The 57,671-nt window shown below is 73.6% G+C and carries 47 protein-coding genes (1 of these 47 cut by a window edge); 19 read left to right on the top strand and 28 right to left on the bottom strand.

Annotation, left to right across the window (positions count from 1 at the left end; genetic code table 11):
• Positions 1–77: 77 nt before the first annotated feature.
• The 3 genes from purD to QRN56_RS05980 form a co-directional block, all read right to left on the bottom strand.
• On the bottom strand, positions 78–1,367 hold the full coding sequence (purD, locus tag QRN56_RS05990) for a phosphoribosylamine--glycine ligase (protein ID WP_285101876.1): 1,290 nt from the start codon (positions 1,365–1,367) through the stop codon (positions 78–80).
• Positions 1,368–1,384: 17 nt separating this feature from the next.
• Entirely contained in the window at positions 1,385–2,677 is a 1,293-nt protein-coding gene (locus tag QRN56_RS05985; protein WP_285101875.1) for an adenylosuccinate synthase, read from the bottom strand.
• A 75-nt stretch (positions 2,678–2,752) separates the two neighbouring features.
• Positions 2,753–3,196 (bottom strand): DUF3151 domain-containing protein, encoded by a 444-nt coding sequence (locus QRN56_RS05980; RefSeq protein ID WP_285101874.1) that lies wholly within the window; start codon positions 3,194–3,196, stop codon positions 2,753–2,755.
• 161 nt (positions 3,197–3,357) lie between these two features.
• Between QRN56_RS05980 and QRN56_RS05975 the strand changes: the two genes are divergently transcribed.
• A complete protein-coding gene (locus tag QRN56_RS05975; protein ID WP_285101873.1) occupies positions 3,358–3,762 on the top strand; it encodes an STAS domain-containing protein in 405 nt (134 codons plus the stop codon).
• A gap of 81 nt (positions 3,763–3,843) precedes the next feature.
• On the opposite strand, the gene QRN56_RS05970 is transcribed toward QRN56_RS05975, so the two are convergent.
• Entirely contained in the window at positions 3,844–6,213 is a 2,370-nt protein-coding gene (locus tag QRN56_RS05970) for an ATP-binding SpoIIE family protein phosphatase (protein ID WP_502928755.1), read from the bottom strand.
• 327 nt (positions 6,214–6,540) lie between these two features.
• Between QRN56_RS05970 and QRN56_RS05965 the strand changes: the two genes are divergently transcribed.
• On the top strand, positions 6,541–7,020 hold the full coding sequence (locus QRN56_RS05965; RefSeq protein ID WP_285101871.1) for an STAS domain-containing protein: 480 nt from the start codon (positions 6,541–6,543) through the stop codon (positions 7,018–7,020).
• A gap of 100 nt (positions 7,021–7,120) precedes the next feature.
• Here QRN56_RS05965 and fbaA read toward each other — a convergent pair whose 3' ends face one another.
• From fbaA to QRN56_RS05945, 4 genes are all read right to left on the bottom strand, one after another.
• Positions 7,121–8,140: a class II fructose-bisphosphate aldolase gene (gene fbaA, locus QRN56_RS05960; protein ID WP_020015710.1), complete on the bottom strand. Its 1,020-nt coding sequence runs from the start codon at positions 8,138–8,140 to the stop codon at positions 7,121–7,123.
• Between the two features lie 191 nt (positions 8,141–8,331).
• Entirely contained in the window at positions 8,332–9,582 is a 1,251-nt protein-coding gene (locus tag QRN56_RS05955) for an MFS transporter (protein ID WP_285101870.1), read from the bottom strand.
• Between the two features lie 70 nt (positions 9,583–9,652).
• Positions 9,653–10,312 (bottom strand): hypothetical protein, encoded by a 660-nt coding sequence (locus QRN56_RS05950; RefSeq protein WP_285101869.1) that lies wholly within the window; start codon positions 10,310–10,312, stop codon positions 9,653–9,655.
• Between the two features lie 79 nt (positions 10,313–10,391).
• Entirely contained in the window at positions 10,392–11,018 is a 627-nt protein-coding gene (locus QRN56_RS05945) for a TrmH family RNA methyltransferase (protein WP_285101868.1), read from the bottom strand.
• A gap of 31 nt (positions 11,019–11,049) precedes the next feature.
• Here QRN56_RS05945 and QRN56_RS05940 point away from each other — a divergent pair, with 31 nt between their 5' ends.
• Positions 11,050–11,823 carry a VTT domain-containing protein gene (locus tag QRN56_RS05940; protein WP_285101867.1) on the top strand — a complete coding sequence of 258 codons (774 nt, stop codon included), beginning with the start codon at positions 11,050–11,052 and terminating at the stop codon, positions 11,821–11,823.
• 179 nt (positions 11,824–12,002) lie between these two features.
• Positions 12,003–12,779: an HAD-IIA family hydrolase gene (locus QRN56_RS05935; RefSeq protein WP_285101866.1), complete on the top strand. Its 777-nt coding sequence runs from the start codon at positions 12,003–12,005 to the stop codon at positions 12,777–12,779.
• 10 nt (positions 12,780–12,789) lie between these two features.
• Here QRN56_RS05935 and QRN56_RS05930 read toward each other — a convergent pair whose 3' ends face one another.
• Together QRN56_RS05930 and pyrE are read right to left on the bottom strand one after the other, a co-directional pair.
• Positions 12,790–13,515 carry a type III secretion system chaperone family protein gene (locus tag QRN56_RS05930; protein ID WP_285101864.1) on the bottom strand — a complete coding sequence of 242 codons (726 nt, stop codon included), beginning with the start codon at positions 13,513–13,515 and terminating at the stop codon, positions 12,790–12,792.
• A 68-nt stretch (positions 13,516–13,583) separates the two neighbouring features.
• Positions 13,584–14,159, bottom strand: coding sequence for an orotate phosphoribosyltransferase (gene pyrE / locus QRN56_RS05925; RefSeq protein WP_182620223.1), 576 nt, complete (start codon positions 14,157–14,159; stop codon positions 13,584–13,586).
• 111 nt (positions 14,160–14,270) lie between these two features.
• Here pyrE and QRN56_RS05920 point away from each other — a divergent pair, with 111 nt between their 5' ends.
• Positions 14,271–15,365 carry a magnesium and cobalt transport protein CorA gene (locus tag QRN56_RS05920; RefSeq protein WP_285101862.1) on the top strand — a complete coding sequence of 365 codons (1,095 nt, stop codon included), beginning with the start codon at positions 14,271–14,273 and terminating at the stop codon, positions 15,363–15,365.
• Between the two features lie 33 nt (positions 15,366–15,398).
• Here the strand turns inward: QRN56_RS05920 and QRN56_RS05915 are convergent, their stop codons facing one another.
• Genes QRN56_RS05915 through QRN56_RS05900 form a run of 4 tightly spaced genes read right to left on the bottom strand, consistent with a single transcriptional unit; the run spans position 15,399 to position 19,286 of the window.
• A complete protein-coding gene (locus tag QRN56_RS05915; RefSeq protein WP_285101861.1) occupies positions 15,399–16,178 on the bottom strand; it encodes an SDR family NAD(P)-dependent oxidoreductase in 780 nt (259 codons plus the stop codon).
• A gap of 9 nt (positions 16,179–16,187) precedes the next feature.
• Positions 16,188–17,690, bottom strand: a complete 1,503-nt coding sequence (locus QRN56_RS05910) for a tripartite tricarboxylate transporter permease (protein WP_285101860.1) — start codon at positions 17,688–17,690, stop codon at positions 16,188–16,190.
• Entirely contained in the window at positions 17,683–18,288 is a 606-nt protein-coding gene (locus tag QRN56_RS05905) for a tripartite tricarboxylate transporter TctB family protein (protein WP_285101858.1), read from the bottom strand. The genes QRN56_RS05910 and QRN56_RS05905 overlap by 8 nt, the downstream gene beginning before the upstream one ends.
• The gene (locus tag QRN56_RS05900) at positions 18,285–19,286 is read right to left on the bottom strand and encodes a Bug family tripartite tricarboxylate transporter substrate binding protein (RefSeq protein WP_285101857.1); all 1,002 of its coding nucleotides are present in this window, start codon (positions 19,284–19,286) and stop codon (positions 18,285–18,287) included. Before QRN56_RS05900 ends, QRN56_RS05905 begins: the two co-directional genes overlap by 4 nt.
• 191 nt (positions 19,287–19,477) lie before the next feature.
• Here QRN56_RS05900 and QRN56_RS05895 point away from each other — a divergent pair, with 191 nt between their 5' ends.
• Positions 19,478–20,839 carry a sensor histidine kinase gene (locus QRN56_RS05895; protein ID WP_285101855.1) on the top strand — a complete coding sequence of 454 codons (1,362 nt, stop codon included), beginning with the start codon at positions 19,478–19,480 and terminating at the stop codon, positions 20,837–20,839.
• Complete coding sequence (locus QRN56_RS05890; RefSeq protein ID WP_285101854.1) at positions 20,836–21,549, top strand: response regulator; 714 nt, start codon at positions 20,836–20,838, stop codon at positions 21,547–21,549. Before QRN56_RS05895 ends, QRN56_RS05890 begins: the two co-directional genes overlap by 4 nt.
• A 47-nt stretch (positions 21,550–21,596) precedes the next feature.
• Here QRN56_RS05890 and QRN56_RS05885 read toward each other — a convergent pair whose 3' ends face one another.
• The 9 genes from QRN56_RS05885 to QRN56_RS05840 form a co-directional block, all read right to left on the bottom strand.
• Positions 21,597–22,016, bottom strand: coding sequence for a rhodanese-like domain-containing protein (locus QRN56_RS05885; protein ID WP_285101853.1), 420 nt, complete (start codon positions 22,014–22,016; stop codon positions 21,597–21,599).
• 172 nt (positions 22,017–22,188) lie between these two features.
• Entirely contained in the window at positions 22,189–23,193 is a 1,005-nt protein-coding gene (locus QRN56_RS05880; RefSeq protein ID WP_285101852.1) for an isopenicillin N synthase family dioxygenase, read from the bottom strand.
• Positions 23,194–23,480: 287 nt separating this feature from the next.
• Positions 23,481–24,161 (bottom strand): alpha/beta fold hydrolase, encoded by a 681-nt coding sequence (locus QRN56_RS05875; protein WP_285101851.1) that lies wholly within the window; start codon positions 24,159–24,161, stop codon positions 23,481–23,483.
• Positions 24,162–24,288: 127 nt separating this feature from the next.
• A complete protein-coding gene (locus tag QRN56_RS05870; protein ID WP_285101850.1) occupies positions 24,289–25,458 on the bottom strand; it encodes a hypothetical protein in 1,170 nt (389 codons plus the stop codon).
• Positions 25,455–26,060, bottom strand: a complete 606-nt coding sequence (locus tag QRN56_RS05865) for an RNA polymerase sigma factor (protein ID WP_285101848.1) — start codon at positions 26,058–26,060, stop codon at positions 25,455–25,457. The genes QRN56_RS05870 and QRN56_RS05865 overlap by 4 nt, the downstream gene beginning before the upstream one ends.
• A 128-nt stretch (positions 26,061–26,188) precedes the next feature.
• The gene (locus QRN56_RS05860; RefSeq protein ID WP_285101847.1) at positions 26,189–29,605 is read right to left on the bottom strand and encodes a S8 family serine peptidase; all 3,417 of its coding nucleotides are present in this window, start codon (positions 29,603–29,605) and stop codon (positions 26,189–26,191) included.
• A gap of 129 nt (positions 29,606–29,734) precedes the next feature.
• A complete protein-coding gene (locus tag QRN56_RS27625; RefSeq protein ID WP_350224554.1) occupies positions 29,735–32,350 on the bottom strand; it encodes a dipeptide ABC transporter ATP-binding protein in 2,616 nt (871 codons plus the stop codon).
• Complete coding sequence (locus tag QRN56_RS05845; protein ID WP_285101846.1) at positions 32,347–33,294, bottom strand: ABC transporter permease; 948 nt, start codon at positions 33,292–33,294, stop codon at positions 32,347–32,349. The genes QRN56_RS27625 and QRN56_RS05845 overlap by 4 nt, the downstream gene beginning before the upstream one ends.
• A 24-nt stretch (positions 33,295–33,318) precedes the next feature.
• Entirely contained in the window at positions 33,319–34,842 is a 1,524-nt protein-coding gene (locus QRN56_RS05840; RefSeq protein ID WP_285101845.1) for an ABC transporter substrate-binding protein, read from the bottom strand.
• 120 nt (positions 34,843–34,962) lie between these two features.
• On the opposite strand from QRN56_RS05840, the gene QRN56_RS05835 reads away from it, so the two are divergent.
• Positions 34,963–35,787: an exodeoxyribonuclease III gene (locus QRN56_RS05835; protein WP_285101844.1), complete on the top strand. Its 825-nt coding sequence runs from the start codon at positions 34,963–34,965 to the stop codon at positions 35,785–35,787.
• Positions 35,788–35,931: 144 nt separating this feature from the next.
• Complete coding sequence (locus QRN56_RS05830; RefSeq protein WP_285101843.1) at positions 35,932–37,794, top strand: septum formation family protein; 1,863 nt, start codon at positions 35,932–35,934, stop codon at positions 37,792–37,794.
• Here QRN56_RS05830 and QRN56_RS05825 read toward each other — a convergent pair.
• Both QRN56_RS05825 and clpB read right to left on the bottom strand, forming a co-directional pair.
• Complete coding sequence (locus tag QRN56_RS05825) at positions 37,772–38,815, bottom strand: ArsR/SmtB family transcription factor (RefSeq protein WP_285101842.1); 1,044 nt, start codon at positions 38,813–38,815, stop codon at positions 37,772–37,774. The two genes, QRN56_RS05830 and QRN56_RS05825, sit on opposite strands and share 23 nt — an antisense overlap.
• Positions 38,816–39,088: 273 nt before the next feature.
• Positions 39,089–41,716, bottom strand: a complete 2,628-nt coding sequence (gene clpB, locus QRN56_RS05820; protein WP_285101841.1) for an ATP-dependent chaperone ClpB — start codon at positions 41,714–41,716, stop codon at positions 39,089–39,091.
• A 127-nt stretch (positions 41,717–41,843) separates the two neighbouring features.
• Here clpB and cpt point away from each other — a divergent pair, with 127 nt between their 5' ends.
• Together cpt and QRN56_RS05810 are read left to right on the top strand one after the other, a co-directional pair.
• Positions 41,844–42,401 (top strand): chloramphenicol phosphotransferase CPT, encoded by a 558-nt coding sequence (cpt, locus tag QRN56_RS05815; RefSeq protein WP_285101840.1) that lies wholly within the window; start codon positions 41,844–41,846, stop codon positions 42,399–42,401.
• Positions 42,385–43,179, top strand: a complete 795-nt coding sequence (locus QRN56_RS05810) for a sulfite exporter TauE/SafE family protein (RefSeq protein ID WP_285101839.1) — start codon at positions 42,385–42,387, stop codon at positions 43,177–43,179. Before cpt ends, QRN56_RS05810 begins: the two co-directional genes overlap by 17 nt.
• Here the strand turns inward: QRN56_RS05810 and QRN56_RS05805 are convergent.
• The 3 genes from QRN56_RS05805 to QRN56_RS05795 are packed head-to-tail and all read right to left on the bottom strand — an operon-like array spanning position 43,176 to position 47,184.
• Positions 43,176–44,603 (bottom strand): carboxyl transferase domain-containing protein, encoded by a 1,428-nt coding sequence (locus QRN56_RS05805; RefSeq protein ID WP_285101838.1) that lies wholly within the window; start codon positions 44,601–44,603, stop codon positions 43,176–43,178. The genes QRN56_RS05810 and QRN56_RS05805 overlap by 4 nt on opposite strands.
• Complete coding sequence (locus QRN56_RS05800; RefSeq protein WP_285101837.1) at positions 44,600–45,856, bottom strand: CaiB/BaiF CoA transferase family protein; 1,257 nt, start codon at positions 45,854–45,856, stop codon at positions 44,600–44,602. The genes QRN56_RS05805 and QRN56_RS05800 overlap by 4 nt, the downstream gene beginning before the upstream one ends.
• Before the next feature lie 5 nt (positions 45,857–45,861).
• A complete protein-coding gene (locus QRN56_RS05795) occupies positions 45,862–47,184 on the bottom strand; it encodes an SLC13 family permease (RefSeq protein ID WP_285101836.1) in 1,323 nt (440 codons plus the stop codon).
• 108 nt (positions 47,185–47,292) lie between these two features.
• Here QRN56_RS05795 and QRN56_RS05790 point away from each other — a divergent pair, with 108 nt between their 5' ends.
• The 8 genes from QRN56_RS05790 to QRN56_RS05755 form a co-directional block, all read left to right on the top strand.
• Positions 47,293–48,006 (top strand): FadR/GntR family transcriptional regulator, encoded by a 714-nt coding sequence (locus QRN56_RS05790; protein ID WP_285101835.1) that lies wholly within the window; start codon positions 47,293–47,295, stop codon positions 48,004–48,006.
• On the top strand, positions 48,003–48,764 hold the full coding sequence (locus QRN56_RS05785) for a sulfite exporter TauE/SafE family protein (RefSeq protein ID WP_285101834.1): 762 nt from the start codon (positions 48,003–48,005) through the stop codon (positions 48,762–48,764). The genes QRN56_RS05790 and QRN56_RS05785 overlap by 4 nt, the downstream gene beginning before the upstream one ends.
• Before the next feature lie 71 nt (positions 48,765–48,835).
• A complete protein-coding gene (locus QRN56_RS05780; RefSeq protein WP_285101833.1) occupies positions 48,836–49,480 on the top strand; it encodes a winged helix-turn-helix domain-containing protein in 645 nt (214 codons plus the stop codon).
• Positions 49,477–50,862: an MFS transporter gene (locus QRN56_RS05775; RefSeq protein WP_285101832.1), complete on the top strand. Its 1,386-nt coding sequence runs from the start codon at positions 49,477–49,479 to the stop codon at positions 50,860–50,862. The genes QRN56_RS05780 and QRN56_RS05775 overlap by 4 nt, the downstream gene beginning before the upstream one ends.
• Positions 50,859–51,806, top strand: coding sequence for an alpha/beta hydrolase (locus tag QRN56_RS05770; protein WP_285101831.1), 948 nt, complete (start codon positions 50,859–50,861; stop codon positions 51,804–51,806). The genes QRN56_RS05775 and QRN56_RS05770 overlap by 4 nt, the downstream gene beginning before the upstream one ends.
• 128 nt (positions 51,807–51,934) lie before the next feature.
• Positions 51,935–56,335, top strand: coding sequence for an SCO7613 C-terminal domain-containing membrane protein (locus tag QRN56_RS05765; RefSeq protein ID WP_285101830.1), 4,401 nt, complete (start codon positions 51,935–51,937; stop codon positions 56,333–56,335).
• A 67-nt stretch (positions 56,336–56,402) separates the two neighbouring features.
• The gene (locus tag QRN56_RS05760; RefSeq protein ID WP_285101829.1) at positions 56,403–56,996 is read left to right on the top strand and encodes a GNAT family N-acetyltransferase; all 594 of its coding nucleotides are present in this window, start codon (positions 56,403–56,405) and stop codon (positions 56,994–56,996) included.
• Between the two features lie 34 nt (positions 56,997–57,030).
• Positions 57,031–57,671, top strand: the start of a protein-coding gene (locus QRN56_RS05755) for an AlkA N-terminal domain-containing protein (protein WP_285101828.1). Its footprint extends 967 nt past the window's final position; 641 of the gene's 1,608 nt are visible here — the first part of the coding sequence; its start codon is at positions 57,031–57,033; its stop codon lies beyond the right edge, outside the window.

The following is a 57,671-nucleotide window of genomic DNA, read 5'->3' as shown; positions in this document are numbered from 1 at the left end:
TCGCGTCATCCGGAGCGGGTGAGTCAGTCGGGCGTGGCGCGGTGAGGCGCGCGACGGCGTCCGGCACGGATGCCGTGCTAGGGGACGGTGACCTCGCCGCGCTCGGCCTTCAGCGCGATGTCCGTGCGGTGGTGCGAACCCTTGAGCTCGATCCGCGCCACGCCCTCGTAGGCCCGACGGCGGGCGTCCGCCAGGTCGGTGCCCAGCGCCACGACGGACAGCACGCGGCCGCCCGCGCTGACCAGCTCGCCGGTCTCGGAGAGCCCGGTGCCGGCGTGCAGCACGTGCACCCCGGGGAGCGACTCGGCGTCCTCGATGCCCGTGATCGGGTCGCCCGACCGGGCCGACGCCGGATAGCCCTCGGACGCGACGACCACGGTGACGGACGCCTCGGGGCGCCAGCGCAGGGGCTCCAGGTCGGCGAGCACGCCGCGGGCCGCCGCGAGCAGCACCTCGGACAGCGGCGTCGCCAGCCGGGCCAGCACGGACTGGGTCTCCGGGTCGCCGAAGCGCGCGTTGAACTCGACCACGCGGGTGCCGCGGCTGGTGAGCGCGAGCCCCACGTAGAGCACCCCGGAGAAGGGCGTCCCGCGGCGGGCCATCTCGTCGACCGTGGGCTGGGCCACGCGGCTCAGCACCTCGTCCACGAGACCGGACGGCGCCCAGCCGAGCGGGGTGTACGCACCCATGCCGCCCGTGTTGGGGCCCTCGTCGTCGTTCCCGACACGCTTGAAGTCCTGCGCGGGGACCAGCGGGACCACCGTGGTGCCGTCGCACACGCAGAACAGCGAGACCTCGGGGCCGTCGAGGTACTCCTCGACCACCACCCGGCCGTTGTCGTGGGACAGGCAGGCCGCGCCGTGGGCGAGGGCCGCCGCGCGGTCGTCGGTGACGACCACGCCCTTGCCGGCCGCGAGGCCGTCGTCCTTCACCACGTACGGGGCGCCGAAGGCGTCGAGCGCCGCCTCGAGCTCGGAGACGTCGGTGCACACGTGCGCCATCGCGGTCGGCACGCCGGCGGCGGCCATGACCTCCTTGGCAAACGACTTGGAGCCCTCGAGCCGGGCCGCCTCGCCGGACGGGCCGAAGACCGGGATGCCGGCAGCGCGGACGGCGTCCGCGACGCCCGCGACCAGCGGCGCCTCCGGGCCGACGACGACCAGCTCCGCACCGAGCCGCTCGGCGAGGGCCGCCACGGCGACACCGTCGAGCGGGTCGACCTCGTGCAGCGTGGCGACGCCGGCGATACCCGGGTTGCCCGGCGCGGCGTGCAGCTCGTGGGAGGCGGTGCCGGAGACGTTCTCCCGGTCGAGGGAGTGGACGATGGCGTGCTCGCGGGCACCTGTCCCGATGACGAGGATCTTCACGGTGGCAGAGGTCCTTCTCAGCGCTGGTGGATGAGGTCGTGGACGGGGATGATCTCGTCGCGCTTGGGCCCCACGCCGATCGCGGAGATCCGGGTGCCCGACATCTCCTCGAGCGCCTTCACGTAGGCCTGGGCGTTCTTCGGCAGGTCGTCGAAGGACCGCGCCCGGGAGATGTCCTCCCACCACCCGTCGAGCTCCTCGTAGATCGGCTTCGCGTGGTGGAACGCCGTCTGGTCGGTGGGCATCTCGTCGTGGCGGACGCCGTCGACGTCGTAGGCCACGCAGACCGGGACCTTCTCCATGCCGGTGAGCACGTCGAGCTTGGTGAGCACGATGTCGGTGAGCCCGTTGATCCGGGTCGCGTAGCGCGCGATCACGGCGTCGTACCAGCCGGTGCGCCGGGCGCGACCGGTGGTCACGCCGTACTCGCCGCCGGTCTTGCGGAGGAACTCGCCCTTGTCGTCGAACAGCTCCGTGGGGAACGGCCCCTCGCCGACGCGCGTCGTGTACGCCTTGATGACGCCGATCACGGAGTCGATCCGGGTGGGCCCGACGCCGGACCCGGTCACCGCGCCGCCCGCCGTCGCGCTGGAGGACGTGACGAACGGGTAGGTGCCGTGGTCGATGTCGAGCATCGTCGCCTGGCCGGCCTCGAACAGCACGTTCTTGCCCGCGTCGAGCGCCCTGTTCAGCTCGACCGCGGTGTCCGTGACCATGGGCCGCAGGCGGTCGGCGTACTGGAGCAGCTCGTCGAGCGTCTCGTCGACCGTGATGGCGCGCCGGTTGTAGACCTTCACCAGCAGGTGGTTCTTCTGGTCCAGCGATCCCTCGATCTTGGCCCGCAGGATCTTCTCGTCGAACAGGTCCCACATGCGGATGCCCACGCGGTTGGTCTTGTCGGCGTACGCCGGCCCGATCCCCCGGCCCGTGGTGCCGATGCGGCGCTTGCCGAGGAACCGCTCCGTCACCTTGTCGATGGTGCGGTGGTACGGCGCGATGATGTGGGCGCTGCCCGAGACCAGCAGGCGGGACACGTCCACACCGCGCTCGATCAGCGCGTCGAGCTCCTCGAACAGGACCTCGATGTCCACCACCACGCCGTTGGCGATGACCGGCACCACGCCGGGCGACAGGATGCCCGACGGCAGCAGGTGCAGGGCGTACTTCTCGTCGTCGATGACGACGGTGTGCCCCGCGTTGTTACCACCGTTGAACTTGACCACGTAGTCGACGCGGGAGCCCAGGAGGTCCGTTGCCTTTCCCTTGCCCTCATCGCCCCACTGGGCCCCGACGAGCACGACGCCTGGCATGGATCTCCACCTTCTCGGATTGCTTGGTTGCTCCGCCGAGAGCGCTCCGTTGGCGCCGGCGGGCCGCGCCCGAGTCTACTTCGTGGTGGGCACCAGGGCGCGAACCTCGTCCACCGACGTGCCGGAGTCCACGAGGAACGTGGCGCAGCGCTCGGCCTCGGCCTCCTCGCCGATGCGGTGCGCCGCCTCCGAGAGGGCGAGGAGCGCGCGGAGGAAACCCTGGTTGGGCACGTGGCCGGCCGGGATCGGGCCCTGCCCGCGCCAGCCGGAACGGCGCAGCGCGTCCAGCCCGCGGTGGTAGCCGGTGCGCGCGTAGGCGTACGCCTCCACGTCGCCCGCGGCGGTGCCCGCCGTCAGCGCGCGCTCGGCCAGGACCGCCCACACGAGGGACGACGCCGGGGCCTGGGCCGCGACCTCGACCGGGTCGCCGCCGTCCGCCAGCCGCTCGCGGGCGGTCGGGTGGTCGTCGGACAGCAGCGTCGGGGCCGGGCCCTGGAGCAGGTTCTCGTGGGAGCTCATGCTCGAATTCTCACACCTCGACCACACCTCGGGTCGACGTGGCGCGCAGCCGGGACAACACCGGACAAAGAGGTCGCACAGGATTGCCCTTGGTGCCAACCACAACGGTGAATTTTGCCTTTCATCCGGTGCGATCGAGCAACAGTCGTTACGCTCGACACATGATCGAGATCGCGACGTCTCCCACGACGACGACGCTCGTGATCGCCGGCGACCTCGACCTCGCCGAACGAGACCAGTTCCCGGAGATCGCAGCGCGCGTGGTCGGCCTGCGCCGGCAGCTGCTCGTCATCGACATGTGCCGGGTGACCTTCATGGACTCCACCGGGGCCGCGTTCCTCATCTCGCTGGCCGACGCCGGCCGCAAGCGCGGGGGCGCCACCGTCATCCGCGGCGCCGACGAGCGGGACCTGTTCGTGCTCGAGGTGTGCGGGGCCATGGAGCTCTTCCGCGTGGACGACGAGCACTCGTGCGAGCCGGCCGCCCCCGACTCGGGGTTCGCCGTCATGACGTCGCGCGACGACGACACGTCGCCGTTATCCCACCGCGACGCGTCCACCGCGTAAAACGTTTCCCAAGGGTCTCGCCGACGCGGCACACGGAGCCCGAAGGTCTCGGGAGATCCGCCCGCGATGACCGAAGGTCTCCTACTTGGGCGGTGTCGGCTGACGGCGCAGCTTGGCCCAGACCAGCTTGCCCGAGCCCGACGGACGCCAGCCCCACTCGGCCAGCCGGTCCACGATCTGCATGCCGAACCCGCCCAGGCGGTTCGGGTGCCCGTCGGTGGCGACCGGCGGCGCCGGGTTGTTGTCCTCGACCTCGATGCGCAGCCCGTCGCCCGTGTCGTACAGGCGCAGCGCGATGTGCCCCCAGCCGTGCAGCACGCCGTTCGCCACCAGCTCGGAGACCACCAGCTCGGCCTGCGCGGACTCCTCGATGCCCCAGGCCTGGCAGGTGCGCAGCACCGCGTGCCGGGCCCGGCCGATCGAGGACGGCTCGCTCGGCAGCATCCAGCGCCGCCAACGCGGTGACAGGGCCGTCTCCGCGGCGTCGCCCGCCGGGTCGGGGATCCGGACGACGACGATCGCCACGTCGTCCTCGGGCGCGTCCGCCAGGCGCGACAGCAGCTCCTCGCCCACGCCCGCCGCGTCGCGGGCCGTGATCGCCGACGCCGTCTCCAGCAGGGCCTCCAGGCCCAGCCGCAGGGACCGGTCGCGGCGTTCGATGAGGCCGTCGGTGTAGAAGAGGAGCGTGTCACCAGGATGCAGCTTGGCCTCGCCCGTGGTCCGTTCCCGGGAGCCGAAGCCGACGAGCGCACCACCGCCGTCGTCCAGCTTGATCACCTCGCCGGCGCGCAGCAGGAGCGGCGGCAGGTGGCCCGCGCGGGAGTAGCCGACCGTCCAGGTGTCCGGCTCCTCCTCGCGCTGCAGGGAGGCGTACACCATGCTCGCCGAGCGCGGGATGCCCATGCCGGCCACGAGCTGGTCGACTCGTTCGAGCACCCGGCTCGGCGTGGACAGCTCGAACGCGTAGGAACGCACCACCGAGCGCAGCTGGCCCATGGTCGCGGCGGCCTCGACGTCGTGCCCGACGACGTCGCCGATCACCAGCCCGACCAGCTCCGGCGAGATCTGCAGCACGTCGTACCAGTCGCCGCCGACCTGCGCGTGCTCGGCGTTGGGGGCGTAGTAGGTCCACACGTCGAGGCCCGCGACGTCGGCCTGCTCGGGGAGCATGGCGCGCTGCAGGGTCTCGGCGAGGCGGTGCTCGCGCGCGTACATCCGCGCGTTGTCGATGGCGCTGCCCGCACGGCGCGCCACGACCTCGATCACGGTGCGCAGCGTGTCGGGCTCGTCGGCCTCGACGTAGTCGCCCGGCTCGTCCTCGTCCGGCACGATCACGACGAGTCCGAGCACGTCCCGCCGGCCGGCGACGGGGTGCACCACGACGGAGTCCGGCGCCTTGCCGAGCTCGTCCGCGAGCCGCAGCGTGAGGTCGCGCTGGAGCCAGCCCGACGCCGAGTGCGGGGCGTGCGGGATGTCGAGGTGCAGCGTGACGGGGCCGTCGAGCACGCCGTCGAGCACGTCCTGGACCGAGTCCACGACCTCGAGGATCGGCATGGGGCCCGTGGTCACGGAGTCGCCGAGCGCGTCGGTCTGCGGACGGCGGCGCTGCGTCTTGTCCGCGATGTTGTCGCCCTCGATGTACCGCGCGTGCCGGCGACCGCGGCCGCTCGGCGGTGCGGCGACGTCGACGCCGGCGGCGTGCTTGAGGCCGTCGTCGTTCACGTAGAAGCCCGCCCAGCGCACCATCGACTGGAGCAGCTCGGCGATGTCGCGCAGGGCGTACGGGTACTCGAGGTCCGTCAGGATCTCGGTGGTCTGCGCGATGAGGTCGAGGTCCTCGCGCTGCTGCCGCTCGATCTCCAGGCTCGCGAGCTGGGCGGCGTGCCGCTCCATGTGCTCGGAGACGTCCACACTGAACCCGACCCAGTGGGTGATGCGGTCGTCGTGGCCGGCCCGGGCTGGGGTGAGCGTGAGCTGCGCCCAGCCGTGCGTGCCGCCCCGCAGGTGCGACCGCACCGTCGCGTGCACCTCCTGGCCCGCGTTCACCAGCTCGGTCATCCGCTCCAGGTCCTGCGGCTCGACGAGCATCTCGCCGAGCCGGCGCACGGTGTACCCGGCGAAGTCGCTGAAGCGCACGCCCGCGTAGCGCTCGAACGCCTGGTTGGCCCAGAGCATGGGCATGCCGTCCTCGGTGGGACCGGTCAGGAACACGGGGAGGCCGACGGACACCGCGGCGCGCAGCACCACGTCGCCGACCGACGGCGGAAGGGTGCGCGGGATGCCCGACCCCGAGAGCCGCGAGCGCGGGTCCGTGCCCGGCACCCGGTGGGTGCCGCCCGAGGGCGTGCCGGACGGGATGCTCGGCGGCACGCTGGCGGCCGGCGGCGGTACGGCGCGGCCGTTGGCATGCCCGCTCCCGTTCCGGTTCGCCGAGTCGTCGTCCGACGACACGTTCACGGGTGCGTCGGATCGTGCGTTCGATGATGCGTTCGGGGTTGCGTTCGGCGCGTCGCCGGATGTTCCGCCGATGATGCCGTGCGAAATTCCGTCCTGGGTCGGACCGAGGCCGAAAGTGGAAAGGCCGGGGTGCCGCGGCGGCGGAGAGGACGGTGTCAGACCGGATGAATCGGTCAAAATGCCCTCCCTACGGTATCTAATGCTCGAGGTGCTGTTCCAGCAGGACATTCAACCGTAGATTGGGACAGTCCGAGATCTGAACCTCAACCTCTATCATCGGACCGATACAGCGTCACGACCACTGCTCCCGGAAGGAGAACCGTGCAGGACGGAACCTACGACCCGCCGCGCGGTCCGCAGGGCGGGAGCCCCCAGGACCCCGGCCATCAGACCCCCGAGATCGGCGATCCTGCGAGCATCCACGTCATCGTGGGCCGCTCGCGCGCACGGATCGTCCTCTCCGGAGAGATCGACGCCGACATCGGCGGTGACCTGCACGAGGCGACGGCCGCGGCCGAGGAGTCTCGTCTTCCCGTCGAGATCGACGCGCACCACGTGACCTTCATGGACTCGTCCGGCGTCGCGTTCCTCGCCCGCCTCGCGAGCCGCAGCCCGCACCGCGTGCGCGTGCTGCGGGCGCCTCCGACGGTGCGGTTCCTGCTGGAGGTCACCCGGATCGGCGACCTCCTCGACATCGTGGACGAGGACCCGGGCTTCGAGCTCGACGACGACGGCCCGTCGGGCCCGCCGTCGGGCACCGCCCCGGCACCGGCGAACGTGGGCGGCCCGCCGTCTTCCTGAACGCAGCTGCTCTGAACGCAGACGATCGGTAAAAGGTCAGGTGATCGGTAGCCCGGGCTACCGATCACCTGACCTTTTACCGATCACGCGAGCGGAGTGCTCACATCTTGTGGCCGGCCGAGCGGAGCTGCTGGCAGGCCTCGACGATGCGGGCGGCCATGCCGGCCTCCGCCGTCTTGCCCCAGGCGCGCGGGTCGTAGGCCTTCTTGTTGCCGACCTCGCCGTCCACCTTGAGCACGCCGTCGTAGTTCTTGAAGAAGTGGTCGGCCACCGGACGCGAGAACGCGTACTGGGTGTCGGTGTCGATGTTCATCTTGATGACGCCGTTGTCGACGGCCGCGGAGATCTCCTCCGCCGTCGAGCCCGAACCACCGTGGAAGACGAGGTCGAACGGCATCTCCTTGCCGATCTCGGCGCCCACGGCCTTCTGGATGTCGAGCAGGATCTCCGGGCGGAGCTTGACGGCGCCCGGCTTGTACACGCCGTGCACGTTGCCGAAGGTCAGGGCCGTCAGATAGCGGCCGCGCTCGCCGGCGCCGAGGGCCTTGATCGTGGCCAGGCCGTCCTCGGGCGTCGTGTACAGCTTGTCGTTGATCTCGGCGGTGTGGCCGTCCTCCTCGCCACCCACGACGCCGATCTCGATCTCGAGGATCGTGCGCGCGGCCTGCGACAGCTCGAGCAGCTCGGCGGCGATCACGAGGTTCTCCTCGATCGGCACGGTGGAGCCGTCGAACATGTGCGACTGGAACGTCGGCAGGCCGCCGTTCTTGACCTGCTCCGCCTCGATGGCCAGCAGGGGCTTGACCCAGGAGTCGAGCTTGTCGGCCGTGCAGTGGTCCGTGTGGATGGCGATGTTGACGCCGTAGCCCTTGGCGACCTCGGTGGCGTAGGCCGCCAGCGCGAGGGAACCCGAGACCCGGTCCTTCACCGTCGAGCCCGACGCGTACTCGGCGCCGCCCACGGAAACCTGGATGATGCCGTCCGACTCCGCCTCGGCAAAGCCCTGAAGTGCGGCAGTAACGGTCTGCGACGAGGTGATGTTGACCGCGGGGTAGGCGAACTTGCCGGCCTTCGCCCGGTCGATCATCTCGGCGTAGACCTCAGGGGTTGCGATGGGCATCTGCGAAACTCCAAACGAATGGTGAGGTGGGCGGTCGCAAGCGTGTCCAAGGCCGCCCGGGGATGCACCATCGATCTTGCCATGATCCACCGGCAGTCGTGTGCGGTCGTTCGACAGTCGAACGGCCGAAACACTGTGGTTTTCGACTTTCAGAGGGCCGCGGACGGGCTGCGGGCGAGCTCCGGACGAGGTCAGCTCGGCGGGTGGTCGACCGGCCGGTCCTCGGGGTTGCGGCCGCGGATCGGGGTGAAGAAGGCGACGCCGACCACACCGAGGTAGATGGCCGCGACGGCGAGCAGCGGACCCGAGGCGCCGAACCGGGCCGCCGCGGCGGTGAGCGCGGCGGCGCCCAGCGGCGCGAGGCTGTGGTGGATGGTCCAGAACGCGGCGGTGACGCGCCCGAGCAGCGCGTCCGGCGTGATCATCTGCCGCAGAGACATCGACGAGACGGCCGCGAGCATCAGCCCGAACCAGAACCCGAGCACAGCGGTGCCGATGACCAGCACGTCCTGGCTCAGCGCGAGGACGGCCGCGGCCACGCCGCAGAGGGTCATGGCGCCGAGCCAGAGGGTGCCGAACCCGAGTCTGCGGCGCAGCCAGGCGGACAGGGCCGCCGCCACGCACGTGCCGACGCCCGCCGCGGCCATCACGTACCCGACCACGTTCTCGCTCTGCCCCAGGCCGTGCCGCACCTGGTAGATGATCACGTCGGTCAGGCCGAGGGTGACGAACGTGGTGATCGTCAGGAAGACCGTCAGCGCCCGGAGCACCGGGCGCCCCCACAGGAACCGGGCGCCGGTCACGAACCCGGTCCGCAGGTCGCGGCCCAGGCCGGGCCGGTCCGCCGGGGTCGCGGTGGGCGCCACCCGCGAGAGCCGGACGGCGAGGAGCCCGAGCGCCGAGACGCCGAAGGTCGCCGCGTCGACGGCGATGGCCGCCGTGACCCCGAGCGCGGCCGCGACCAGCCCGGCGAGCGCCGGCCCGCCGATGCTGGCGAGGGAGGCCGTGGCCTGGAGCTTGCTGTTGGCCTCGGCGACCCGGTCCCGGCCCACGATGTTCGGCACGGCCGTGATGTACGTGATCTGGAAGAGCTGGCCGAACACCGACGCCACGGCCGCGACGACGAAGAGCAGCCACACCTGTGGGTCGATCGCCCAGCACACGGGCACGGCAGCGAACAGGAGCAGGCGCGCCACGTCGCACGCGACGAGGAGCCGACGGCGGTCGAACCGGTCGACGATCGCCCCGCCGACCAGGCCCATCAGGAGCGACCCGGCCGCCATGACGCTGGTCAGCAGGCCCATCTGCACCAGCGAGCCGGTCGCCTCCAGCATCAGCAGCGGGAACGCGACCACCGAGAAGGAGTCCCCCAGCACCGAGAACGTCTGGGTGCCCCAGAAGACGAGGAAGTTCCGGTCACGCGCGAGGGATCGCCGGTTCACCCGACGATCCTGTCCGAGCCACGAGCCCCGGGCAACGGAGTTTCCCCGGTGTCCGTCGACCGCGGCCGCCTCAGAGACCGAGCGTTCGCAGCGTCGCCACGGTGACCGAGCCCAGCGTGACCAGGATCGCGAACGTCCATTCGGCCGGGGTCAGCCGGACCCTGCCCACCTCGACCCGGCGGGTCAGGTTCTTGGGCGCACGGACCTGCTGGCGGATCCGTTCGAGGTCCTCCGCGAGCCTGACCATCGGGCTCGTCCGCTTCAGCAGCCTGACCTGCCAAGGACGCTCGATGAGCCCGACCGTCGCGGACCCGCCCTCCCGGTCCGTCACCACCAGCCCGGTGTCGTCGTGCCGAACCTCCGCCACGTCACCCCAGGAGTAGTCGTGCTGCCTCGCCCCCGAGCGGATCGAGAGCCTGACGCCGTCCGCCCGGACCGCGTTCCCGTCACTGACGAGCATGACGAGGCAGAGACCGATGGTGAGTGCCGCGGCCACCCATCCGTCGACCACCCGGCCCTCCGTGTGCACGAACGCCTTGTCCACGGGGTAGTGGGCGAACACGTACGGGATCCCCACGAGGATCGGCAGCAGCACGACCCGTGACGCCCAGACGGAGATGCGGGAGGGCCAGACGTACGGCAGACGCACCCCGCCGTCGGGCATGCGGCGGGCCGTGCCGCGGCCCGCACCCCGCACCGGGATACGGCCGACCGGGTACTCCGTGACCATGCGTGCTCCTCCTGCTCAGCGGCCGCGTGGCCGTGCAGGCAGGACAGTAACGGCTCGGTGAGGCCTGCGGGCGCTCGCCTCAGGCGTGCTGCTCCATCCAGGTGTGCATGGCGATCGCGGCGGCCGCGCCCGCGTTGATCGAGCGGGTCGAGCCGTACTGGGTGATGTGCAGCACGACGTCGCACGCCGCCTGCGCCTCCGCCGTCAGGCCGGTCGACTCCTGGCCGAACAGCAGCACGCACTCGCGCGGCAGCGCGTGCCCCTCGATGGGCACCGAGCCGGGCACGTTGTCGATGCCGACGATCGGCAGGCCGCCGGCCCACTCCGCCAGCGCGGCGGCGTCCGGGTGGTGCGTCACGTGGAGGTACCGGTCGGTGACCATCGCGCCCCGGCGGTTCCACCGGCGTCGGCCCACGATGTGCACGCCCGCCGCGTTGAAGGCGTTGGCGGTGCGGACCACCGAGCCGATGTTGAGGTCGTGCGCCCAGTTCTCGATCGCCACGTGGAACGGGTGCCGGCGCGTGTCCAGGTCCGCGACGATCGCCTCCACCGACCAGTACCGGTACTGGTCGGCCACGTTCCGACGGTCGCCGGCGGCGAGCAGCTCGGGGTCGTAGCGAGGGTCGTCGGGCAGGACGCCGGGCCAGGGTCCGACGCCGACCCGGGGCTCGGCCGCGGACGGGGTCTCGACGGGCTCGCTGGTCATGCCGGTCATTGTGCCCCGCTACGCTCGATGCATGCTGACGACCGCACTCCCGGAAGTCGTGTCCGGACTGGCCGCCACCCCTGTCCACGCAGCGCCCGTGCCGCAGCTCCTGGGCATCGACTGGATGGACCCGAACTACCTCATCGAGCGGTTCGGGGACGCCGCGCTGGTGGGCATCGCGCTCGTCATCTTCGTCGAGACCGGACTGCTGTTCCCGATCCTGCCCGGCGACTCGCTGCTGTTCACGGCGGGCGCGCTCGTGGCGCAGGGCACGCTGCAGATCAACGTCGCGGTGCTCTGCCTCATGCTGTTCGCCGCCGCGTTCCTCGGCGACCAGACCGGCTACCTGATCGGCCGCAAGGCCGGCCCCAAGATCTTCGACAAGCCGGACTCGAGGCTCTTCAAGCGGTCCTACATCGACCAGACCAACGCCTACTTCGACAAGTACGGCGGTCGCACCATCATCGTCGCGCGGTTCGTGCCGATCGTGCGCACCTACGCCCCGGTCGCCGCCGGCGTCGGCAAGATGTCGTACCGGCACTTCGTCACGTTCAACGCGATCGGCGCGCTGCTGTGGGCGGTCGGCGTGACCCTGCTGGGCTACGTGCTCGGCAACTTCACGTTCGTCAAGGAGAACATCGAGGCGCTGCTCGTCCTCATCGTGCTCGTCTCCGTGATCCCGATGATCGTCGAGATCTGGCGGGCGAGGCGCGCGGAGAAGGCGGCCGCGGCGGTTGCCCCCGAGGGGTCCGCGCCGTCGGACGACGCCGCACTGACGGGCGCGCCGCGGGACCCGCGGGCGTAGCCGAGGGGCCCGCGGGCGCAGCCGAGGGACCGTGCCAGGCAAGCATCACTGCTCGGGGAGGGTTACAGAGACGTAGCAGTGCTCACTCTCCGTAACCCTCCCCGGGCAGCAACCGTTGCCTCGTCGGCGGGATCTGCCACGGACAAGGCTTGCGGGTCCGAGACACTAGGCTGGCGCCCATGATCGAGCGGACCACGGAAGCCTGGCTCACGGACATGGACGGCGTGCTGGTGCACGAGGGCACGGCCCTCCCCGGCGGCCCCGAGTTCATCAAGGCGCTGCGGGACAAGGAGCTGCCGTTCCTCGTCCTGACCAACAACTCGATCTTCACGCCGCGCGACCTGCGTGCCCGGCTCTCGTACAGCGGGATCGACGTGCCGGAGGAGAACATCTGGACGTCGGCGCTGGCCACGGCACAGTTCGTCGCGGACCAGATCCCGAACGGCAGCGCGTACGCCATCGGCGAGGCGGGCCTGACGACGGCGCTGCACCAGGCGGGCTACACGCTCACCGAGTCCGACCCCGACTACGTGGTGCTCGGCGAGACCCGCACCTACTCGTTCGAGGCGATCACCAAGGCGATCCGGCTGATCGTCGACGGCGCCCGGTTCATCTGCACCAACCCGGACGTCACCGGGCCGTCGCAGGAGGGGCTGCTGCCCGCCGCGGGCTCGGTCGCCGCCATGATCACGGCGGCGACGGGCCGGCAGCCCTACTACGTGGGCAAGCCCAACCCGGTGCTGTTCCGGTCCGCGCTGAACCTGATCGGCGCGCACTCGGAGTCGACCACGATGGTGGGCGACCGCATGGACACCGACATCCTGGGTGGCATGGAGGCCGGCCTGCAGACGTTCCTGGTGCTCACGGGGTCGACGTCGATCGAGGAGGTCGAGAAGTACCCGTTCCGGCCGAGCCACGTGGTGAACTCGATCGCGGACATCGTCGACCTGGTCTGAGCCGGCCCGATCAGGTCAGGCCGGGGATCCCGAACCCGTCGATCGTCCCGCCCGACTCGAAGCGCGGGCCGCCCTTCTCCATGGGCAGCACGATGCGCGCGACGTCGGCGACCCGCTTGGCGCGCTCGGTCAGCGACGTCACGTCCGTGCGGCCCGGACGCCAGAGCAGCACCGACGGCCCCTCGATGCGCAGCCGGGAGCCGTGGAAGTCGGGCAGCATCACGATGTTCGCGAGGCGGGCGTCCAGGGCTCGGCGCGCGAAGAACTCGTCGGAGGTGCGCACGAGCCACTGGCCGTCGAAGGCGGGGTTGTCGATCTGGACGTCCTGCGCCCCGAAGAGCTTCTGCCACTTCTCCCGCAGCCCCTCGGGCGACAGGTCGACCACGGGCTCACCCGGGAGCGCGTCGAGCGCCACCACGTGCGCCGTGCGGCGCAGCCCGATGCGGCGCGTGTCGCCCTCCGTGCCGGACCGCCAGGTGTAGGTGAACGAGACGATGTCGAAGCCGTCGACGTTCCCGCGGACCACGTCGCGCGCCGTCCGGTCCAGGCCGATGCCGAACGGCCGGCCGCTCCACCGCTGCGCGAGCACGGGGTCGGTGCCGACGTACTCCCAGCCGTTCGCCTCGGCCCAGCGCTCGACGTCCTGCGCGCGCCCACGTCCCATGACACGCACCGCGGCGATGGTGAAGACGACGACGCCGACCACGAGCAGGACTAATGCGACAAATGGCCCCATGAACTTAAAGATACAGTAGGGCTAGGCAAAAGTCTCCACGAGGGAGTGATATGGGGACGGCCAGCGGCTCAGGCGAGACCCAGGTCCTCGAGGCCGTAGAGGTAGTGGTACGGCACTCCGAGCGCCTCGATCTTCTCGCCCGCGCCGGTGGCCCGGTCCACGATCGTGGCCACGCCCAGCACCTCGGCGCCGGCGGCCCGGGCGGCCTCGATCGCCGCGATCGGCGAACCACCCGTCGTGGTCGTGTCCTCGACGACGACCACCTTGCGGCCCGCGATGTCGGGCCCCTCGATCTGGCGCTGCATGCCGTGCGCCTTCGCCGCCTTGCGCACCACGAACGCGTCGAGGTCCTGGCCGCGCGAGGCCGCGGCGTGCAGCAGCGCGTCCGCGATCGGGTCGGCACCGAGCGTGAGGCCGCCGACGGCGTCGATCTCGGCCGTGCCGAGGCCGACCTCCTCGAGGTGGTCCAGGAGCACGTGCCCCACGAGCGGGGCGGCCCGGTGGTGCAGCGTGATGCGGCGCAGGTCGACGTAGTAGTCGGCCTCCTTGCCGGAGGACAGGGTCACCTTGCCGTGCACCACGGCAAGCTCCTTGATGAGCTCGGCGAGCTGCTCGCGCGGGGTCGGGGAGAAGTCAGCGTTCACGGTGCAAGGGTACGTCGCGCGTCCGGCGCGGCCCCGCGCGTCCGGCGGGCCCCCGGACGCCGGATGCGGACCACGGTCCGGGTTGCCGTCCGACTCTGGGAAGGTTCTGCTGTGAGCATCATGGACAACGCGGTGTACGTGGACGGCAGGCGCACGGCCAACCCCGCCAGTATCGAGGAGACCTGCGAGACGACCCGCGAGCGCGGCGGGATCGCCTGGGTCGACCTGTCGTGGCCGGCACCGGCCGAGATCGAGGCCGTCGCCGCGGAGTTCGCCCTGCACCCGCTGGCGGTCGAGGACGCGATCCACGCGCACCAGCGCCCCAAGGTGGAGCACTATGACGACGTGCTGTTCGTGGTGCTGCACCCCGCTCGGAGCGTCGACGACGACGGCGACGGGCACGTCGACCGCGTCGAGTTCGGCGAGGTGCACGCGTGGGTGGGCCCGGACTTCGTCGTCACGGTCCGGCGGTCCGTCACACCCGACCTCGGCGCGATGCGCGACCGGCTGGAGAAGGACCCGGACCTGCTGCGCCTCGGACCCGTCGCGATCCTGGCGGCGCTGCTGGACGAGGTCGTGGACACGTACCGACCCGTGGTCACGCGGCTGCGCGGCGACATCGACCAGATCGAGGACCAGCTCTTCTCCCGCGACCCCGAGGTGTCGTTCCGGATCTACGAGGCGACCCGCGAGGTGATCGGCCTGCAGCGTGCCACCAGCCCGCTGGTGGAGATGCTCCAGGACCTCTACGACGCCAAGCGGGAGTACGCCGACGAGCAGTCCACCGCCGCGCACGCGGACGCCTCGCACCCCGACGGCAACGTGCAGGACCACCGCTGGGTCGAGCTGCTGCGGAACCTGCGCAACGTGCTCGACCACGCGATCAAGCACGCGGAGACCTCGGACACGTTCCGGTCGCTGCTCACCAACGCCCTCAACGTGCACTCGACGCTGGTGACGCAGGAGCAGAACGAGGAGACCCGTCGGATGACGGAGATCAGCCTCAAGCAGGACGAGCAGATGAAGAAGATCTCCGCGTGGGCGGCCATCCTCTTCGCGCCCACGCTGATCGGCACGATCTACGGCATGAACTTCGACCACATGCCCGAGCTGCACTGGACCTTCGGGTACCCGCTCGCGATCGCGGGGATGCTCGGCCTGGGCGGGATCTTCTACTGGATCTTCAAGCGCGTCGGTTGGCTCTGACGGGGGCGCCGCGCGCCGACAGGCCGGGCCTCGTCAGCGGTAGCTGCCGACCGCCCGGACGGCCCACCGGGGCATGATCCGCAGGGCCGCCGAGGCGACCTTGTAGCGCACCGAGGGTGTCGAGAGCACGACGCCGCGGCGCACGTCCGCGAGCGCCGTCCGGACCACGTCCTCGGCCTCCAGCCAGCCCCACTCCGGGACGATGGCGGACTCGGCGATGCCCGCCCGCGCGTGGAACTCGGTGTGCGTGAACCCGGGGGCCACCACGGTGACCGTGACGCCGGTGCCCTTGAGCTCGGCCGCCAGCGACTCGCTGAACGTGCGCACGTACGCCTTGGCGGCGGCGTAGGAGCCGCCCGCGGTGAGGGCGGCGACGGAGCCGACGTTCAGGATCGCGCCGCGCCGCCGTTCGAGCATCTGCCCGACGGCGGCGTGGCTGAGCTCGACGACGGCCTTGACCATGACGTCGATGCCCCGGCGCTCGGTGGTGATCCGGCCGGTCGAGAACGGCGAGCTCGTCGCGAACCCCGCGTTGTTGACGAGCAGCCCGACGGGGCGCAGGTCGCCGTCCTCGGGCCGGCCGCCGACGACGGCGAGCCGCCGCGCGACCCGCGCGACGTCGTCGGGCACGGAGAGGTCCGCCGGCAGGACCTCGACGGCCACGCCCGTGGCGGCGTGGAGCTGGGCGGCGACGTCGGCCAGCCGCCGGTCGTCGCGCGCCACCAGCACCAGGTCGTGCCCGGCCGCCCCGAGCTGTCGTGCGAACTCCAGGCCCAGGCCGGCGGACCCGCCGGTGATCAGTGCTGTACCCATGAGGGCACCCTAGGCCTCCTCGGCCCGCTCGCGACGCTTGAGCCAGAGGCCCACGACCAGGAGCACCACGATCGCGACGTACGCGGTCGCGGCGAACGGGCTGGACACGAGGTAGGTCAGGTCGCCCTGGCTGATGGCGAGGGACCGGCGCAGCCGGTCCTCCGCCATCGGGCCGAGGATCATGCCGACCACGAGGGGGGCCACGGGGTACCCGTACCGGCGCATGAAGAACCCGGCCAGGCCGATGAGCGCCAGGAGCAGCACGTCCACGGGCGAGAAGTTCAGCGCGTAGGAGCCCAGCGCGCCGAACAGGAGGATGCCCGCGTACAGGTAGTGCCGCGGGATGCGCAGCACCTTGACCCACATGCCCACCAGCGGCAGGTTCAGCACCACCAGCATGAGGTTGCCGATGTAGAGGCTGGCGATCAGCGCCCACACCAGGGCGGACTCGCTCTGCAGCAGCAGCGGGCCGGGCTGGATGCCGTAGGACTGGAAGGCGACGATGATGATCGCCGCCGTCGCCGTCGTGGGCAGGCCCAGGGTGAGCAGCGGGACGAGCACGCCCGACGACGCCGCGTTGTTGGCGGCCTCCGGACCGGCGACGCCCTCGATCGCGCCCCTGCCGAACTGCTTGCGCCGCGGACCGGCGAGCCGGCGTTCGGCGGCGTAGGACAGGAAGGTCGCGACGTCGGCCCCGCCCGCCGGGATGGTGCCCACCGGGAAGCCGATCGCGGCGCCGCGCAGCCACGGCTTCCAGGACCGGCGCCAGTCGTCTCGCTTCATCCAGGTGCGCCAGCCCTTCTCGACCGGGATGATCCGGACCGGGCCGTGCCGCATCCGCGAGCCCACGTACAGGGCCTCCCCCACGGCGAACAGCCCGACGGCGACGATCACGACGTCGATCCCGTCGGCCAGGTTGAGCACGCCGAACGTGAAGCGCTGCTGGCCGGTCAGCGTGTCCGTGCCGACCAGCCCGAGGAACAGGCCGAGGGCGAGCGCGGCGATGCCGCGGGGCACCGAGGAGCCGAGCAGCGCGCCCACGGTCACGAAGGCGACCACCATGAGGGCGAAGTAGTCGGGCTCGCCGAGCTGCACCGCCCAGCGGGCGATCACGGGCGCCAGGAAGGTCAGCGCCACCGTGGCGAGCGAGCCTGCGACGAACGAGCCGATGGCGGCCGTGGCGAGCGCGGCGGCACCGCGCCCGGCGCGCGCCATCTTGTTGCCCTCGATCGCCGTGACGATCGAGGCAGACTCGCCGGGGGTGTTGAGCAGGATCGACGTGGTCGATCCGCCGTACATGCCGCCGTAGTAGATGCCGGCGAAGAGGATGATCGCCGCCGTCGGCTCCAGCGTGTACGTCAGGGGCAGGAGCAGGGCGATGGCCATGGCCGGGCCGATGCCCGGCAGCACGCCCACCGCGGTACCGATGAACACGCCGAACAGCGCGTACAGCAGGTACATCGGGTGCAGCACGGTGGCGAACCCGTCGATCAGGGCCGAGAAGTTATCCACGGAGGAACGGCACCCCTTCCAGCAGCGGCCCGGCCGGGAGCGACAGCCCCAGCAGCCCGCCGAAGATCACTTGGATGACCAGGCCCAGCACGAGCCCGACCAGTGCGGCGCGCCACCACGGGCGGGCGCCCAGGATCACCGCGGCGCCCGCGAACAGGAGCGCGGCGGCGAACGGCCAGCCCACGACGTTGATCGCGAACACGTGCACCACCAGGGTGACCACGAGCAGCACGACCGTGAGCCAGTCGGTCCGGACGGTGGGGTCGACGTCCTCGCCGCCCTCCTCCTCGCCGGCCCGGCCGCTCAGGATCAGGACGGTCAGCACGACGCCCGCGGCGACGAGCATGCCGCCCACCAGGTACGGGAAGGCCCGGGGGCCGAGCGTGTTGGTCGAGCCCGGGACGGTGATGCTCCCGGCGGCCACCAGCACGTAGGCCCCGAGGGCGGTCGTGGCCAGGGCCAGCACGAGCTCGCCCCACCTGCGGCGCGGCCGTTCGTCCACCCCTGGGCCCGGGGTGCCCGACGGCGGAGGGCCGGCCTCCGCCGTCGGCTCACCCGCGCGGGCGGGCGCCTCGGGCGCCGTACCGTCCGACGTCACCGGACGAGCCCGATGTCCTTGAGCACCGCCAGGGACTCCGCGATGTTGCCCTCGAGGTACGTGTCGAACTCGTCGCCGGCGAGGAAGGCGTCGTCCCAGCCCTTCTCCTCGAGCGTGGCCTGCCACGACTCGGACCGGGCGAGCTCGGTGACCGTGGTGGTCAGCGCCTCCCGCTCGGCGTCGTCGATCGTGCCCGGGGCGACCACGCCGCGCCAGTTGGTGAGGACCACGTCGTACCCGGCCTCGGTGAGGGTCGGCGTGTCGGGCAGGGCCTCGACGCGCTCCTCGCCGGAGACGGCGAGCGCCCGCAGCTCGCCCGCGGCGACCTGCTCCGCGTACTCGCTGACCCCCGAGATGCCCGCGCTCACGTTGTTGCCGAGCAGCGCCGCCAGCGACTCGCCGCCCCCGGAGTAGGCGATGTAGTTGAGCTTGGTGCCGATGTTCTCCGACGGGATGCCGCCGGCCTGCATCAGCATCCCGGCGAGGATGTGGTCGGTACCGCCCGCGGACCCGCCGGTGATCGAGACCTTCTTGCCGTTCTCCTTGATGTCGGCGACGAGGTCGTCGACGTTCTGGTACGGCGACTCCTTCGGCACCACGATGACCTCCTGCTCCTCGGTGAGGCGCGCGATCGGGGTCGTGTGCTCGATCCGGGCCTGCGACTGGTTGGTCTCGACGGCCCCCACCATGACCAGGCCCATCACGAGCAGGGTGTTCGGGTCGGTGGCGTTGGCGATGTTCGCCAGGCCCACCGTGCCGCCCGCGCCGTCCACGTTGGTGACCGTGGCCGAGCCGACCAGGCCCTCCTCCTGCAGGTCGGCCTGCATGGCGCGGCCGGTCTGGTCCCAGCCGCCACCGGGCCCGGCGGGCACCACGATGCTGAGCTCGTCGATCGCGGTGTCGCCGCCACCGCCGTTCGACTCCAGGACCGAACAGCCGGCGAGCGCCAGGGCCAGGACGATTCCGACGGGGGCAGCCCCGGACCGGATGATGCGCATGTCTCCTCCTCGAGCGGATGCGTGTGCGGACGGTCGGGGCCGGCTACGCCGCCGGTCCTCTGTCCGTCCGGGCGTGAGCGTAGGGAGCGGCGGCCGTGCCGCCCCGGTTCTGGTCGCAACGAAGGTTGTGGTCGTTTCGGTCACGCCGCGCGGCTACCGCGCCGACGACGAACCGGTGCACACTGGCCCCCGTGAGAAGAGCGATGACGCTCCGGGTGCAGCTCCTGGCGCTGCAGGTCGTCATCGTGCTCGTGCTCGTGTGCACGACCGGGCTCGTGGCCTCCACCCTGCAGGAACGACAGCTCCGCGAGGCCTACGTCGACCGCATGTCCGGCGTGGCCCAGTCGGTCGCGCGCCTGCCCGCGATCCACGACGCGTTCGACGACGAGGACCCGGCCGCGACGATCCAGCCGATCGCCGAGGTGATCCGCGAGGCCTCCGAGGTCACGTACGTGGTCGTCACCGACGAGCACGGCGTGCGCTACTCCCACCCCGACCCGGAGCAGATCGGGCAGCGGGTCTCGACGGACCCGTCGGTGCCGCTGTCCGGGAAGGTGTGGACGGGCACGCAGACCGGCACCCTGGGCACGTCGTGGCGCGTCAAGGTGCCCGTCTTCGGCGACGCGGCCGACGACTCCTCGCCCGCCCCGGTGATCGGCACCGCCAGCGTCGGGATCCTGGAGTCCGAGCTGCGCGCCGACCTGACCGACGACCGGGGCTGGCTGCTCGCCGCGCTCGCCGTGGCCGCCGTCGTCGGGGTGCTCTGCGCGGCCTGGGTGACGCGCCTGGTGCGCCGCAGGATCTACCTGCTCGAACCCGAGGACATCGCGACCCTGCTGGAGACCCGCGGGCTCACGGACGCCCTGCGCTCCCAGTCGCACGAGTTCGCCAACACGGTGCACGTCATCTCGGGGCTCCTGGAGCTGGGTCGCACGGAGGAGGCGGTCGCCTTCATCGAGCGGTCCGGCCACGGCGGGCTGCTCACCGCGTCCGCCGTCGCGCCGGGCGTCCGGTCCCCCGAGATCGCCGCGCTGCTGCTGGTCAAGGCGATCACCGCGCGGGAGCGGGGCGTGGCGCTCGACGTCGCGGACGAGTCCGTGCTCGACGCGCCGACGACGCCGGACGCCTCCGCGCTGCACACCGACGCCCTCATCGTGCTGGGCAACCTGATCGACAACGCGGTCGACGCGGCGGGGCCGGACGGCCGGGTGCGCGTGCTGCTCGGGACCGAGGGGGCGCGGCTGTGCCTCCAGGTGGACGACGACGGCCCCGGCATCCCCACGTCGCTGCACCACCAGGTGTTCAAGGCGGGGTTCTCCACGAAGGTGCCGGGCGACCGGGAGCACAGCCGGGGCATCGGCCTGGCCCTGGTGCGGCGGGTGGTGGACCGGCGCGACGGCGAGGTGGTGCTCGGGACCGGCGACCTGGGCGGGGCGTGCGTGCGGGTCGAGCTGCCGGTGCCGGTGGCAGCAGGCGTGGGGCGGGCTCGGGCGGGAGCCGGTGCGGGTGCTGGGGCTCGCGCGGGTGCCGAGGTTCCGGAGGCAGCGTCGTGACCGGGCAGGCGCGGACGCTCGTCGTCGAGGACGATCCCGCGGTCGCGACCGTGCACCGGGGCTTCGTGGAGAGCCACCCCCGGTTCGTCGTCGTGGGCGAGGCACGCACCGGCGCGGACGCGCTGCGCCTCGTGTCCGCGCTGCGCCCCGACCTGGTGCTGCTCGACCTGCACCTGCCGGACATCGGCGGGCTCGACGTGCTGCAGCGGCTGCGGATGCTGCCGGGGCCCCCGGTCGACGTCGTCGCCACGACGGCCGTCCGGGAGCTGGGCAGCGTGCGCCAGGCGATGGCCGGCGGGGTGCTGGCGTACCTGGTCAAACCCTTCACGTCCGCCGCGCTGCGGGAGCGGCTGGACGAGGTGTGGCAGCGGCGCGAGGACGTGCGCCGGGCCCAGGACACCCTCGACCAGGACGAGGTGGACCAGCTCCTGGCCGGGCCGCGCTCCGCCGACCGGGTGCCCAAGGGGCTGTCCGGCCGCAGCCGCGACCTGGTCCGGGAGGCGCTGGCCCGGCTGTGCGGCGGGGACGGCGCGGCCGGTGGCACGACGGCGTCCCGCGACGCCTCGGCGGCCGAGGTCGCCGAGGCGGTCGGGATGTCGCGCGTCAGCGCCCGTCGCTACCTGGAGCACCTGGTCACGGAGGGATACGCCCAGGTCACGCCGCGATACGGCGCGACGGGCCGCCCGGAGAACCGCTACCGCCCGGCGTGACCCACCGGCCGTCGTCCTGAAGGTGCGCTTGCCTCGGCAGCTGGGCGTCAGACCGGGGCCGTCAGCGGGTCCACCTCCGGCTGCACCGGGCCGGCCGCCGTCTCGTAGGCGAAACCCTCCCGGACCCAGTACTCGAACCCGCCGATCATCTCCTTGACCTCGTAGCCGAGCTTCGCGAACTCCAGGGCGGCCCGGGTCGCGCCGTTGCAGGCCGGACCCCAGCAGTACACGACCACGGGCTTCTCCCGGTCGACGGTCTGCTCGGCCCGCAGGCGTACCTTGCCGCCGGGCAGGTGCACGGCGCCGGGGATGTGGCCCTGGTCCCAGGAGGTCGGGGAGCGCACGTCGACCAGCGTGAACGCGCTGTTGGCGGCGAGTGCCGCATGGACGTCGCTGACGTCGGTCTCGAAGGCGAGGCGCCCCGCGAAGTGGGCGACGGCGGCGGAGGTGTCCTGGGAGATCGTCATGGCCAGAGTCTGCGGACGCCGGGATACCGGGGACAAGGGTCCGGATGCGCACTGTTTCTGAAGCATCCGTAAGGCCGGCTACTCCGAGCCCGTCCCCGCTGTCGCCCCACGTGTCAGATCCACAGGTCACCCGGGGAACCTGTGGATCTGACACGTGCGGGGGACGGGACCGTCACGCGGTCTGGAGCAGGTGCGGGTGCTGCGCCTCCACCACGTTCGGGTGCGCCCGCACCCGGCTCTTGAGCCAGTTGTCGCCGAACACCGCGTGCAGCGGGTTCGCCGGGTCCAGCGTCACGCCCGGCGCGGCGGCACGGAGCGCCTCCGGCAGCTCGACGTCGGGGATCGTCGCGTCGAGCGCGGGCCCGTGGAAGTAGGGGATCGAGATGCGCTCGGTGCCCGCCGGCGGGGACACGACGCGGTGCAGCGTCGCCTTGAGGTAGCCGTCGGTCGCGATCTCCAGCAGCTCACCGATGTTCACGACGAACGCCCCGGCGGGCGGGACGACGTCGAGCCACTCGCCGTCCTTCTCGACCTGGAGGCCGGCCTTGCCGTCCTCGACGGAGAGGAGCGTGAGCACCCCAAGGTCCTTGTGCGCGCCGACGCCCTGTGCGGGCGCGGCCGCCTCCACCCCCGGGTAGCGGGCGATCTTCAGGTGGGGCGAGGGCCGCTCGAACACGGCGTCGAACGTGTCCGACGGCGCGCCGAGCGACTCGGCCCAGGCCCGCAGCAGGCGGGTCGCGACGCCGTCGAGCCGGCTCAGCCACTCCTCGGCGACCTCGCGCAGGGCCGGGAGAGCCTCGGGCCACAGGTTCGGGCCCTCCAGCGCCCAGTAGTCGGGGACGCCGGGGCCCGTGGGCACGGCCGGCCGCTCGGCGCCGATGTCGATCTGCTCGCGCTGGTCCACACGGCCGAGCGTGCGTTCGCCGCCCATCCGCGTCCAGCCGCGGAAGTGGGGGCTGTGGACGTTCTCGATCGCGCGCTTCTGCTCCTCGGGGAGCGCGAAGAACTCGCGGGCGGTGGCGTACGCACGGTCGATCAGGTCCTGCGGGACGCCGTGGCCGACCAGGGAGAAGAAGCCGACCTCGTGGGTGGCGCGCCGCAGCTCGTCGCGGAAACGGGCCTGGTCGTCGGGGCCGCCGTCGAGCAGCGAGAGGTCCAGTACGGGGATGCCGGGCATGGTGAGGGTCCTTTCGATGGTGCCGGGTGGGTGCGCCGACGGCGGCCGCCCCGGCATCGCCGAGACCTCGCCCGGGTGCTCCGCCGCCTCCGGACGGAGGAGCGCGGGAGCCCGGTGCGTGTGCACGGGGATGCGATGTGAGCAGGAGCTGCTGTCGGCGGCGCGAGGAAACGCGCCAGGGGGTCGCCCGGTGGGCGACCGCTCAGCGGCGACAGCAGGTACAGAGGAAGGTGCTCACGATGTGAGACACGGTAGCACCCCGGGCCGCGGAACGGCACGGGTCCGGCTCAGTCCGTCACGACCTCGCGCAGGAACCGCACCACCCGCCGCGCCCGGAACATCAGCGCGTACCCGATCGCGATCACGTGGCCCACCACGCTCATCGTCTCGTTCACGGCACCCTCGAGCAGGGTGTCCTCGTCGTCGACCACGCCGTCCCGCGCCGAGCGCAGGCTCAGGATCCTGGCCCGGTCGTCCGGGCCCAGCTCCTCCAGGAGCTTCGGCACGGTCGACAGCGACTGCGCGAACGGCGCGTTGCGTTCGAGCACGGGCTTGATGATGTCCTCGGGTTCGAGGAACTTCCCGGCGATGATCACGACGGCGACGATCGAGCGGCGTCGCGCGTACTCCGCGAGCACGGCGCCCGCGCCCGCGGATGCGCCCATGAGCGCCACCCGCTCGCCGCGCTGCTCGAACTGGTCGACCAGGGCGTCGAGCCGGTCCAGCCGCTCCTCGAACGACGCGTCGGACGACCAGCGCACGCGGAACATCGTGGTGCGCACCCCGAGGGCGCGCCAGGTGCGCAGCGCCTCGCGCTGGAGGTGCACCAGGGGCGGCATCCGGTCGCCGAGCCCCGGCACGTAGATCAGGCGGATCGGCGGCTTGCCGTGGTGCGTCGCCCGGGCGCCGGGGAGGCCGTCGTCGGGCGCGGGCAGGCCGCCGTCGCCGCTGGTCACGTGCTCGCTCATCTCGCGCAGGAGGCTACACCGGCGCACGGGCCGGGGACGCGCGGACGTGTCAGATCCACCGCGACGTGTCAGACGTACAGGTCACCCGAGGGACCTGTACGTCTGACACGTGCCTCGGAGTGCTGGGTCAGCGGCGCAAGAAGGGCACCAGCCGTGGGTCGTCGAGCTCCAGGGGACGGACGGAACGCGCACGGGCCTTGAGCGTGTCGAGGTCCGCGTCGGCGTCCAGGAGCCAGAACCGGGCGCCGTTCCTGTCCCACCTGAGGCTCGGCGGGTTGGCCCCCACACCTGGCAGGCCCCCGCTGTAGAGGGCGACGCCGCCGTCGAACTCGACCGCCTCGTAGTCACGCCCGTCGGCGAGGCCGGCCTCGATCGGCGTCGTGACCGGCCATGTCACCGAGAGGTACGAGTTGACGTCGTCGTGCCACATCTGCCAGAGGTACAGCGTCGTGCCAGGCTCCACCTCCGGTACCTCGACCTGCTCGAACCCGTCCGGCACGGGACCCGTCGCGGAACCGTCCGGGCCGTAGGTGAGGGACTCCAGGATCGCCCGAAACTCCTCGGCCGAGATGCCGCCGGCCTGGGCCGTCCAGGGATCTCCGAACTCGTCGATCCACTGCACGTAGTGGTCCCCCGACGGGAGTGTCTCCACTTCCGCCTGGTCCAGCAATGCGCGTGGAACAGGGACGTCCACGCCCATCTTGCCCGGGTACACGGCCACGGCCCGCCCGTCTGCCGCGTCGGCGAACACCACGGCGGCGACGCGCCCCGCGCACTCCACCGATGCGCTGTGCAGCCTCGGCGCGGCCGTCACCGGGACGTCCGGCAGCATCCAGCCGTGGTCGAGCACGCCGGACCACTCGGACGGCGGGATCACGGGGGAACCGTCGAGGCTGGAGCCCGGGCCGTCGCACTGTGCCGCCGCGGCGTCCTCCGCGGTCCTGTCCTCCGTCGTGGGCGACGGCGAGACGGTGGGACCCGTCCGGGAGTCCGGCTTCACGACCTGTGGGCCCACGTCCGCCGGCAGCGCCACGTCCTTGACCAGGACCGCCCCCAGTGCACCGATCCCGAGCACCAGCACGGTTGCGGTCAGCAGGACCAGGACCCTTCCCACGCCCCAGGTGCGGCGCGAATCCGGTGCGACGAGAGGTCTCGAGCCGCCCACGGTGAGCATCCCGCCTGCCTGCTCGCGCCGGCGGCCTCGCTCGAAGGCCGCGCGCGCGACCTCCAGGCCGGTGTCGTCCACGGCTCCGTCCGGTGCAAGCTCCAGCAGGTCGTCGTACCTCGCGCGGTTCATCGGGCCCTCCTCACGGCCGGGTCGGCCACGGCACCTGCGGGGCCGGCCCCAGGTGCCCGGCGTCCTGCATCAGACGTCGGCAGCTCCGCGCTCTCGGACTCGAGGCGGCGGCGCGCCCGCGACAGCCGCATCTTGAACGCGGCCACCGAGCATCCGGCTACCCGCGCGGCGTCGGCCGGCGGGAGCCCGTCCCACCCGGTGAGCAGCAGGGCTTCCCGCTCCTTCGGCGCGAGGCGGAGGAGCGCAGCGATCATCGAGTCGCGGCGGCTCACGGTCACCACGGCGTCCTCCGCCGCCCGGGCGACGCGCGCCAGGCGGACGAGCTCCCCCTCGGCCGCGCTGCGTCGTCGGGCCGCGCGGCGCTGGTTGCGCACCACGTTGCGTGCCACGACCAGCAGCCAGGGCAGCGGGTCACCCGGCAGGCTCGCCAGGCGCCGCCACGCGACGAGAAAGGTCTCGGACACCACCTCCTGGGCGTCGTGCGGCTCCACGTGGCGCATGGCGTAGGCCTGGACGCGCCAGGCGTACGCGCGCCAGAGCTCGGTGATCCGGTCCTCGTCCGACGGGGGATCACCGTCGGGCAGGCTTCGTAAGGTCGTCACGTTGTGGAGATGTCCGCTCGCGCGCCGGGGTAACAGGCCCTGACGATCTCACCGCACCGCGCACGTGTCAGACCCACAGGTCACCCAGGTGACCTGTGGGTCTGACAGCGCGTCGGTGGGGCGGTGGGTCAGCGGACGGCGTACGCGCGGGTCACCGTCTGCTTCACCGTGCCGCCCGACGCGTCCCGCGCCTCGACCCGGAGAGACACGTGCTCGGTGCCGCGCGGTACCCGTACCGTCCCGGTGAACGTCCCCCGCCGCTGGCCGGTGAGGGACACGGCGTGCCAGGTGGCGCCGTCGTCCGCGGACGACCACAGGCGGGCGGACGTGACCCGGTTCTTCGCGGACCGCCCCTCCGGGGCACCGGCCTGGTGCCCGACCGTGAGCGTGACCCGCGTGCCGCGGGGTGCCGCGTTGCGCGGGTCCAGACCCTTGACGGCGTAGCCGACGTCGAGCACGGCTGGGCCGGTGGCGGCGCCCGGCGCCGCGTGGAACCTCCACTCGGTGCTCGTCCGCGTGGACCGCTCCCACCAGGACGCCTCCTGGCTCGCGTCGAGGACCACGCGGTGGGCTGCGCCGTCAGCGGGGAGCGCCACCTCGGCCGTGGGCCGCGTCTGGTCGAGCACGGCCTCGCCGTCCTGCCAGACCCGCAGCCGCGTGCTCTGCCCGCCGAAGCCTGCGAACGGGTGCCCCTCCGCGTCGCTCCACGGCACGAGGCGGACGCCGAGCGTGTCGTCCGCGACCGTGAACGCGCCGGCTCCCGCGCGCGTGCTCAGGACGGCGCCGCCCACCGTGGTCCGGGCCTTTTCACGCGGCGCGTAGGTGCGTGCCACGGAGTCGAAGTATCCCTGCTGCGTGTCGTCCGCCGAGCCCGAGTAGACCTGGTGGCCCCAGGCGATGCCGTTCGTGCTCAGGTACTCGGTGCGCCGGCCCGGAACCGTGACCGGGCTGCCCACCGCCGAGCCCCACAGGTGACCCGGCGCGGTGCCGACCCGGGCGCTCTCGGCGTGGTGGTCGGCGCCGAGCGCCGCGTAGGTGGTCGTGACCGCGGCCGTGTCGCGGGCCGTCGCCCGGAAGCGGAACGTGTCCACCACGTCCTGCGTGTACAGCAGGTCGTAGGTGTACGACGGCGCCCGGCCCTGCGCCACCGGCTGCTCCAGGACGAAGTGGGTCTGCAGGTCGTACGTGCCGACCGTGACGGGCGCGTCCGTCGGCGTCGCGTACGCCTTCGCGTCGCCCCCGACCACGGTGCCGAACCCGTACGGGTCGTCGCCCGCGGCCGTGGTCCGGGTGTCGTCCAGCGCGATCCACCGGACCGCGGCGGGCCGGTGGGTGGAGACGGTGAGCTCGCGCGCCTCGCGGGCGTCGAGCACGACCGTGGTGTCGTCGGCGACGGTCACCTCGGGCCGGAGCACCGCGGAGACCTCGGAGACGACGTACTCCTCGTCCGTGGTCCACAGAAAGCCCGTGACCGAGTACCGGCCCGGCGGGACCCGCAGGTCCAGGCCCTCCGGGCCGATCTCCCGGTGCTCGTCGAACAGCGTCGGGTCGTCCACATTCACGATGCGCACGCTCGACGACCCGGTGTGCGGCTCGCCGTCGCGCCCGAGAGTCCGGACGTCAAGGTCCGCGAGGTCGGGCTCCTTGTAGTAGCCGAGCGGCGTCCGGATCTCCCGGCCCTCGGCGTCCGTGGCCGTGACCGCGCCCGAGTAGCGGCGCTCGACGGCGCCGACCGTGCGGTCGACGCCGACCTCGACGGTCGCCGTACCCCCGGCGGGCACTGTCACGGATGCGGCGTCGAGCGTGACGGCGCCGGCGGGCAGCGGCTCGCCGTCCTGGTCCGACGCCTCGACCATGAGGTCCAGCGTGACCGCGACGTCGCCGGGGTTCTCGTACGTGAGGGTCTGCGTCGAGGTGCCCTCCTGCGGGTACTCGAAGGCGCCGAACGACAGCGACGCGGGCGTCGGCGTGACGGGCAGGTCGAGGGCGGAGGGGACGAAGACCCGGCCGGCGCCCTCGTCGAACGCACCGCCGCTGGTGTGCCGGGCCGAGCCCATGAGAACGGCCTTGAGCTGCGGCCCCGTCAGCTCGGGACGGGCCTGCTTGAGCACGGCGGCCGCACCGGCCACGTGCGGCGCGGCCATGGAGGTGCCGCTCCAGGCCGTGTACGGGCCGTCGCTCTCCCACTCGTTGGTGCCGGCGGCCCGTGCCGCGACGATCTCGACGCCGGGCGCCGTGATGTCCGGCTTGACGGCGTAGTCCCGCGCCCGCGGTCCGCGGCTGGAGAAGTACGCGACCTGGTCGTCGTCGTCGACGGCGCCCACCGTCAGGGCCGAGTTCGCGGCCCCGGGCGGGACCACGGCGCCGTACAGGCCCTCGTTGCCCACCGCCACGACGAAGAGCGTCCCGTGCCGGGCGCTCAGCGTGTCGACGGCCATCGAGAACGGGTCGGTGCCGTCGGTGTAGCGCTCGGACTCGCCGAGGCTCATGTTCACCACGTCGGCACCGGCCTGGGCGATCCACTCCATGCCGTCGATGATCGACGACGCCTCACCGCCACCGAAGTCGTCGAGCACCTTGCCGACCAGGAGGTCGGCGCCGTGGGCCACGCCGCGGTTGTCGCCGTCCGACGCGTCGCCCGAACCCAGGGCGATCGAGGCCACGTGCGTGCCGTGGCCGTACCGGTCCTCGGTGTCGCCAGCGCCGGTGAAGTCGCGTGCGCCGACCAGCACGTCGTCGAGGTCGGGGTGGGTCGTGTCGATGCCGGAGTCGAGCACCCCGACGGTCACCCCGTCGCCGGTGAACCCGGCGTCCCAGGCGGCCGGCGCGCCGATCTGCGGCATCGAGTCCGTGTCGAACGCCTCGACGCGCCCGTCCAGCCAGACCTTCACGTCGGGCGTGGCCGAGCGGGCCGCCGGGGCCGGGTCCAGCGTCGCGAGCAGGTCGGCGGCCGCGGCCCTGTCCAGGTCGGCCGAGACCGCACCGACCGACGGCAGGCTCCGCTCGGGTTCGAGGCCGAGTGCTGCCCAGTCGAGCTCGTCGTGCCGCGCGGCGCCGGCCACGGCCGCCGCGCCGGGCCCGCCCGCGGTAGTGACCGCGTCCGCGGCGGCGGCCGCGTCGGCCACCGCGGCGTCCTGCACGATGACGGGGACCGTGTCCCGGTGCTCGTCGTCGTACCCCGCGGCGACGAGGCTCGTGACGTCGAAGAGCGCAGGGTCCAGACGGTCGGGCACGAGGCGCGCGACGTCACCGGGGATCACCTGCACGCTGTCACCCTGGACCAGTTTCTGGAAGGCGATCCCCTCGCGACCCGCCGCGGGGCGGACCGTGACGGACCTGCTGCCGTCGGGGTACCGCCCGACGTCGACCTGGTCCCCCGTGATCAGGGTGACGGTCGCGGACGACGCGCCCGCCCCCGCCGTCCCTGTCGCAGCGGCTTCCTCCCCGCGGGACCCGGACGCTCCGGACGACCACGCCGGTACCCCTGTACCCAGCGCGACCGCCACCGCGATCGCCGCTGCCGCTGCACCCGTTCTGGCGCGCATCTGCCTGTCTCCTTCGTGAGGATGCCGGCGGTCGAACACCGCCTTCACGAGGGCAGACGCCGCGTGCGCCGGGATCGTTGGGGTGGACGAGAACCGGGCGCGACCTGTGTCAGCGCTGGTCAGCGCTGGTCAGCGCAGCAGCGGCGTCGCCGCGCGCAGGCGCCGCGTGTACTCGTGCCGCGGGTCGTCGTAGACCTGGGCGGTGGGCCCCTGCTCCACGATCAGGCCGTCGTGCATCACCGCGACGTGGTCGCAGACGTGCCGCACGACGCCGAGGTCGTGCGACACCAGCAGCAGCGTCAGCGCGTACTCGTCGGCGAGCCGCACGAGCAGGTCCAGCACCTGCCTCCGGACGGAGACGTCGAGCGCGCTGACCGGCTCGTCCGCCACGAGGATGCGCGGCCGGCACACCAGGGCCCGCGCGATCGCGATGCGCTGCCGCTGCCCGCCCGAGAACTGGTGCGGGTACCGCTCGGTCGCATCGAGCGGCAGGCCGACGGCGTCCAGCATCTCGCGCACCGCGTCCCGCCGGGCGGCCGCGGTCCGGGGGCCGCCGTCCCGGACGTTCGCCGGGTTCAGCAGCGGCTCCGCCACGATGTCGCCCACGGTCATGCGGGGGTCCAGCGAGCCGTACGGGTCCTGGAACACGAGCTGCAGGGCGGCGCGCAGGTCGCCCAGGTCGGGCGACGCCGTCGGCCCGCCCACGCCGCGCGCGCCGCCCGACGGCGCGGTCCCCACCCGGCCGGTGCCCGCCGGGCTCAGGTCGACGCCCGCGCTGGCGACGCGGCCCGACGTCGCCTGATCCAGTCCGGAGACGATCCGCAGCAGCGTCGACTTGCCCGACCCGGACTCGCCCACGATGCCGAACCGCTGCCCTTCGCGGACCTCCAGGGAGACGCCCCGGAGGGCGTGCACGGTCTGGCCGCGACTCGCGTAGGTCCGGGTCACGTCCTCGACCCGGATCAGAGGCTCCGGGGCCGACGGCGACTGCCCGGCCGTCGCGGCCGACCGCCCGTCCGCCCCCGGCCCGGCCGCCTCCACCGCCAGCGGTTCGAGGGCGGACGCCGCGAGCAGCCGCCTCGTGTACTCGTGCCGGGGGTGCGCGAACACCTCGGCGACCGGGCCCTCCTCGACCACGACGCCGTCGAGCAGCACCACCACCCGCTCGCACACCTGGGACACCACGGCGAGGTCGTGCGTGATGAACAGCAGCCCCGCGCCGCGGTCACGGACCAGGCGCACCACGAGGTCCAGCACCTGCCGCTGCACGGTGACGTCGAGGGCCGTGGTCGGCTCGTCCGCCACGAGCACCGCCGGGTCGTTCGCCAGCGCCGTCGCCAGCACCACCCGCTGGCGCTGCCCGCCGGACAGCTCGTGCGGGTACCGCCGGGCGGCGCCGTCGGGCAGGCCCACCTCGGCCAGCAGGTCCGCCGCCCTCCTGGACGCCGTCCCGTGCGGGACCCCGTGCACCGTCATCGCCTCCGCGACCTGGCGGCCCACGCGCATCAGCGGGTTGAGGGCCGTCATCGGCTCCTGGAAGACCATCGAGATCTCCCGGCCGCGGAGCCGCGCCAGCGCGCGCTCGCCCCGGTCCAGGAGGTTCCCGTCCACCCCGGCGAGGCCGACGTGCCCGGTCGCCGAGACGCCGTCGGGCAGCAGGCCCAGCGCCGCGAGCGCCGTCATGGTCTTGCCCGACCCGGACTCGCCGATCAGCCCGACGCGCTCGCCCGCGGCGACCCGCAGCGAGAGGTCGGACAGGAGCGCCCGCCCGCTCTGGGTGCGGACGGTCAGCCCGCGCAGGTCGAGGGCGGGTTCCGCAGCCGCGCCGTCGGGCTCGTGGCGGACGCCGGTTCCGGCGTCCACGGCGACGTGCTCGGCCGCGGGACCGGTGCTCGCCAGCCTCGGGTCCAGGACGTCGCGGAGGCCGTCGCCCAGGAGGTTGAAGCCGAGCACCGCCACGGCGATCGCCACCCCCGGCACGATCGCCAGGTGGTCGGCCACGCCCAGGAACTGCTGCGACTCCTGCAGCATGCGGCCCCACGACGGCGTGGGCGGGGGCGTGCCCAGGCCCAGGAAGGACAGCCCTGCCTCGGCGAGCACGGCGATCGCGAAGTTCACGGAGCACTGCACCAGCACCGTGCCGGCGATGTTGGGCAGCACGTGCCGCGCCGCGATCGCGAGGTTCCCCCGGTTCGCCGCCCGGGCGGCGAGCACGTAGTCGGCGCGCATCACCTGCAGGGTGCCGCTGCGGGCCACGCGCGCGAAGGCCGGGATCGAGCCGATGCCGAGCGCGACCATCGCCGTCACCGTGCCCGCGCCGTAGACGGCGCCCAGCACGATCGCGAGCAGCAGGCCCGGGAACGCGAGCAGGATGTCGCTGCCCCGCATGAGCACCGCGGCGGGCCGCCCACGGCCCGACCCCTGGAGCATCCCCGCGAGCACGCCGAGCGGCACACCGACCACCGCTGCGATCCCGACCGCGACGAGCCCCACCAGCAGCGTGATCTGCGCACCGGCCATGACCTGCGAGAACACGTCGCGACCGAACCGGTCCGTGCCGAACCAGTGCTCGGCGCCCGGCGGCAGCAGCCGCTCCGCACCGGCGTGCTCCGGGTCGTAGGGGGTCCAGACCAGCGACACGAGCGCCGTGACCAGCACGAGCCCGACCAGCACGGCGCCGAGGACGAGCTGGGGGTGCACCCGGCCGCGACGTCGGGCCGGACCCCGACGGCGCCCGCCGCTCATGCCGCCCTCCGCAGCCGCGGGTCCAGCAGGGTGTAGGCCAGGTCGACCAGGAAGTTCAGCAGCACCACCAGCACCACGAGCACCGCCACGACGGACTGCACGGCGAGCAGGTCGCGGTTGCCCACCGAGTCCAGCAGGAGGCTGCCGAGACCGGGCACGGCGAAGACCCGCTCGATCACCACCGCACCGATGAGCATGGACGCGATCTGCACCCCGACGACCGTCACGATCGGCACACCCGCGTTCCGCAGCCCGTGCCGCACCAGCGCACCCGTGAAGGTGAGCCCCTTGGCGCGGGCGGTGCGCAGGAAGTCCTCGCGCATGATCTCCAGCACGGCGCTGCGCACGTACCGCGTGATGATCGCGGCCTGCACGGAGCCCAGCGCGACCGCGGGCAGCAGCACGTGCCGCCAGAACTCCCCGAGCCCGTCGACGGGCGCCGTCCAGCCGCCCGAGGGCAGCCAGCCCAGCCGGACCGCGAACAGGGACACCAGCAGCACGCCCACCAGGAAGTTCGGTACGGCCACTCCGACCTGGCTCACCGCGGACAGCGTCACGCCGCCCGCGTTCCGGTGCCAGACGGCGGCCAGCGTGCCCAGCGGCACCGCCACCACCAGGGCGATCAGCATGCCGAGCAGCACCAGGATGCCCGTGACCTGCACCCGGTCCGCGACCAGCGGCGTCAGCTCCTGCGACGTGACGTAGCTCGTGCCGAGGTCACCGGTGAGCAGCCCGCCCACCCAGTGCAGGTACTGGGCGACCAGCGGACCGTCCGTGCCGTGCTCGGCGCGCCAGGCCGCGAGCGCCTCCGGGGACGCCTCGATCCCGAGCGCGACGACGGCGGGGTCGCCGGGCAGCACCCGCAGCAGCAGGAAGATCGCCGCCGTCGCCACGAGCAGCGTGGCGGCGAGCTGGGCGACGTGCGAGGCGAGGTGTCTGGCCACGGCGTTGTCCGGCGGCGGGCCGGATCAGCTGTCCGACCAGCGCAGGCCGGTCAGGTCCATCGACTCCGTGGTGGCGTTCGCGGCGATGCCCGCGAGGGCGGCGTCGGCCACGACCGTGTTGGGGAAGAGGAACAGGGGGTCGCTCGCGGCGTCGTCCACGATCATCCGGGCGACCTCCTGCATGCCCGCGACGTACTGGTCGGGGCTGCCCTCGTCGGCCTGCTCGGCCACCTGGGCGAGCCGCGGGTTGTCGTAGCCGATGTAGTAGTCGGGGTCGCCGAAGATCGTGAGCATGTCCCGGGCCTCGGTGTGGAGGATCACGGACATCTCGTAGTCGTGCTCGGTGAACACCTTGTCGAGCCAGACGGCGGGGAACTCGGCCGGGACGATCTTCGCGTCGATGCCGACGTCCTTGAGCTGCGAGACGACCACCTGGGCGACGGCCTCCGCGTAGGGGCGGGTCGGGACGTCGAACGTGATGCTCAGGTTCTCGGCGCCGGCCTCGGCCAGCAGCTCCCGCGCCCGGTCCGGGTCGTACGGGTAGGAGTCCGTGAGGTCCTGGTAGTAGGGGTCGGTGGGCGGCACCATCGAGCCGATGAGCTGCCCGTGCCCGGCCCACGCCGTGTCGAGGACGGCCTGGCGGTCGATCGCGTACATGACCGCGCGGCGCACGTTCAGGTCGTCGAAGGGCGGCCGGGCGTTGTTCAGCGAGAGCAGCACCTCGCCCGTCGAGGTGCCGTCGATCACCTGGAGGTCCTCGTCCTGCTCCAGACCGGAGATCAGGTCCGGGGCCTGCATGTTGTAGGCCATGTCGACGTCGCCGGCCCGGACGGCGTTGGCCTGCGCGTTCGCGTCGGCGAAGTACCGCACGGTGACCTCGGTGAGCGCGGGCGCCTCGCCCCAGTAGTCGTCGCGGGCGGCGAGCGTGACGTGCTCGCCGGTCGCGACCTCCTCGACCGTGTAGGGCCCGGTGCCGACCGCCTCGGTGGCCAGGTCGACGGACAGGTCGTCCGGGAACATGGCGCCCACGGAGGTGCCCATGTCGAACAGCCAGGCGTTGCTCGGGTGCGCCAGCGTCACGGCGACCTCGGTGTCGCTGACCGCCTCGACGCTCTCGACCACGTCCATCTTGGCCTTGAGGCTCAGCGTCCAGTCGTCCTGGACCCGCCCGATCGACGACACCACGTCGTCCGCGGTGAAGGCGGAGCCGTCGGAGAACGTCACGCCGTCGTGCAGCGTGAAGGTGTAGACCGTGCGGTCGCCGTTGATCTCCCAGGACTCGGCGAGCTGCGGCTGCACCTCGCCCTCCTGGTCGATGGTCACCAGACCCTCGTACACGTTGTTCATCAGGAGCTGGGGTATCGCCGAGCCGGACGTCGTCGTGAAGTCGAGGTTGGTCGGCTCCCCGGTCAGCCCGACGACGGCGTCGGTACGCCCCTCTCCCGGGGCCTCGCCGGACGAGCTCCCGGCGGAGCACGCCGTGAGCAGGGCCGCTGACGTGAGGACGACGACGGCGCCCAGGGCACGACGCCCGGTGAGGATCTGCACACGGCCAGCGTAGTCGGGGTGAAACGGCTCGAAAATCAGGGTCCGAGAAGTGCGGCCGGAATCACAGCGACGCCCGGCTACCGGACCTCACACGGACACCGCCGCACGTAGGCTGTCGGCGTGCGCGTCGTCACCTGGAACGTCAACTCCATCCGCACGCGGCTCGACCGTGCGCTCGCCTTTCTCGACCGGTCGCAGGCCGACGTCCTGGCGATCCAGGAGACCAAGTGCCGGGACGACCAGTTCCCCACCGCGGCGTTCGAGGCCGCCGGGTACGAGGTGGCGCACTTCGGGCTGTCACAGTGGAACGGCGTGGCCATCGCGTCGCGCGTCGGCCTGGACGACGTCGCCACCCAGTTCCCGGGGCAGCCCGGCTTCGCGAAGGCGATCGCCGACGACGGCCCCGACGCCCTGCTCGACGTCGCCCCGCCGGTCGAGGCGCGGGCGATCGGCGCGACCTGCGGCGGCGTCCGCGTGTGGAGCCTGTACGTGCCGCACGGCCGCGCGCTCGACGACCCGCACTACGCCTACAAGCTGGCCTGGCTGGAGTCCCTGCGGACCGCGGCGAAGACCTGGGCGGACGCCGGCGACGCCGTCGCGCTCACGGGGGACTGGAACGTGATCCCGCTCGACACCGACGTCTACGACGCCGCCGACTTCGCCGGCAAGACCCACGTGTCCCCGCCGGAGCGGGCCGCGTTCGAGGCCTTCGGCGACGCCGGGTACACCGAGCTGACCCGCAAGTTCCTCCCGGAGGAGCACACCTACACCTACTGGGACTACCAGCAGCTCGCGTTCCCGCGGAACAAGGGGCTGCGGATCGACTTCTGCTGGGCCTCGCCCGCGCTCGCGGGACGCGCGGCCGGCGCCGCGATCGACCGCGACGAGCGCAAGGGGAAGGGCGCGTCGGACCACGTCCCGGTGATTGTCGACCTGACCGATTGATCCGTCCTGCGACGGCTGTGATGTGCGCAGGTTCCACTCCCGATGGGGAAATCATCGGGTGAAATTGTCCCTAAATCGAGTGCGCTCGAAACGGTTGCCGTTCCGGTAGCGGGGTCGTTACAGAATGTCGGTAAGTTAACCTGCATGACGTCGACGCCCGACCAGACCCCGGCCGCCACTGAAGTCGCCGAGATCCCCGTTTCGGATCCTGCCGCGAAGGCGTCCTCGGTCGAGTCGGAGCCGGACCGCGCGCCCGACGGCCTCGGCGGCAAGGACGACGGCGAGGGTGACGCGGAGGCCGCGGAACCGTCCGGCGACGCTCCGGAGGCCGCGGAACCCGGGCCCGCGGAAGCCACGCCCGCGGAGGGCAAGGACGAGGAGTCCGCGGACGCCGCGGGCGACGAGCGCGTGGGCGAGGACGCCGCGGCGGCACCGGGCGCGGACGACGCCGCCGCGGACACCACCGCGGACAGGTCGACGGACTCGGCCCCGGACGCCGAGCCGGGGAACGACACGGTCGCCGACGACGGCCCGGCCGCGGCGAGCTCGGCCGAGAGCCCGGCTGAGCCAGAGGCCACCGCCGCGCCCGCACCCGCCACGGTGCCGGAGCCCGAGGACGTGCCGCCCGCGGAGCCCGCACCCGAGCCGACCCCCGCGGCGGCGGACCGCGCACGGCGGTACGAGGCACCCACCGAGGAGATCCGGGTCGTCCCGGCCGCCGCACGCCCGGCAGCACAGCCCACGACCTCGGCGTCGGCGTCGACGCCCGAGGCGGCACCGGAGCCCGACGACGCGGTGGGATCGGAGGCGGCACCGGAGCCCGAGGAAGCGGAGCCCGAGGCGGCCCCCCACGCCGAGGCCACCGCGGCAGAGGCCACCGCCACCTCGACCGAGGACGAGGCCGGCGCCCAGGCCGCGGACGCCACGAAGCCGTCGGGCGACGCCCCGGTCGTCGACGAGACGTTCGACTTCAAGGCCCTCTCCTTCGCGGCGATCGCCGCGGCGCACAAGAAGGCGCTCGGACCCCGCACCGTCACGGCCGAGGACGAGACGTCCGGGGACGACGCCGGCACGCAGAGCCCGGACGCGCAGGCGTCTGCCGGCTCGCCCGCGGACGCCCCGGCCGCGAGCGCACCCGTGGCCCGGGCGACCACACAGGCGGCCGGGCCCGCCCCGGTCGAGCCCTCTTCGGCGGAGGACGACCCGGACGCGGAGGAGACCGGGGCGAGCACCCCGGCGACGGAGGACGACTTCGCCGCCGCGTCGGAGCTCTTCGCCTCCCCCGCGACCCGCACCCCGCCGGCCACCACGCCGCCGAGCCCGTTCCCGACGCCCGCGGCGCCGCAGCAGCAGCCGCAGGGCGGGTCGCCGCAGGCCCCGTCGGCACCGCAGCAGCCGCCGTCGCCGTTCCCGGTGACGCCCGGGGGCTCGCCGCACTCGTTCCCGGCCGTCCACGACTACGCGCCCGAGGCGTCCTACGCGGGGTGGCGCCCGCCCACCGAGGCCGACGAGTCCGCGAAGCGGCGGCGGTACGCCCTGATCGCCGGGGCGACGCTGGCCGTGGTGGCGGTCGTCGTGGTGATCGCCCTGATCGTGAACATGGTCGGCAGGCAGCAGTGGGAGCCCATCGAGGCGATGATCGCGGAGCCCCAGGAGGTGCACCCGCTCCAGCTCGTGCTCGGCTCCTGCGTCGAGAGCGTGCCGCCGGACGGCGAGATCTCGGAGGTGCTCGCGGTCCCGTGCGACGCCTCCCACGCGGCCCAGGTGGTGGGCCGCACCGACTTCGCCGACGCCGCCGTCTGGCCGGGCCGCGACGCCGTCGACACGCGCATCGCGCAGGTCTGCGGCACCAAGCAGCTCGGCCCGAACGCCCGCACGAGCCCGGTCGCGGACTCGGTGAGCTACGTGGTCTGGGGCCCCAGCGAGGACTCGTGGGCCGACGGCGACCGGGTCGGCCTGTGCCTGGCGACCACCGCGGAGCCGATCACGCAGGATCTGCTGCAGTAGCGGTCGACGCCGTCGGCACCCGGCCACCGCCGCCGTCCAGCAGCGTGCGGCCCAGCGGGGTCAGCGCGTGGAGCACCGTGTTGCGCTCGCGTCCGCTGGAGACGAGCCCGGCGTTGCGCAGCACGGTGGTGTGCTCCGAGGCCGACGCCGGAGAGATCGCCAGGCGCTGCGCGAGCTCGCTGGTCGTCGCCCCCGTGCCGAGCGCGCGGAGCACCGCGGCCCGGGTGCGCCCGAGCAGCGCGGTGAGCTGCCGGCCGCCGTCGGCCCGCGCCGCGGGCCGGGTGCCGGTCCAGACCTGCTCGTGGGTGATGGGGTAGATCAGCAGCGGCGGGAGCTCGGGGTCGGCCAGCGAGATCGGGGCCCGGTGGCAGAAGTACGACGGCACGATGAGCAGCCCGCGGCCCGCCAGGTGCACGTCCCGCTCGGCCGCGGTGGTCACGGAGAGCACGGGGTGCTCCCACCGGATCGCGGGGTGCAGGGTGCGCAGCGCGTGCTCGGTGCCGCCCTCCACCCAGGCGCGGGTGCGCGCCGCGCGGTCGACGTCGACGGCGGCGAGGATGCCGCTCCAGTACGGCCCGACCGCCTGCTCGTGGTACGAGCGCATCGCCACGCCGAGCCCGCGCACGGCGGGTGCCGACCCGTCGGCGAGGTCCCGCATCCAGAGGTGCGGCCTGCGCCCGCGCGCCAGCCGGGAGATGTCGCGCCGGAGCTGGTCGCGCGGCGTGGACAGCACCGCGTCGAGGCCGGTCTCGAACGCGTCGGCGCCGGGCGGGAGCGGATCCGCCCCGGTGGCGGGCGTGAGGAAGTCCGGCGAGTACCCGCGCGGCGGCGCGAGACGCAGCAGCATCCGAGCCGCGGGCGGCATTCCGGACAGCACGCGCTCCCGCCAGGGGTCGAACAGCGTCGTCCCTCCGCGCTGGTTCACCACGTGGGCGCTGAGCAGCGTCTCCCACATGGGGTCCGGGCCCGGTGCGATCCGGACCCGGGCCAGGTCATCCGAGGTGAAGTGGAACCGCAGCACCGGGCCTCCTCGACCGTCTGCCTCTCGTGTTGGCTCCCGTCGGCTCGCCCCCCGCGCGCCCTGACCGTGCGGAGCCGTGCGCGGCCGGCCGCGCACGGATTCACCCCGCACATACAGAGGGACGTGCGGGATTTCCGGTTCTGGGCGATCGGGGGGCCACCTTCACAACACCGTCACATCCGGGTGCGCCCGCTCCGCGGTGCGCGCCCGCCACTCCGGCTCCGCGGTGCGCGCCCGCCACTCCGGCTCCGCGGTGCGCACCCGCCGTTCCGGCTATGCGGTGAGCACCCGCCGTTCGAGGGCGAGCCCCTCCCCGTCGGCACGGTCCACGACCACCGTGTCGCCGTCGGACACCTCGCCCGCGAGCAGCAGCCGCGCCAGGCGGTCGCCGATCTCGCGCTGCACGAGGCGGCGCAGCGGCCGGGCGCCGTAGGCCGGGTCGAAGCCCTCCAGGGCGAGCCACTCGCGGGCCGCCGCGGTCACCTCGAGCGTGATGCGCCGGTCGCCGAGCCGCTTCGCGAAGGCCCCGACCTGCAGGTCGACGATGCGCCCGAGCTCGTCCAGCGACAGCGCGTCGAAGATGACCACGTCGTCCAGCCGGTTGAGGAACTCCGGCTTGAACGCCGCGCGGACGGCGGTCATGACGGACTCCCGCCGCTCCTCGTCCGACAGCATCGGTTCCACGAGGAACTGCGAGCCGAGGTTCGAGGTCAGCACCAGGATGGTGTTGCGGAAGTCCACGGTGCGGCCCTGGCCGTCGGTGAGACGGCCGTCGTCGAGCACCTGGAGCAGGATGTCGAAGACCTCGGGGTGCGCCTTCTCCACCTCGTCCAGCAGCACCACCGAGTACGGCCTGCGCCGCACGGCCTCGGTGAGCTGGCCGCCCTCCTCGTACCCGACGTAGCCCGGAGGGGCGCCGACGAGCCGGGCCACGGAGTGCTTCTCCCCGTACTCGGACATGTCGATGCGCACCATGGCGCGCTCGTCGTCGAACAGGAAGTCCGCCAGCGACTTGGCGAGCTCGGTCTTGCCCACGCCCGTGGGGCCGAGGAACAGGAACGAGCCGGTGGGCCGGTCCGGGTCGGAGACGCCGGCCCGGGTGCGCCGCACGGCGTCGGACACCGCGGCGACCGCGGTCCGCTGGCCGATCAGGCGCTCCCCGAGCACGTCCTCCATGTGCAGGAGCTTCTCCGACTCGCCCTGGAGCAGCCGCCCGGCGGGGATGCCGGTCCAGGCGGCGACCACCTCGGCGATCTCGTCGGCGCCCACCTTGTCGGCGATCATCGGCGGCTCGGCGTTCTCGGGGCCGAGGCCGTCCGGCTCGTCCTCCGAACCGGCCTCTTCCTCCTCGGCCGCGACGAGCTCCTTCTCGACCACGGGGATCTCGCCGTACTGGATGCGCGCGGCACCCTCCAGGTCGCCCTCGCGGAGCTTGCGCTCGGCGTCGGTGCGCAGCTCGTCCAGGTGGGCGCGCAGGTCACCCACGCGGTTGTGCCCGGCCTTCTCGGACTCCCAGCGCGCGGTGAGCGCGGCCAGCGCCTCGCGGCGGTCGGCGAGGTCGGCCCGGAGCCGTTCGAGCCGGTCCTTGGATGCGGCGTCGGCCGACTCGGAGAGCACGACCTCCTCCATCTCGAGGCGCGTGACGGCGCGCTGCAGCTCGTCGATCTCGATCGGCGAGGAGTCGAGCTCCATGCGCAGGCGGGACGCGGCCTCGTCGACCAGGTCGATCGCCTTGTCGGGGAGCTGCCGGCCGGAGATGTACCGGTCGGAGAGCGACGCGGCGGCCACGAGCGCCGAGTCGGCGATCGTCACCTTGTGGTGCGCCTCGTACCGCTCCTTGAGCCCGCGCAGGATCGCCACGGTGTCCTCGACCGACGGCTCGCCCACGAAGACCTGCTGGAACCGGCGCTCCAGCGCGGGGTCCTTCTCGATGTGCTCGCGGTACTCGTCGAGCGTGGTGGCGCCGACCATGCGGAGCTCGCCGCGGGCCAGCATGGGCTTGAGCATGTTGCCGGCGTCCATCGCGCCGTCGCCGCCGGCGCCCGCGCCGACCACGGTGTGCAGCTCGTCGATGAAGGTGACCACCTCGCCGTCCGACGCCGTGATCTCCTCCAGGACCGCCTTGAGGCGCTCCTCGAACTCGCCGCGGTACTTGGCGCCGGCCACCATCGAGGCCAGGTCGAGGGCGATCAGCCGCTTGCCCTTGAGGGACTCGGGCACGTCGCCGGCCACGACGCGCTGGGCCAGCCCCTCGACGACGGCGGTCTTGCCGACGCCGGGCTCGCCGATGAGCACGGGGTTGTTCTTGGTGCGGCGGCTCAGCACCTGGATCACGCGGCGGATCTCCGAGTCGCGGCCGATCACCGGGTCCAGCTTGCCGTCGCGGGCCTGCTGCGTGAGGTCCGTGCCGTACTGCTCCAGCGCCTTGTAGGTGCCCTCCGGGTTGGGGCTCGTGACCCGGCCGGAACCGCGGACGGCGGGCAGGGCCGCGCGCAGCGCGTCGGCGGTCGCCCCGGCGTCGGACAGGATCTGCGCCGCGGACGACTGCCCGGCCGCGAGCGCGATGAGCAGGTGCTCGGTGGAGACGTACTCGTCGCCCAGCCCCTGGGCCTCCTTGCCCGCGAGGTCGAGCACCGTCGCCAGGGCGCGGCTCGCACTCGGCTGGGCCGTGCTGGACCCGCTGGCCTGGGGCAGCGCGACGAGGGCCGCGCGCACCTGCTGGCCGATGGCCTGCGCGTTCGCCCCGACCGCGTCGAGCAGGCCCACGGCCACGCCGCGCTCCTGCTGGAGCAGCGAGGCGAGCAGGTGGACCGGCTCGAGCTGCGGGTTGCCGGCGGCCGACGCCGACTGGATGGCGTCGCCGATCGCCTGCTGCGACATGGTCGTGAACTTGGTGTCCATGAAGCCTCCCGGGGCTGGTGAAAGTGGGCTCAGTTCCGCCCAGATGAAACCGTCTCAAAGTTGAGTCTATTCCGCTCAACTTGATAATCACTGTAGCGCGCCTCACCGACGCTCGTACGGTGACCGCATGAGCACCCAGGTCATCGTCCTCAACGGCGGATCCAGCTCGGGCAAGTCGGCGATCGCCCGCGAGCTCCAGGCCGTGCTGCCCGAGCCCTGGCTCTCGCTCAGCATCGACACCCTCGTCGACGCGATGCCGGCCCGGCTGACGACCGGCGGCGACGGCATCGGGTTCGCCGACGACGGCGGCGTCGCCGTCGGGCGGGACTTCATGGCGCTGCAGGACGCCTGGATCACCGGGCTCGTCGCCATGGCCCGCGCCGGCGCGCGCCTCGTGGTCGACGACGTGTTCCTCGGCGGCGCCGGGTCCCAGCGCCGCTGGCTCGACGCGCTGGGCGACGTGCCGACGCTCTGGGTGGGTGTGCGGTGCGACCCGGCGGTCGCCGCACGGCGCGAGGCCGCCCGGGGCGACCGCATCGCGGGCATGGCCGCGCAGCAGGCCGACGTCGTCCACCGGGGTGTCCGGTACGACCTGGAGATCGACACCACGAGCACCGGGTCCCTGGACGGTGCGCGGACCATCGCCGCACACCTGAGATCATCACGGGGTGACCGAGCAGACTGACGACTCCCTGACCCCACCCCGCGCCGTCCTCGTGGGGATCGTCGGCGGGTCGTTCTCCGGGCTGTTCGGTCTGGGCGGCGGCATCGTGATGGTCCCGCTCCTCACCTCGCTCGGCGGCCTCACGCAGCGCCGGGCCAGCGCCTACTCGCTCGCGGCGATCCTGCCGGCGGCGATCGTCGGCTCCATCCCGTACCTGACCCACCAGGCGGTCGACCTGATCTCGGCCGCGCTGCTCGTGGTGGGTTCCGTGGTCGGCGCCGCGTACGGCGCCCGGCTGCTCGCGCGCGTGCCGGAGACCCTCCTGCGCTGGCTGTTCGTCGGCGTGCTCGTGGCGGGCATCGTGCGGTCCCTGCTCGACGCGTTCGCCGACCCGCCGCTGGTCGACACCGCGCAGGGCATCCCCAGCCTGATCGACGGCGCCGGCATGGTCGGGCTCGGCCTCGTCATGGGCATCGCGTCGGGCCTGCTCGGGATCGGCGGCGGCCAGATCGCCGTGCCGGGGCTGTCCGCCCTGTTCGACTTCGCCCCCGCGCTCGCCAAGGGCACCTCGCTGGTCGCGATGATCCCCACGGCCGTGTCGGGCACCTGGGTCAACGCCCGCAACGGCCTGGTGCACCTGAAGACGGCGGCGGTCATCGGCCTGGTGGCGTCCGCGTTCTCGTTCGGCGGCGCGAGCCTGTCGGTGGTCCTGCCCGACAACGTGGCCTCGATCGCGTTCGCGGCGCTGCTCGTGTTCGCCCTGGTCCAGCAGGTCCGCAAGGCCCTGCAGAAGCGCTAGGCCCGGGCCAGGTCGGCCAGCACGGCCGCGCACTCCGCCGCCACGGCGACGGCGACGTCTCGCACCGTGTCGTCGTCGTGCTCCGGGACCACCCGCTGCACCGCGCCCTCGGCGAGCAGGTCGACCGCCCGCACGTGCTGGGCCTCGGCCATCTCGGCCGCGTGCGCGGTGTCCCCGTGCACGATGACGCTCGCCCCCTCGGGCGGCAGCGGCGACAGCCAGGCGTGCTCGGCCGCGATCACCGCCTGCGCGGGCAGCAGCGCGAGCGCCCCGCCGCCGCAGCCCTGGCCCAGGATGACCGACAGCGTGGGCACGGTCATCCGGGTGAGCGCGGCCATGCAGCGCGCGATCTCGCCGGCGAGCGCGCCTTCCTCGGCGGCCTGCGAGAGCTCGGCCCCCGGGGTGTCGATCACGGCGACCAGCGGCAGTCGCAGCTCCTCGGCCAGCCCCATCGCGCGCCGGGCCACGCGCAGCGCGGCCGGGCCCATCGGGGCGCTCTCGGTCTGCCGGGTCCGGTCCTGCCCGACGACCAGGCACGGCCGGCCGTCCAGGCGTGTGAGCGCGACCAGCATCGACTCGTCCCGCTCGCCCTCCTCCGTGCCGGACAGCCGCACGGTCCCCGACGCGCCGTGGCGCAGCAGGTCCCGCACGCCCACCCGGCCCTCGGCGCGGGTGCGCAGCACGGAGTCCCACGCGGACGTCGTCCCGGACGGCTCGCCCGTCCGGCGTGGCAGCGTGGACGACGACGGCGGGTCGACCAGCACCGCGAGCGCCCGTTCGACCAGCGCGGGCAGGCTCTCGGGCGTGACGACGCCGTCGAGCACGCCCTTGGCGGCGAGGTTCTCGGCGGACTGCACGCCGTCGGGCAGAGCCTCGCCCGTCAGGGCCTCGACCACCCGCGGGCCCAGGAACCCGATGAGGGCGCCCGGCTCGGCGACGGTGAGGTGGGCGAGCGAGCCCCAGGACGCGTAGACCCCGCCGGTCGTGGGGTGCCGCAGGTAGGCCAGGTAGGGCAGACCGGCGTCGCGGTGCGCCATGACGGCACGCGAGATCTCGACCATCCGGAGGAACGCGGGGGTGCCCTCCTGCATGCGCGTGCCGCCCGACGCCGTCGTGGCCAGCAGGGGCAGTCGCTCCGCCGTCGCACGCCGGACGGCGGTGGTGATCCGCCGCGCGGCGGCCCGGCCGATGGAGCCCCCGAGGAACCGGAACTCGTTGACGACGACCACCACGGGCCGCCCACGGACGTGCCCGCGCCCGGTGAGCACGGACTCGTCGGTGCCGGCCTTCTCGGTGGCGGCCGCCAGCACCGCGCGGTACCCGGCGGTGTGCCCGGAGGTGTCGACCGGCTCGTCCCAGGACTCGAAGCTGTCGGCGTCGAGCACCAGGTCGAGCAGCTCGCGCGCCGTCCAGCGGCGGGTCACGCGCCGGCCTCCGGTCCCGGGGCGGACGCCGTCGGCGCGGACGCCGACGGCCCGGCGGCGTCGAGCCCCGGCGCGCCCGGCCGCGCCGCCGCGTCGAGCCAGGCCCGGATCCGGGCCGCGTGCTCGTCCAGCACCGGCGGTGCGCGGTGCTCGCGCCGCGTGACCTCGGCGCCGTCGGCGTCGAAGAACCGCAGCGGCGGGCCCGGCAGGGTCAGGGTGCCGAGGCTCGTGTGCTCCACGTCCACGAGCAGCCCCTGGCTCGCGGTCTGCTCCCATGCGTACACCTCGTCGAGCGTACGCACCCGGCCCGCCGGGATCCCGGCGTCGGCGAGCCGCGTCAGCAGCGCGTCGGCGTCGTAGGGCTCGAACGCGTCCTCGACCACCTTGATCACCTGGTCGCGGCGGGCCACCCGCTCGGGGTTGCTCCGCATGCCCTCCGCGTCGGCGTCGAGCCCGAAGGCGAGGCAGAACCGCCGCCACAGCGCCTCGGACCCGACGGCTATCTGGACGGCGCCGTCACGGCAGCGGAACAGGCCGTACGGCGCGATCGAAGGGTGGTGGTTGCCCTGCGCGCGCCCCACCTCCCCGGCGACCGTCCACCGCGTGCCCTGGAAGGCATGCACCCCGGTGACGGCGGCCAGCAGCGACGTGCGCACCACCTGGCCGGCGCCGGTCCGGTGCCGCTCGTGCAGCGCCGCCAGCACGCCGTACGCGCCGTAGATCCCGGCGAGCAGGTCGCCGATCGGTACGCCCACCCGCTGCGGGTCGTCCGGTCCGGAGCCGGTCAGGGACATCAGGCCGGCCTCGCCCTGGGCGATCTGGTCGTACCCGGCACGGCCGCCCTCCGGACCGTCGTGCCCGAACCCGGTGATCGAGAGCACCACCAGGCGCGGGTTGCGCTCCAGCAGCGTCTCGACGCCCAGCCCGAGCCGGTCCAGGACGCCTGGCCGGAAGTTTTCCACGAGCACGTCGGCACGGTCGACGAGGCCGAGCAGGGTCGCCCGGTCGGCGTCGGCCTTGAGGTCGAGCGCTATCGACTCCTTGTTGCGGTTCGCGGACAGGAAGTACGTCGACTCGCGGGCGCCCTCCTCGCCGACAAACGGCGGGCCCCAGCCACGCGTGTCGTCGCCCCGGCCGGGCACCTCCACCTTGACCACCCGCGCGCCCAGGTCGCCGAGCATCATGGTCGCGTGCGGCCCGGCGAGGGCCCGGGAGAGGTCCACGACGACGACGTCGTCCAGGGGTCCGGTCATGGTGCTCACCAGCCCGGCAGGACGAGGATGGCCCAGACCAGCAGCGGACCCGCGAGGGTGACGATGATGGCGTAGTTGAGGATCTGCTTGTAGTAGGCCTGCTCGGAGATCGTGTCCGGGCGGTTGGCGAGCATCAGGGCTCCGTTCGTGGAGAAGGGGCTCACGTCGACGATGGTCGAGGAGACGGCCAGGGCGGCGGCCATGGCCCACGGGCTCACGCCGCCCCCGGCGATGAGCGGCACGGCGATGGGGATGATGACCGGCAGCAGCGCCGTCGACGACGCGAAGGCCGAGGCGATCCCGCCCACGTAGCACAGGACGAGCGCGCCGACGGCCGCGATGCCGAGGCCGGCGGCCCAGGTGCCGATGTACTCGGGAGCGCCCGCCTCGGTGAGGATCGCGGCGTAGGTGCTCACGCCCGCGACGAGCAGCACGGTGGGCCAGGCGATCTGCTTGACGGCGTCCTTGTGCTGGTGCGGGGACAGCATGGCCAGCGCGACGGCCGCGGTGATCGAGACGAAGCCGATGTTCTGGTCGAACGCGAGCGCGGTCGTGGCCACGGCGGCGAAGGCGACGAGGGTCAGCACGTGGTCGCGGCGCACGCCGAGACCGCGCGTGGTGGTCGAGACGCCCGCGCCCTGGCCGCTGACGGTGACGGAGGCGCCACCGGCGTGCAGGTCGTCGACGAGGTGCCCGGACGCGTCGGCGGGATCGACCCGCTCGTTCATGAGCTGGCGGCCGCCGAGCGCGAGGAACAGGACCACGGCCATCGCGGTGTTGATCGCGAGCGACGCGATGAAGACGCCCATCTCGGTGCCCTCGTAGCCGACGTCGGCCATGACCGAGTTGGTGATGGTGCCGTAGATGCTGATCGGGGAGAACCCGCCGCCCTGGGCCCCGTGCACCACGAACATGCCCATCATGAGCGGGTTGATCTTGTAACGGCGGGCGAACCCGAGCGCGACCGGGCCGATGATGGCGCAGGCCGCGGGGCTGGCCGCGCCGATCGCGGTGAGCAGCGCGGTCACGGCGAACATGACCCAGGGGATGAGCGCCACCCGGCCGCCGACCGCCTGGACGGCCTTGGAGACGATGAGATCGACGGTGCCGTTGTTCTTGGCGATCGAGAACAGGTACGTGACGCCGACGAGCGTCAGGACGAGATCGGCGCTGATCCCGCCCAGCACCTCCTTCTCGTCCATGTTCAGGGCGAAGACGCCGACAAACCACGCCGCGACATAGGCGAGCGCGCCCATGTTGATCGGCAGGACTGTCCCGGCGACGAACAACGCGACGAGCGCGATGATCGCGATCCACTCAGGACCCATGAGAACTCCTCTGTCTCCATCGCGGCGGTCACCGTTGACCGACGAGGCACGATGGATCAGTGGCCTAGCCAATAGGCCAGTGTCCGTTCTGTCAAGTATCCTCAGGGAGTGACCCCGAAGGCTTCCGCCGAACTGCCGACCCCGCTGGCCCGCACCCGCCTCTACGAGCAGGTGGCGGAGCAGATCACCACGTGGATCAACCAGAACGGGCTGAAAGCCGGCGACCGGCTGCCCCCGGAGCGGGAGCTCGCGGCCCGGCTCGGCGTCAGCCGCGCGACCCTCAGCCAGGCGCTCGTCGCGCTCGAGGTGGTGGGCGTCGTGGTGGTGCGGCACGGCGACGGCACCGTGCTGACCGGCAGGCACAGCGAGAGCCGCATCGTCGAGGCCATCCGCGCGCACGCCGACCGCATGCCCGAGATCATCGACATCCGGGACGCGCTGGAGACCAAGATCGCCGCCCTGGCCGCGCAGCGCCGTACCGAGGACGACCTCGTCGCCATCGACGCGTCCCTCGACGCGATGGCGGCGTCCATCGAGCACGGGGACCGCGGCGTGGACGCCGACGAGCAGTTCCACGCGGCGGTGACCGCCGCCGCACACTCCGACCTGCTGGCCCGGACCATGCGCGAGATCGCCAGCCTGATCCGGGAGAGCCGGATCGAGTCGCTCTCGCAGCCCGGCCGGCCCCGCAACTCCCTGACCGGGCACCGCGCCATCGCGGACGCCATCCGCGAGCGCGACCCGGCGGCCGCCGCCGCGGCCATGCACGCGCACGTCGAGATGGTCAGCGACGTGGCCCTGCTGCGGGACGACGAGCGGTGACCGGCTGGGAGCACCTCGCCGTGCTCGGCGCCGGCTTCGGAGCGGGCGTGCTGTCCACGACCGTCGGTGTCGCCTCGCTGCTGAGCTTCCCCGTGCTGCTGGCCGTGGGCCTGCCGCCCGTCGTCGCGAACGCGTCGAACACCGTGGGGCTCGTGCCCGCCGGGCTGAGCGGGTCGTTCGGCTACCGCCAGGAGCTGCGCGAGCACCCGCGCGTGGCCATGATCGTGCTCGTGACCTGCGCCGTCGGGTCCGTGGGCGGCGCGGTGCTGCTGCTCGCGCTGCCGCCGGGCGTGTTCGAGGCGATCGTGCCCTGGCTGATCCTGACCTCCTGCCTGCTGGTGGGCGTGCAGCCGTGGATCAGCCGGTGGCTGCGACGCACCCGCGACGAGCCGACCCGCCTGCGGCACGGCATGTCCCCCGCCACGGTCGTGTTCTCGGTGCTGACCGGCGTGTACGGCGGCTACTTCGGCGCGGGCGCCGGCGTCATGATGGCCGCCGTGCTGGGGCTCGGGACCGACCTGGCGGTGCGGAACATCAACGCGCTGCGCACGGTGGCGCTGCTCGCCGCGAACCTCGTCGCCACGGTCATCTTCGTGGTCGTCGCCGACGTCGACTGGCTCGCGATCGGGCTGCTGGCCGCGGGTTCCGTGGTGGGCGGGTACGTGGGCGCGCGCATCGGCCGCAGGATGCCGCCCGGCGTGTTCCGGGTGCTCGTGGTGGTCGCGGGCGTGGTGACCGCCGTCGTCATGCTCTTCTGACGGACCCACACATGCACAATTATTGTGCATGACTCTTGTGCACAGGGATTGTGCATGCGTACTGTGCACGTATGACCGCTCCCCAGGACGACTTCCGCCTCAACCCCGAGGCCGTCAAGGTGCTCGCCCACCCGCTGCGCTCGCGCCTGCTCGGCGCCCTGCGGCGCGGCGGGCCCGCGACGGCCACCACGCTCGCCACGGCGCTCAGCACCAACACCGGAGCCACCAGCTACCACCTGCGCAAGCTGGAGTCCGTGGGCCTGGTCGCGGACACCGGCGACGGCGCCGGCAAGCAGCGCCTGTGGCGCGCCTCCACGAGCTCCCACAGCTGGGCGCCCTCGGAGCTCTCCGTCGACGAGGACGCCGCCACCGCGCTGAGCTGGCTGCAGCGTGACTACCTGCGGCTCTTCAGCACCGAGTTCGGCCACTGGCTCGACGTCGCCGAGGCCTGGCCCAGCGAGTGGCAGGACGCCGCGGGCCAGGGCGACGCCTGGCTCGACCTGAACGCCGAGCAGCTCACGGCGCTCCGCGCGGACGTGGACCTGCTGCTCGAGCGGTACCGGGAGGCCGGGGGCGGCCCCGGCGCCCGCCGTGTCACGATCTGGCAGGCCGCCTTCCCGCTGGAGGCGGACGACATCCCGGGCGCGGACGGCGCCGTCGCCGGCACCTCCGCCGGCACGGATGACGGGACGGATGACCGGACGGACCGGCCATGACCCCCCTGACCCCGCACCGCGCCCGGCAGGTCTTCCTGCTGCTGACCCTGACCCGCTGGTTCCCCGTCGGGCTGGTCGTCACGGTCACCACGCTGCTGCCGATCGAGCGCGGGCTGTCGGTGCCGCAGGCGCTCACGGCGCTGTCCGTCGCCGGCTTCGTCGTGTTCGCGCTGGAGCTGCCCACCAGCGGCCTCGCCGACTCCCTCGGACGGCGCCCGATGCTGGTCGCCGCCGCCGTGCTGCAGGTGGCGGCCGCCGCCCTGTTCCTCACCGCGCAGTCCTTCTGGGCCTTCGCCCTCGCCGCCGCGGTCACCGGCATCTTCCGGGCGCTCGACTCCGGCCCGCTGGAGGCCTGGTTCGTCGACACGGTGCACGCCACCGAACCGGGGGCCGACGTCGACCGCCCGCTCGCCGCGCAGAGCACCGTGCTCGGCGTCTCGATCGCCGCCGGCGCCCTCGTCTCCGGCGGGCTGGTCTGGTGGCACCCGCTGGGCGCGTGGTCCGCGCTCGTGCTGCCCTACGCGATCTACGGGGTGCTCTCGATCGTGCACCTGGTCGCCGTGGTCGTGCTGGTCCGCGAGGCGCCGCGCACGACGGCGCACCTCGCCGGAGCGGGCACGGCGGACGCCGCGGCCGACGCCGGGGTGGCCGGCCCCGGGGCGACACCGGCCCTGCCGCCGTCGCCGTCGTCGGACGAGCGGAAGGTGACCGCGCGGGTGCTGGACTCCGCGCGGCAGGCGCCCGGGGTGGTCCGCGACGGCCTGCGCCTCGCGCGGGACAACCGGGTGCTGCGCTGGCTGCTGATCGTCGAGGTGTTCTGGAGCGTGGGGATGGTGGTGTTCGAGACGTTCCAGCCGATCCGGCTGTCCGAGCTCCTGGGCGGCACCCAGGCCGGGGCCGCGGTCTCCGGGCCGGCCGCGGCCGCCGGCTGGGCGGTCTTCGCGGGCGGGGCAGCCCTGACGGGCCTGGCCACGCCCCGGCTCGGCGTGGCCCGGACGGCGATCATCGCGCGTGTGCTCAACGGGCTCGGGACGGTGTGGATGGGGCTCGCGCTCGGTCCGGTCGGCCTGATCGCCGCGTACCTCGTGACCTACGGGCTGCACGGCGCGTGCGGGCCCGCCTACCAGGCGCTGCTGCACCGCGAGGCCGAGTCCCGCAATCGCACCACAGTGCTGTCGATGGCGTCGATGCTCGGGTTCGCCGCCTATTCGCTGGCCGCCCCCGCTCTCGGCTGGACGGCGGGCCTGCTGTCCACCCAGGCGGCCATGGTCGTCGGCGGGGTGTTCAGCACGCTGGGCGCCCTGTGCTTCCTTCCCGCGTTGCGCCAGGAGCGCATGTTGTCTGGCCGCACGCGGCGCACGTCGGGCACACTGGCCGGGTGAACGACTGGACCGAGGACGTGCTGGGCGCGGGCTTCGACGCGCGGACGCTCCACCTCCCGGGCAGCACCGAGGCCACCCTGATCCGCTACACGCCCGAGGGCGGGCCGGTGGTCGGACGCACGCCGGTGCTGTACGTCCACGGGTTCACCGACTACTTCTTCCAGCGGCACCTGGCCGAGGCCGTCGCCGGGCGGGGCTACCCGTTCTACGCCGTCGACCTGCGCGGTCACGGTCGCTCCATGGACGCGTGGACGGCGGCGGGCCGCGACGCCAACATGATCAACCGCCTGGAGCTCTACGCGCAGGACCTCGACGCCGCCGCCGCCGTGATCGCCGCGGACGGCCACACCGGGCTGGTGCTCCTGGGGCACTCGACGGGCGGCCTCATCACCTCGATGTACGCGAACGCCCGCCCCGACCGGGTGTCGGCCCTGGTGCTGAACAGCCCCTGGTTCGACCTCAAGGGCAGCTGGTCCGACCGCACCCTGGTCACCCAGGCCGTCTACGTGCTCGGCCGGGTCTCGCCCCGGCTGGTCGTGTCCCGGCTCGGCGAGGGCTACGGCCGGGCCCTGCACGTCACCTCCGGCGGCGAGTGGGAGTACGACCTGCGGTGGAAGCCGTACGCGGGGTTCCCGGTGCGGGCCGGGTGGCTGGCGGCGATCCGCCGCGGGCACCGCGCCGTCGGACGCGGGCTGTCCGTGCAGTGCCCGGTGCTCGTGTGTACCAGCGGCCGGACCGGGTCCGACGCCGGGGAGGTCGCCGAGCAGCTCGGCACGGACGTGGTGCTCGACGTCGCGCACATGCACGCGCGGGCGCCGAGGCTGGGGACGACCGTGGAGATCGCAGTGATCGAGGGCGGCGCCCACGACCTGGCGCTGTCCCCGAAGCCGGCCCGGGAGAAGTACCTGACCACGGTGCTGGACTGGCTGGACGCCAAGGTCTGACGGCTGGGCGGGTCCGACGGCCGGGTGCCACACCCTGACGGGCGAAACGCACATTCGGCATGAAACTGTGACCGATCCCTGGCGTGCCGCGGACCCGGATACCACCTGCCTCCGCCAGGCTTCCGCCCATGGAAGAGACGTGGGTACGTCATGCGCTGCGGCGTCTGCCCGACACCGTGTCCTGCCCTGCCTGCGGCGCGGCCCTCCACGACACCGTCTGCGGCACCTGCGCGCTCGACCTCGGCGGCCGGCGCGGGATCGACGTGCACGAGGCCTCGCTCGCCGTCGAGCGGGCCATCCGTGAGCGACAGCGGATCCTCGACGAGATGCGCGCCGAGCAGCCCGCCGCGGCCGCGTACGCCCGGCGGGTGGCCGTCGCAGGCGGCTCGGCCGGTGCGGCGACCGGGCTCGTGGGTGCTGGGGTCGGCAAGGCCGCTTCGGCGGCCACGCGCCCGACGACGGCGGTTACGGCCGCCCCGACGTCGGCCGGCGCGAGCGGCGCACCCGGCGCGTCCGGCGCGAAGCCCAGGACCTCCGCCGGCGCGGGCGGGGCGGCCGGATCGGGTGCCGCGGCCTCGCCGGCCGGCCCCGTCGCCCACCCGGTCGCCGGCCCCGCCCGGCAGCCCAGCACCGTGGCCCTCCAGCCGATCCTCGCCGGGGTCGGCGCCGCGCTGGTCGCCGTCGCCGCGGTGGTCTTCGTGTTCTTCACGCTCGCCGACCAGCTCGTGCTGCGCACCGTCGCGACGCTCGCGGTCACGGTCGCCTCCGTGGTGGCGGCGGCGCTGATGCGCCGGGCCGGGCTGCGGTCGTCGGCGGAGGCCGTCGCGACCCTGGCCGTCGCGCTGGGCTGGGTGTGCGCGGAGCTCGGTCTGGAGGCCGGGCTGCTCGGCGGCGTCGCGCCGTTCCTCGCGCGCGCGGCCCTGCTCACGCTGCTCGCCCCGGCGCTCGTGCTGCTCGGCAGCCGGCTGCGGGTGCGGTCCTGGGTCGCCGCCGGAGCCGTCGCCGCACCGCTGGTCCCGCTGCTGCTCGCGGCGGGCCTGTCCGACGTCGGCCTGCCTCGCTGGGTCTGGATCCTCGCCCTGGTCGCGACGGGTCTCGTGGCGCACGGCGCGAGCGGCGCCCTGCTCCGGGCCGGCGAACGGCTCGACGCCACCCTCCGGTGGGAGTCGCGGGTGCTGGGCGTGGTCCGCACCGTCGCAGTGCCCGCGGCCCTGGTCACGACGTTCACGCTGCCCGACGTCGCCCCGCTGCCCTTCGCCGCCTGGTGGGCGGTCGTCGCGGTCGGCGCCGTCGCCGCCGGGCACGCCCTGCGGGTGCGGGCCTGGGTCACGACCGGTCTGGTCGCGGCGCCCTTCGCGGCGTTCCCGGCGGCGCTCGCCCTCTCGGACGACGACGGCACGCTGCCGTGGGCCGTCTGCGCGGGCGCGCTGCTGGTCGCCCTGGCCGCGCTGGCGGGGCCGCCGGTCGCCCGGGTCTCGGGCCCGCGCGTCGGCTCGGAGCTGCGGGTCGAGCTCCGGCTGCTGGAGGTGGCCCAGGCGCTGGGGGTGGGGCTGGCCGTCTGCACCGCGTTCCTGGTGCCGCCTGCCGGGTTCCTCGCCGGCCTCCCGGGGGACGCCGGGACGGCGGCCGTGCTGGCGGTCGTCGCCGTCGTCGCCGCCGTGCTGCGGCGCGGCACGCACCGCCGCTGGTGGACCTTCACCGCCGGAGCGCTCGGCGCGGTCGCCGCCCTGTTCCTCACCGAGTGGGCGGGCATCGAGTTCCTGTGGGTACTGCCCGCGGCGGCGGGCGTCGCGTGGGCGGTGCTCGCCGTGGCGCTGACCGCGCTGGTCGCCGCGGGTGTGCGAGGGCTCGTGCCCGCCGCCCGCACGCGCGCCGACCTGCTGCTCGCGGCGTGGCTCGTCGCGGTGCTCTCGGCCGTCCCGGCCCTGTGGCTGTCCGCGCTGCGCGTGCTGGAGGTGCTGACGGGTCCCCTCGGCGTCGCCCCCGCGCGGACGCCGGGGGAGGCTCCGCTCGGTGGCCCGTTCCTGCCGGCTGACGTCCGCGGGCTGAGCGTGCTCGGCGTGCTCGTGCTGGCCGCTCTGGTGCTGGCCGCCTCCCGGCTGGGCGTCGCGGCGGGTCGGCCAGACCGCCCGGCGGCACCCCTGGTGCGGACCGCCCGGGGCCTCGCGCCGTGGGCGACGGTGGGCCTCGGCGTCACCGCCGCGCTGCACGCCCGGCTGGCCGCGGTGACGTCGCTCGCGCTGCTGGCGGTCCTCGCCGCCGTGCTGCTGGCGGCGACGGCCGAGCCGGCGCGCTCCTGGCGCGGGCTGCGCGCCGTCGTCACCGCCGTGCGGGCCGGGGCCGACGGCCTGCGCCGGGCCACGCGGCTCACCGTGCGGCTCGGCGGCTCCGCGATGAGCCCGCAGGAGGGTGCGACCTGGCGTCCGGCCGCGCTGACCGGAGCCTGCGCCGCCCTCGTGCTGCTGACGGTCGGCTCGTGGCAGAGCCGACCCACGGTACTGGTGGCCGCCGCCGTCGTCGTGCCGCTGGCGCTGGCCGCGCGCGCGGCCCTGCCGCGCGTCTCGCACCCCGCCCTCGTCGGTGGCGCCTACGCGTACGCGCTGGTCGTGGGCGGTGTCTGGCTGGGATGGCTCGGGTTCGGCTGGGTCGCCGCCGTCTGCACCATGTCGGCCGCGGCCTCGCTGACGGCGGTCGCGGTGACCGTCGGCACGCGGGTGGCCCGCGCCGAGTGGTTCGCCGTGCTCGGCGTGACGGGCGTGCCGTTCGCGCTCGGGGTGTACACCGTGGTGCTCGACCGCACCTGGTGGTCCGCCGGCGCGGCCGCCGCGATGCTGCTCCTGGAGCTCGTGCTGCTGCTCACCCGGCGGACCGGGCTCGCGCCGGCCGTGCGCGTGCTGGCCGCGGGCCTGGTGCTGCCCACCACCGCGGTGGCGGTCGTGAGCACGGGCGCCATGCTGCTCCCGCTCAGCGGTTCGCCCGTGCTGCTACCCGTCATCGCGGCGGCGGTCGCCGTCGTCGCGGGCGGGGCACCGCGCGTGGCCGGCTTCCTCGCCCGCCGGGTGCCGGACGGCGGCGTCGTCGGCACGCTGGTGCGCGGGATGCTCGAGCTCAGCGCGGTGGTCACCGGCGCGATCACGATCGGCCTGGCCTACGGCCGCCCGGCCGCCGGGCCCGACGTCGCGGTGGCCGTGCTGCTCCTCCTCGCCGTCGGCGCCGGGGTCGTGGCACGCGAGCCCGACCGTACCCGCGTCTGGTGGGCCGCGGGCGCCCTCGCGACGGCGGCCGCCTGGACCGCGCTGGCCGACGGCGGTGTCCGGCTCGTCGAGGCGTACACCCTGCCGCCGGCCCTCGGCGCGGTGCTCGTCGGGGCGCTGCTCGCCCGGCGGTCCGGGACGCACGGCTGGCGGCTCGTCGCCGCGGGCCTCGTGCTCGCGCTGGTGCCGAGCGACCTGACGCTGGCCCTCGGCGCGGGCCCGGGCGACCCGCGCGCCTGGGTCCTGCTGGTGGCCGGCCTGGTCCTGACCCTCGCCGTCCTCGCGCTCCGGCGCCGGCTGATCGTGTCGGCCGGGTGGGCCGCACGGGCCCGGACCCTGCTGGCGGGCGCGGTGCTGCTCGCGGGTGCGGGCCTGACCGTCGAGTCCTTGCAGGTGGCGGCATCGACGGCGGGCGATCCGGCACCGCGGTTCGTGACGGGTCTGGGCTGGGCCGTCGCGGCGGGTGCGCTCGCCCTCGTGGCCGTCGGCGGCGCCCGGCCGGGCGCGCCGTCGGCCCGCCTGCGGCGTGCGATCGACACCGCGGGCCGCGTCCCCGCCCTGCTGTTCCTCACCGTGGGGGCGGTGGCGAACGCCGAACCGCACTGGGGCGCCATCGCGACCCTCTGGGCGTTGGAGGTCGCGCTGCTCGTGCTGCTGGTGGTGGTCGCGCGGCGGCTGCTGCGCGGGCACACCACGGGTGTCCCGTCCTGGGCCGTGTGGATGGGTGCGCTGGCCGCGGCCATCGCCGCGTGGAGCCCGCGGGAGCTGCGGGTCGAGGTGTTCTCCGTGCCGCTCGGGGTGGGCCTCGTCGTGGCCGGCTGCTTCGCGCTCGGCGAGTGGGAGGCGCGCACCAAGGTGGGCGGGCCCGACTCGGCGCGGGTGCCGCGGCGCACCCTCGTGGGCTGGCCGGTGGGCTGGACGGGCTCGTGGGCGCTGCTGGGCCCCGGGATCCTGGCCCTGCTCGGGCCGTCGGTGCTCGCGACCTTCACGGACCCGCAGACGTGGCGGGCCGTGCTGGTGGTCGGCGTGGCGCTGACCGGGGTGCTGGTGGGGTCCCGCCGCGGGCTCGCGGCGCCGTTCCTGCTGGGGGTCTGGGTGCTGCCGGTCGAGGTGCTGATCGTGTTCGTCAGCCAGCTCGGCACCGAGATCTCCGCGGTGCCGTGGATGCTCACGCTCGCGGCGGCCGGCGGGGTGCTGCTCATCATCGCCACCCTGGACGAGCGGCGGACCGAGGGGTACGGGGGTGCGGCGGCGTACCTCCGGGACCTGCGGTGAGCAGGACGCGGATCCCGGGCGCCGGACACGGCCGCCCGGGGCGCGGCGGGCATGGTGGGATGGCGCCATGCAGCACGATCTCCACCTCGCCGCCCACGGCGTCCGCCTCGTACCGCTGACGCGCGACCACGCGCCGGCCCTGGCCGGGCTGGTCGACACCCAGCTCTGGGCCGGCATGACCAGCGCCCTCCCCGACTCCGTCCCGGCGATGGAGACGTACGTGGACGCCGCCGTCGCGGCACCCGACCACCTCGCCTTCGCGGTGCTCGGGTCCGACGGCGAGGTGCGCGGGTCGACCCGGTTCTACGAGCTCAACGCCGGGCAGCGGCGGGTCGAGATCGGCTCGACGTTCTACGGGCGGGACTGGTGGGCGGGCGTGACGAACCCCGCGTGCAAGCTGATGCTGCTGCGACACGCCTTCGAGGAGCTGGGGCTGCGTCGCGTGGCACTGCGGTGCGACGCGCGGAACACGCGGTCCCGTGCGGCGATCCTCAAGCTGGGCGCCCGCGAGGAGGGCAGGCTGCGCGCGCACCGGGTGGCCCCCGACGGTTCCGAGGGCGACACCCTCTACTTCTCGGTGCTGTCCGACGAGTGGCCCGGCGTCCGCGAGGGCCTCGAGGGGCGCCTCACGGCCCTCACTGTCGTGTCCGAATCCCGCTAGCCGTCGCGTCCGGACGGGGCGCAGGATGGTGGGCATGACCGACGTCGAGCTCCGCGATCCCGCGTTCACCGAGCGCTACCGCGCCATCGCCGCGCGCGACTCCCGCTTCGACGGGCAGTTCTACACCGCGGTCCGTACCACCGGCATCTACTGCCGGCCCTCCTGCCCGGCGCGCACGCCGAAGGCCGAGAACGTCTCGTTCTACCTGACCTCCGCCGCCGCGCACGAGGCCGGCTTCCGCGCGTGCAAGCGATGCCTCCCCGAGGCCGCACCGGGCACGCCCGCGTGGGACCTGCGCCGCGACCTCACGGGCCGCGCCATGCGCCTGGTGGCCGACGGCGTGGTCGACCGCGAGGGTGTGTCCGGCCTCGCGCACCGCCTGGGGTACTCCGAGCGCCAGCTCCACCGGCTGCTGGTCGGCGAGCTGGGCGCGGGGCCGCTGGCCCTCGCCCGCGCGCAGCGCGCGCAGACGGCCCGCACCCTCCTGGTCGGCACCTCGCTGCGCCTGGCCGACGTCGCGTTCGCCGCCGGGTTCGGCTCGATCCGGCAGTTCAACGACACCGTGGCCGAGGTCTTCGGCGCGACGCCGTCGGAGCTGCGCGCCCGTGCCCGGCGCCCGGCGCGGGGTTCGGGCGGCGCGGCGCGCTCGCGCGGCCCGGGCTCGGCCCGTGAGCC

The sequence above is a fragment of the Promicromonospora sp. MEB111 genome (assembly GCF_030209445.1).
Lineage (GTDB): Bacteria > Actinomycetota > Actinomycetes > Actinomycetales > Cellulomonadaceae > Promicromonospora.
Note: the sequence above shows the minus strand (reverse complement) of the source record. Positions and strands in the feature narration are given on the sequence as shown.

What these genes read in the sequence shown, in the direction of transcription:
- QRN56_RS05875 (WP_285101851.1), bottom strand. Translation starts at nt 24,161, where the DNA reads ATGAGCGAGCACGTGACCAGCGGCGACGGCGGCCTGCCCGCGCCCGAC.
- QRN56_RS05870 (WP_285101850.1), bottom strand. Translation starts at nt 25,458, where the DNA reads ATGAACCGCGCGAGGTACGACGACCTGCTGGAGCTTGCACCGGACGGA.
- QRN56_RS05900 (WP_285101857.1), bottom strand. Translation starts at nt 19,286, where the DNA reads ATGCGCATCATCCGGTCCGGGGCTGCCCCCGTCGGAATCGTCCTGGCC.
- QRN56_RS05830 (WP_285101843.1), top strand. Translation starts at nt 35,932, where the DNA reads ATGACGTCGACGCCCGACCAGACCCCGGCCGCCACTGAAGTCGCCGAG.
- QRN56_RS05885 (WP_285101853.1), bottom strand. Translation starts at nt 22,016, where the DNA reads ATGACGATCTCCCAGGACACCTCCGCCGCCGTCGCCCACTTCGCGGGG.
- QRN56_RS05985 (WP_285101875.1), bottom strand. Translation starts at nt 2,677, where the DNA reads ATGCCAGGCGTCGTGCTCGTCGGGGCCCAGTGGGGCGATGAGGGCAAG.
- QRN56_RS05935 (WP_285101866.1), top strand. Translation starts at nt 12,003, where the DNA reads ATGATCGAGCGGACCACGGAAGCCTGGCTCACGGACATGGACGGCGTG.
- QRN56_RS05940 (WP_285101867.1), top strand. Translation starts at nt 11,050, where the DNA reads ATGCTGACGACCGCACTCCCGGAAGTCGTGTCCGGACTGGCCGCCACC.
- fbaA (WP_020015710.1), bottom strand. Translation starts at nt 8,140, where the DNA reads ATGCCCATCGCAACCCCTGAGGTCTACGCCGAGATGATCGACCGGGCG.
- QRN56_RS05775 (WP_285101832.1), top strand. Translation starts at nt 49,477, where the DNA reads ATGACCCCCCTGACCCCGCACCGCGCCCGGCAGGTCTTCCTGCTGCTG.
- QRN56_RS27625 (WP_350224554.1), bottom strand. Translation starts at nt 32,350, where the DNA reads ATGAGCGGCGGGCGCCGTCGGGGTCCGGCCCGACGTCGCGGCCGGGTG.
- QRN56_RS05765 (WP_285101830.1), top strand. Translation starts at nt 51,935, where the DNA reads ATGGAAGAGACGTGGGTACGTCATGCGCTGCGGCGTCTGCCCGACACC.
- QRN56_RS05950 (WP_285101869.1), bottom strand. Translation starts at nt 10,312, where the DNA reads ATGGTCACGGAGTACCCGGTCGGCCGTATCCCGGTGCGGGGTGCGGGC.
- QRN56_RS05800 (WP_285101837.1), bottom strand. Translation starts at nt 45,856, where the DNA reads ATGACCGGACCCCTGGACGACGTCGTCGTCGTGGACCTCTCCCGGGCC.
- QRN56_RS05945 (WP_285101868.1), bottom strand. Translation starts at nt 11,018, where the DNA reads ATGACCAGCGAGCCCGTCGAGACCCCGTCCGCGGCCGAGCCCCGGGTC.
- QRN56_RS05915 (WP_285101861.1), bottom strand. Translation starts at nt 16,178, where the DNA reads ATGGGTACAGCACTGATCACCGGCGGGTCCGCCGGCCTGGGCCTGGAG.
- clpB (WP_285101841.1), bottom strand. Translation starts at nt 41,716, where the DNA reads ATGGACACCAAGTTCACGACCATGTCGCAGCAGGCGATCGGCGACGCC.
- QRN56_RS05780 (WP_285101833.1), top strand. Translation starts at nt 48,836, where the DNA reads ATGACCGCTCCCCAGGACGACTTCCGCCTCAACCCCGAGGCCGTCAAG.
- QRN56_RS05795 (WP_285101836.1), bottom strand. Translation starts at nt 47,184, where the DNA reads ATGGGTCCTGAGTGGATCGCGATCATCGCGCTCGTCGCGTTGTTCGTC.
- QRN56_RS05930 (WP_285101864.1), bottom strand. Translation starts at nt 13,515, where the DNA reads ATGGGGCCATTTGTCGCATTAGTCCTGCTCGTGGTCGGCGTCGTCGTC.
- cpt (WP_285101840.1), top strand. Translation starts at nt 41,844, where the DNA reads ATGAGCACCCAGGTCATCGTCCTCAACGGCGGATCCAGCTCGGGCAAG.
- QRN56_RS05975 (WP_285101873.1), top strand. Translation starts at nt 3,358, where the DNA reads ATGATCGAGATCGCGACGTCTCCCACGACGACGACGCTCGTGATCGCC.
- QRN56_RS05880 (WP_285101852.1), bottom strand. Translation starts at nt 23,193, where the DNA reads ATGCCCGGCATCCCCGTACTGGACCTCTCGCTGCTCGACGGCGGCCCC.
- QRN56_RS05760 (WP_285101829.1), top strand. Translation starts at nt 56,403, where the DNA reads ATGCAGCACGATCTCCACCTCGCCGCCCACGGCGTCCGCCTCGTACCG.
- QRN56_RS05980 (WP_285101874.1), bottom strand. Translation starts at nt 3,196, where the DNA reads ATGAGCTCCCACGAGAACCTGCTCCAGGGCCCGGCCCCGACGCTGCTG.
- QRN56_RS05860 (WP_285101847.1), bottom strand. Translation starts at nt 29,605, where the DNA reads ATGCGCGCCAGAACGGGTGCAGCGGCAGCGGCGATCGCGGTGGCGGTC.